Genomic DNA, 57,671 nt, shown 5'->3' with positions numbered 1-57,671 from the left:
TAGTATACATCATATATTTTACCACAATGTGAGAAAATTAGCAAGATATATTTAAGAATGAATCGGCGGGCGTTTACCCCCTTTTTGCAGCGCAAAAAAACGGCGCCCCTCAAATCGAGGGGCGCGTATGGTTTGCGCGTTGATTCGCGGGCGATCAGATCGCCCCTGCGAAGACGCCGCCTACGGCCTCTGTCATTCCGAGGAGGCGCGAACGCGCCGACGAGGAATCCCCTATGTGAAGCAGAAACGTCGGCTTGGCTCCCTCAGACGAGGGAGCTGTCGAGGCCTGCGGAGCAGGGCGAGACTGAGGGAGGGAAAAGTGCCTGCGGCGCAGTGATATTATCGCTGACGCGATAGTGATATTGCCGCTTTGCGGCAGTGATATTTGCCCTTCGGACAAGTGATATTGCCGCTTCGCGGCAGTTTTCACTCCCTCCGTCATTTTTTGCCAGCAAAAAATGACACCTCCCTCGTCTGAGGGAGGTGTCCGGGTGTTTCTGCTTATTCGGGGGATCCCTCGGGCTTCGCCCTCGGGATGGCGTGCGTCAGCGTTCTTCTCGGAAATACGTCACGCCTAACGACGCGGGACCGAGGTTTTCTTTTTTCTTGCGGAAGCTGACGATTATCAGAACGACTATCGTGATGATATACGGCAGCATCTGCGTAAGGTCGGTGGAAAGCTGAACGTTCAGCAGCTCCGGCAGGTACAGATACGCCCAGTAGAAGATGCCGAATATCAGCGAGCCCCAGAGCAGATTCAGCGGCTTCCAGAACGCGAATATGACGAGCGCGACCGAAAGCCAGCCGAACGCCTGGATGCTGGCGAGGTCCGCCGTAGCCCACGCGCCGCTCTTGAACTCCATCACGCAGTAGACTCCGGCGAGGCCGGTGATGCCGCTGCCGATGCACGCCGCGGCGTATTTATACCGCGTAACGTTGATGCCCGCCGCGTCCGCGGTCGCCGGACTTTCGCCGACGGCGCGGAGGTTGAGCCCCGTTCTCGTCTTGTTGAATACGAGCGTCATTATCACCGCGAGCGCTATCGTCAGATAGAACATGAAGCCGTAGCTGAAAAGCAGGTCGGAAACTACGCCGAGCTTTTCCGAAAGGAACGGTATCCGCGCGGTGAAGACGGTGTTCGCGAAGTCGCAGCGGACGTTGCCCGACTCCGACTTAATGAAAAAGATAGACAGGAACTCCGCGAGGCCGCATCCGAAGATCGTCATAACGAGGCCGACGACGTTCTGGTTTATCCTCATCGTGACGGTGAAGAAGCTGTATATCAGCCCCATAAGCACCGACGCGGCGAACGCGGTCAGCAGCGTCAGCAGAATGACCATAACAACGCTCGGGTTCGCGACGGCGTTGCAATAGCGGAAGGCGGTGATGAATCCCGCCGCCGCGCCGACGCACATCGTTCCCGGAGTTCCGAGGTTGAGGCCGCCCGATTTTTCGGTCAGCAGCTCGCCCATCGCCGCGAGCGCGATGAAAGCGGCGAATCCGATGGCTTTTTGTATCCAGACAAATATCATGCTTCGACCGCCTCCTTCTGAGCTTTGCGCGAACGGAAGTTGACCTTATAGTTGATAAAGAACTCGCAGCCGATGACGAACAGCAGCATCACGCCGACGATTATCTTGCCGAACGCGACCGAGAAGCCGAGGTCGTTGTAGGTGTTCGACATCAGCGCAGAGCCGTTCTCGAGCGCGACTATCAGCAGCGAAACGCCCATCATCGTGAAGGTGTTGAACTTCGACAGCCACGCGACGATTATCGCGGTGAAGCCGTATCCGCCCGCGAGGCTTGAGTTCACGGTGTGCCCCTGCGCCGAAACGCAGAGGAATCCGCACAGTCCGCAGAGCGCGCCGGAGAGCGCCATCGTGCGGATGATGACCTTCTTGACGCTGATGCCCGCGTATTTGGCGGTGTTCTGCGAATCGCCGACGACGGCTATTTCATAGCCGTGCTTCGTCAGGCGCAGGTAGTAATACATCAGCACTGCGATAACTATGACGGCGATCATGAAGATCAGATCCTCGTTCTTGTACCAGGCGGACTCGGTGCCCTTCCACATGGATCTGATCCAGCCGGCTTCGGAGTCGATGTTGATGATGCCGAGCGCGGATTTGACTCCTCTCCACTTATTGAAGAAGAAGTCGACGATCTTGATGACGATATAGTTCATCATGAGCGTGAACAGCGTCTCGTTCGTGTTGAACTTCGCCTTGAAGATCGCGGGGATGACTCCCCAGATCGCTCCCGTTATCAGGCTGACGACCAGCATGAGCAGAAGGAGCACGAAGGGGTTGAGCCCCGGATAGTTGAACATTATGTAGGTGGCGGAGATCGCTCCCGCGAGGAACTGTCCCTCCGCGCCGATGTTCCAGAACTTCATCTTGAACGCCGGAGCGAGCGCGACCGCGAGAAGCAGCAGCTTGCATCCGGTCTTGACGGTCGTCCAGAAGTAGCTCGAGGTGAAAATGCGCCAGAAGGAGGTGAAGTTTTTGGCGTTCTCGAGCTTCTGTATGCCGAACGAGCCGGTGAACATCGTCTTCAAAAACGTGATCGGGTCGACGCCGATCATCAGCCAGACGACGAGCGCACAGAACAGGACGGCGAATACGAACGCCCCCGCCCTGATAAGCAGCCCCGCGAATCCGGGCAGCGGAGCGCGTTTCGTCAGATGTATCAACGGCTCGCGGTCGTTATTCCTTATCGTCATCCGCTTTCCCTCCTTCCGCGGCTTCCGGCAGATTGGTCATAAGGTAGCCGACCTCTTCTTTGGTGGTGGCGCGGGCGTCGAGCACTCCGCTTATGCGGCCGCCGCACAGGACGAGTATCCTGTCCGACAGCGCGAGGAGCACGTCGAGCTCTTCGCCGACGAATATTACGGCGACGCCCTTCTGCTTCTGCTCGTTGAGCAGATCGTATATAACGTAAGACGTGTTGATGTCAAGCCCCCTGACGGCGTAGGCGGTCATAAGCACCGTGGGCGCGGAGGCGAGCTCTCTGCCGACGAGCACCTTCTGGACGTTGCCGCCGGAAAGCATACGCACCGGCGTCGAGATCGACGGAGTTACGACTCCGAGGTCTTCGCGGATACGCTCCGCGAGCTCCTTCGAGGGCTTTTTGTCGGTCAGCGGCGACGCTCCGCGGTTGTAATCCTTGAGCAGCATATTCTCGGTCATGCCCATGCCGCCGACGAGTCCCATACCGAGACGGTCCTCGGGGACGAAGGAGAGCGATACGCCCATTTTGCGTATCTGCTTGGGGGTCTTGCCGATGAGCGTTTCCGTTTCTCCCGTGGGATAGGTATAGGTTATCTCGGCTCCGGGCTCGATCTTCTGGAGTCCGGCTATTGATTCGAGAAGCTCCTTCTGTCCGCAGCCGGAGATGCCGGCAATGCCGAGTATCTCGCCCGAGTACGCCTCGAACGAAACGTCCTTCAGCACGTCGACGTTTTCGGCGTTTTTGCAGGACAGTCCGGACACCTTGAGACGCAGCTCGCGGTCCTTGACTTCGGGACGGGCGATGTTGAGCTCGACCTTTTTGCCGACCATCTTTTCGGTAAGCTCGGCGACCGAGGTCTCGGACGTTTTGACCGTATCTATGTATTCGCCTTTGCGAAGGATCGCTACCCTGTCGGAAATGGCGAGGACTTCCTGAAGCTTATGTGTGATTATGATTATGGTCTTGCCGGCCGCCTGCATATTGCGGATGACCGAGAACAGCTTTTCGGTCTCCTGCGGCGTGAGGACCGCGGTGGGCTCGTCAAGAATGAGTATGTCGGCGCCTCTGTAAAGCGCCTTGACTATCTCGAGCGTCTGCTTCTGCGAGACGGTCATGTCGTAGACCTTCTGATCGGGGTCCACTTCGAAGCCGTATTCGCCGCATATCTCGCGGATACGGTTCGCCGCCGCCTTCAGATCGAGGCGGCCTTTTTCTTTCAGTCCGAGCAGGACGTTCTCCGTCGCCGTGAAAACGTCGACGAGCTTGAAGTGCTGGTGTATCATACAGATACCGAGCAGGAACGCGTCGTGCGGACTCTTGATCGAAACGTGTTTGCCCCTGACGTAGATCTCGCCGGAGTCGGGATAGTAGATACCCGACAGCATATTGAGCAGCGTGGTCTTTCCGCTCCCGTTCTCGCCGAGGAGCGCAAGGACTTCGCCGTCAAGGACGTCCATAGTGATGTTGTCGTTGGCAAGCACTTTGGTTCCGAAACGCTTTGTTATCCCTTTTAACTGGATGACCGGTGTGCGTTTTTCGTTCATTTGTTCCTCCGGGGTATATCAGCAGTAAAGGAGGGAAGCCGCCGGGACGGCGGCTTCCCTTGATCATTCGCAGTATCAGCCTTCGGGGTTGAGTTCGGTGATTCCGTCTATGCGGAGATTGAACGCAGGCGCGCTGCGGACGTCGGACTCGTGATAATAGCCGTCGTAAACGACGTTGTCCTTATCGTTGACCCAGTCGCCGTCGGTATCGGTGGCGAAAGCTTCGGTAACTTCCTTGCCGCCGACCGTGAAGGTCTTGGTGTCGAAAACCTTGAGTTCGCCGGACTTGATCTTGGCGATGGTCTCGTCGACCTTGGCCTGAGTGCCTTCGGCGACGGACTTGCCGAGCTCGGTGATCTCAACGGCGTCCTTGTCGTAGCCTTCGGCCCAGTTGGTGGGGATGTTCTCGCCCTTCAGGGCCTTCTCGAAAGCGAACTTGTAGTAAACCTTCCAGTTGTTGGAGGCGGAGGTAAGAGCGGCGTCCGGAGCGGCGTCGAGCATGGAGACGTTGTAGCCGACGGAGTAGGCGACTTCGCCCTTCTTGAAGGCTTCCTGGACAGCGGTGGGCGCGCCGGCGGAGTCGGCGTGCTGGCCGATGATGACGCAGCCTCTGCTCATGAGCAGCTCGGCGGCGGCCTTCTCTTTATCGAAATCGAACCAGCTGGAGGTGTACTGAACGTCCATAACGATGTTCGGAACTATGGACTTTATGCCGAGATAGAAAGCGGTGTAACCGGAAACGACTTCAGCGTAGGGATAAGCGCCGACGTAGCCGATGCGGATGTTGTCGCCGTCCTTGTTCTTATCGGCGATCTTGCCGGCGTCGATGAGCTCCTGGAGCTTGAGGCCGGCGACCACGCCGGAGACGTAGCGGGATTCATAAACGCGGGTGAACGCGTTGCTGAAGTTGTCAAGTCCGTTCTTGTCGGCGGTGTCGCCCGTCATGGAGACGAAGTGGATATCGCTGTTCTCCTTCGCGAGGCCGAGCATATAGTCCTGATGACCGTAAGAGTTGGAGAAGATGTAGGTGCATCCGTCGTTGATGAGCTGCTTGCCGGCTTCGGTAACGGCGTCGGTCTCTTCGATCTTGTACTTCCAGATGATCTGGTCGTCCGCGATGCCGAGCTCCTTGGCGGCGGCCTTTATGCCGTCCATGTGAGCCTTGGTGTAGCCTTCGGTCTCGTCGCCGACGAGGATGGCGCCGATCTTCAGGGCCGCGGCGTCGCCGTTGTCGCCGGAACCGGTGCCTTCGGATTCCTTGCCGCAGGCCGCGAGAGCGAAGCAGCAGGACAGAGCGAAGACGATGGCAAGAATGATGCTGAGAGTTCTTTTCATGGTTTTTCTCCTCTTTCTTGTTGTTTTTGTTTATTTATTCATATCCCTCCGGATTGAATACCGTGTGAAGCGCGGCGCCTGCCACGAAAAAAAGTACGGGAACCGAGCCGTTCCCGTACTGAAAGCAAAGACAAGAAGATCCTGCTTATAGTCGGGCAATTTACGGCAGCCCGGTAGAAACTTTTTGACCATATCTCAAAGGATATATAAGCGGTTGATATTTTCTGTTGTTTTATTCGGTTTTACTAATATTGAAGACGCAGCGTCAGCAGAACTCGACGCCGTTCTCCTCGCTCATCGAGCTTATCCGCGCGAGCGATTCGACGCGCAGCCCCTCTTTGCGAAGTCCGTCGCCGCCGGGCTGGAACGCCTTCTCGATGACGACGCCCGCTCCGACGGGGATCGCTCCCGCCTGCATGACGATATCGCGCAGAGCGCGGAGAGCGCAGCCGTTGGCGAGGAAATCGTCGATCAGCAGGACGCGTTCGCCTTCACTGAGATACTGCTTCGAAACCATGACGGTGTTCTCGACTCCGTGCGTGAACGAAAACGCTTTCGCCGTCCAGACACCGTCCGCCATATTGGACGTGCGCGACTTTTTCGCGAAGACGAGCGGCTTGCCGAAATACCTCGCCGTCATAACGGCGACCGCGATGCCGGACGCCTCTATAGTGAGGAGCTTGTCGACGTTTTCGTTCCTGAAAAGGCGGTAGAACTCCCTGCCCATGGCGTCGGTGAGCATCGGATCGATCTGATGGTTGAGGAAGCTGTCGACCTTGAGCACGTCCTTCCCCTTCACGACGCCGTCTTTTTTTATACGTTCCTCGAGCAGGCGCATATATACATCTCCGTTTGCGCGATCCGCTTCCCTTCCGGAGCGAAAAGCCGTTTTGCGTTCTTTGTCAGAACGCGGATTTTTCAAACAAAAACGCGCCCGCGAAGATACGGGCGCAGCAAGACGCTATAAGGACGCAGAAAGGCGCGAAGGCTCGCTGAAAAAGCTTTTTCCGCAGAGGATATACACCGTTTTCATACGCCCTCACTCCTTCGTCTTGTATGTCAATATTATAAATCAAAACGCGCGGAAATGCAACCCATTTTTATCATTTTTGACACAAATCGGCAAAACTGTGATTGTGACCGAATTTGCCTCGGGTACGCGGCTTTTATTCGGCAAAATGACAAAGCGGAAGCGGCGGAAAGCGCTCTTTATCCGGCCAGCTCGTTAAGCCGCGCCCACTGCGTTTTCGCTTCCGCGAGAAGCGCGGAGTAATCCGTATCCGTTCCGGCGCGGAGCAGCTCGGTCATCTCGCTGACGGGCTTGAAAAGCGGAGTCAGCGAAAGGTTGCCGCAAACGCCCTTCAGCGCGTGCGCGGCTTCGAACGCGCGGGTAAGGTCCTTTTCCGACAGGGCGGCCTCGAGCTCGTCTATCTGGCCGCCTTCAAGCGACTTGCCGACGAGCATGAGATAAAAGCTTTCGTTATTCATGCAGCGGGCGAGCCCTTCGTCGACGGCGGCGCCCCATTCCCTCAGTTTATCAACGGTTATCATATCGTATCCTCCCTTATCCGTTTTCCTTCCCGGCGGCGATGAACCGCGCGAAATCCTCCGGCGGGACCGGCTTCGAGAAGTAATACCCCTGCACCATGTCGCAGCCGCAGCCGCGCAGCAGCTCCACCTGCTCCGCGGTTTCAACGCCCTCGGCGATCACCTGAGCCTCGAGGAACTTCGCGACTCCGACGACCAGCTCGATCATGCGGAGCCCCTTCGATCCCGCGGTCAGATTCTTCACGAAGCGCATATCCAGCTTCAGCGTGTCGATCGGCATTTCGCTCAGCATATTCAGCGACGAATACCCGCTGCCGAAGTCGTCCATCTCTATCCTGAAGCCGAGCTCGCGCAGGTTGGAAACGATCCCGACGACGGCGCTCTCGTCTTCGGCGTAAGCGGACTCGGTGACCTCGAGCCGCAGATCCGCGAATCCGATACCGTTATCCTTCACTATCCGCGCGAGCTGCTCCTCTAAGCCGTCGGTCTGCATATCCACACGGGAAACGTTTACCGAGACCGGCAGAGTGAAGCCGAATTCTTCGCGCCAGCGGCGTATCTGCGCCGCCGTTTCGTTCCAGACGAAAACGTCGAGCTTGTGGATGATTCCGTGCTCCTCGAATACCGGGATAAAGGCGCCGGGGCTGACGAAGCCGAGCTCCGGATGGATCCAGCGTATCAGCGCCTCCGCGCTGCAAAGCACGGGGCGGTCGCCCTTTATGTTGTATTTCGGCTGGAAATAGACCCTGAACTGACGCTCCGCGATCGCCCTGTCGGCGTCGGCAAGCAGGCGCTCGGTATAAAGCTCGCGGTCGTGCATGCTCGAATCGTAGAAGCCGACGTGCGACTCGTGCCCGCCGCGGAAGCGGCTCGAGGCGAGGTTCGCGTGATCGAAGCGGCGCTCCAGCGTGATGCTTTTGTCGACGTTCTGATAGACGCCGAGGCGGATGCTGATGTGCGTATCCGGAAGCGCCTCCGTCAGAACCGCTCCCGCGCCGTTGAGGATATCAACGTAGTCGTCGCGGTGCGGCAGATAGAGGTAGAAGGTATCCGCTTCGCCCCTGCCGGCGAAGCCGCCGACTTCAACGGCGATCGAACGGAGATGCGCGGCGAGAACGACGAGCGCTTTGTCGCCCGCCTCCTGACCGAACAGCTCGTTGACAAGGTGGAACCGGTTGATATTCAGCACGGCGGCGTCCATGGGCTTGTCCTGCGCGTAGAAATCCGCCCTGCCGCAGTATTCGATGAAGAACTGCTTGATATAAAGCCCCGTGAGGGAGTCCGTCTCGGTCGCGCTGATTATGCTGGCGTCCTCGGCGAGCTCGATAGAGCGGCGCACGCGCGCGAGTATGACCTCCGGCGCGTTGTAGGGCTTCTCGATGAAGTCCGCGGCGCCCATCTCGAGACTGCGCACCTCGGCTTCGCGCTCCGAGGTCGCGACGATGACGGGGATGTGACGCATCTTCGGATCAGCTCTCATGATCTCGAGCAGCTCGTAGCCGTCCATAACGGGCATCATCAGATCGAGCAGCACTATGGAGATCGTTTCGCCGCGTTCCTCAAGAACGTCGCGCGCCTGCGCGCCGTTTTCCGCGAGAACGACGTCGTAGTCATTCCCGAGAATATGGCCGAGCATTATTCTGTTGATAAGCTCGTCGTCAACGACAAGAACCGACCTGCGCGCGGATTCGACGCGGCCGAGAGCGCTTTCGGATAAGCTCATTTCATCACTCCCGTGTGATAATCTTCTGCTTAACATAATACCACACCGTTCCGCAAATTTCAATCTTATTTTACATTTTGCGGCATTTGTTCTAAAATATAACCGGCCGGCTTCGTTCGGCACGCCGGCCGAAAAGATATTCGGAAAAATCATGGGGGTGTTTTTTATGCAAAGACTCTTCATTACCGAAAAACTGCAGCGCCGCTTCGCGGAGCATCTGCGCGATCAGGAAAAGAGCGCCGCTACCGTGGAGAAGTATCTGCGCGAGGCGAGGCGCTTCGCGGAGTACGCCGGCGGGAACGAGGTCAGCCGCAGGATGACTCTCGGCTACAAGACCAGGCTCGGCTCGCTCTACTCCGCCAAAAGCGCGAACTCGATGCTCGCGGCGCTCAACTCGCTCTTCCGCTTCGCGCGGCGGGAAGACCTGTGCGTGCGGCAGTTCCGCCTGCAGCGGGACGCCTACCGCCCCGAAAGCGAGGAGCTGACGCGCGACGAATACGTGCAGCTGATCTCCGCCGCCGAGCGCGTCTGCGACTACCGCAGCGCGCTAATTCTTCAAACGCTCTGCTGCACCGGCATCCGCATCGGCGAGCTCGGCTACGTCACCGTCGAGGCGGCGAAGGAGGGCGGAACGAGCGTCTGCTGCAAGGGCAAGACGCGGCGCATCTTTATCGTTTCGGCGCTCAGAAAAAAGCTTCTGCGCTACGCCGAGGAAACCGGCGTTTCCTCCGGGCCTGTCTTCCTGACGCGCACGGGCAGGCCGGTCGACCGCACCAACGTCTGGCGCAAAATGAAAAAGCTCTGCGCCGCGGCGGGCATACCGCCGCAGAAAGCGTTTCCGCACAATCTGCGCCACCTTTTCGCACGCGCCTTCTACGAGCGGGAGCACGACATCTCCGCACTCGCGGACATACTCGGGCATTCAAGCGTGAACACAACGCGGATCTATATTATTTCCACCGGCGCCGAGCACGCGAAGCGTATGGAAGGGGTCGGTCTGGTGACCTGAAAAGCGATTCCCGCGGCGGCAAATATGAAAATTTTATAAAAATTCATACGGTCCCCCGTTCTCTCCGCCCTTCCGCAACGCGGATCGCGTCCGATTTATTACTTAATATAAATTAAAAACAGCGCTTTTTTTCACGCCGCGGAAAAAACGGCGCAAGCCCCCGCAAACCGCGCAGCCACGCGGTTTGCGGGGAATATTTTACTTGACAAAACCGCATATTGCTACTATAATATTTTGCGTTGAGAGTTTGTGCGCACCGCACGCGTACGTGCGCCGGATCGGAAACGCTAAAACAGACTTGGCAAAACCGGAGAAATCCGGCGACGCAAAGCTAAAGGGCCCCGCGGGGCAGCCAGCTGCGATGTTCGGCAAAGCACGAACGCGCAGCGTTTTTATTTTCTACGCGGCACGGGAATCAAGAAAGAAAGGAGGAGCCGTCATGACCGATCGCGCACGGAACAACCAGAAGCGTTCGCTGTTTCACAGACTTATATACCTCACGGTGCTCGGACTGATACTCACTGCGGTCATAACGGTCTACCTCCACTTCTCATACGGCTGGTTCACCAAAAACGAAAGCGTCTCCGCCGAAGGCATGCAGGCCGGCGTGAACGACGATTCCTTTTACGAGATCGCCGTCCGCGACCGCGACGGCACGCCGGACAACGACCAGCGCACGCCTTACGCCGCGGACTCCCCGATAGCGCAGTATCTGGCGCGGGAGGAAAACGGCGGCTACGAAAAGCTTGATCCGGACTATATCACCGACAACGGGCACACCGCCATCCTCTGCCATCTCGTCAACGAGAACCCGCACGAGGAGAACGGCGAGGACCTCGCCCCCGGCGCCTTCGGCAAGATCAGCTTCGACATAGTGCTGAAGAGCGACTATGACGCCGGCTTCGACGTCGCCCTCTCGTTCTACCCGCTCGGCATCGCCGCGAACGGCGATCCGACGCCGATAGTCGACCCCGACGAGACCGACCCCGCCGTTCAGGCGGAGCAGGAGGAGCTTCTCACCGAGCTGCAGGAGATGCTTTCCGGACACGTCCTCTTCTACAAGACCCGCAGCGCCCTGATAAACGGCGGCTACTATTACTCCGACCGCCTGACGGACGACGCCTTCACCTTCGAGCTGCCCGCCGCTCCGGACTACACCGATCCCGACACGGGCGACCGCTATTACACCGTCGAGATCTACTGGATATGGCCGGCGACCTTCGGACAGCTCGCGCTTGAGAACGATTCACCCATGGTTCACGCCCACCCCGTCTATAACGACGAAACGGAGCGCGGCGAGATACTGACCTATATCAGCACCCATCCCGGAAAGTTCTTCCGCAACCTCGCGATACCCGCCGCGACGGCCTTCGCCGCCGCCGACTACCCCAACTACTATTTCGTTGAGCTGAGCGAGGGTTACAACCACGCCGACCAGCTCATCGGCGACAACACGCACTTTCTGATAGTCTGCGTCGACGTCGAGCCCGCGGGCGCGGCGGACTGACGCTCCGCAGCCGATCCAACCGGAGATAAGCGATGAAAAAGGAAACGACAAAAGTGAATAACGGACGCGGAACGCCGAAGACGGTCGTCGCGGCGCTGCTTGCTTTTGTCCTGCTCTGCGCCTCGATGGCGGCCTACGCGTGGTTCTACGTCGGCCGCAGGACCGCCGCGACCACCGAGATCTCCAACCCGACCGCGATCTTCATCAACACCGGCAACGAGGAGGATATCCGCTACCTCGACCTCGGCGGCATCGACGCCGAAGCCGGCACTTACAAGGATTTCGTCTTCTGCGTGCGCGGCAACAACGTCGGCTCGTACAAGCTGCAGCTCGCGTACACGACGAACAACCAGTTTGAATTCGAGGTTTACGCGGCGACGGAAAGCGCGTCCGCTCCGGCGGGCAATCCCACGGGCGTCGTCATATACGACACGCACGACGACGTTTCCTCGACGCTCTACTACTCCGCGCCGGCGGGAGCCTCTCCCATTCCGGGCGAGCTCGTCAACGACACGGTCGCCGGAACCGGCGACGAAGCCGAAACGCTCGCGCTGACCGGCGGCGACCGCTATTACGCGGAGACCTACACCCCCTCCGGCTCGAACTCTCCCTACACCAACCACCACAAGCACGCGGTCCCGCTCTACTGGCAGGCGACCGCCGCGATACAGCCCACGCTTGACGAGCACTTCGATTTCTGCGACTACTACATCCTGCGCGTCAAATGGACCGCGAACACGAAGAACGACAAGGAAACCGACATAGTCTATATCTCCGCGAAGAACATTTCCTACTGACCGGCACGGCCGCGACAAACCCGAAACAGGAGAACGTATACGTGAGCAGATTCATGAGAATCATCAAAAGCCGCCGGACGGCGATCATAGCGACGATAATGGTACTCTTCCTTATCGCCGGCTTCGTCGTATACGCCGAATACATAAAGAGCAGCCGCGCCAAAAGAGTTCTCGCTACGCGCGGTGACGAAGGCACGCTTTTTTCCTCAAACTACCTCGTGCCGAACGCCAACACCGCCGCGAACATCTACAAGCGCGTGCTCTATACGAACAGCGACTCCTCCACCGTCAGCGGCGACGTCACGATATGCAACTACGCGCAGGGCAACCCCACGAAGAAGCATGAAAACGACATCCCATACACGCTTACGGCGAGGCTGGTAATGCTCGGCGAATCCAACGGCGCTTACGTCAAGACGGACGCTTCCGCCTCCGACGTCGGCGCGCACTGGGTAAAGCTCACGCTCAAAGGCGGCGCGACGGTCACGCTCAACGCTTCGGCGCTTTCTCATGATTTCACCGGCAACACGCTCGACCACCGCATCTCCCAGACCGATATATGCAACGTCGAATTCGACAGCGACTTCATCAACGCGCCCGCGCTCTGCCTTTACCTCTGCGCGGCTCCCGCGGCGGGAGCGCCCGCCGACGTCGGCGCCATGGACGCGGTATTCAGCGTTTCGCTCAGCAACGCCGAGGCGAGAAACACGTGGGAGGGCCGCTTCAACGAGAACAATATGACCGGCACGCCGGCGCAGCCGGAATTCGACGGCTTCAACTACGTCATATCCGGCACCGGCGCGGGCACCTGTGTGCTGACGTGGGACAACACCAGGCTGCAGATAAGCCAGGTCTTCCTAAACAAGTACAATTTCACGCCGACCGTGTCCGGCGGCGTTTCATCCGTGACCTTCGCGGTCGACTCCGACGACGTCGCGCGTTACGATCTGCAGTTCTATTACGCCGACGGCGCCGTGCGCTTCACCGACTGGAGCGAGTTGACCGGAGGCCCCGGCGGCGCCGGCTGCGTCACGCTTACTTACACCGAGGGTTAAGCGGCACGTCCGCAGCGCCCCGCGAATAACCGCACCTGCCAGAAGAGGGATCAAATGACGACTTCCGAAGTAACGAAAGCATTGAGAAAAATGATCGCGGCGTTCTGCGCCTGCGTCATCGTGCTCGCAAACTTTGCGGGCGTTTTCGTCGTGTCCGCGGAAGACGACACGCCCCTTGAGCAGCAGCCCGCGGCGACGATCGCGATCTCGTCCTCCGCCGACCTCATCGCGTATTCGCGCGAATACGCGCGCGGCGGACACAACCCCGACGATACGATACAGCTCGCCATGAGCGCCGGCACGGTCTTCGTGCTTCCGTCCGGCGACAGCGGCTACGTTTCCATAGGCACATCCTCAAGGCCCTTCAACGGCACGGTCGAGATTGCCGATAACGCGACCGCCGGATTCATATCCGACGTGCCGCTCTTCGGCTATATAACCACCGCGGCGAGCACCGTCAACACCGCCGGAGCGACCAGAGAGCTGCAGATAGCGCGTCTCGCCTCCTCGGACAACGCGCTCTTCGCTCAGCACGTCGTGAACGCCGCGGGTTCGGCCGCGGACTGGAAGATCATCCTCAAGCCGGACGACCGCGACTCGGTAAACGCGACCGCGGAATCCTTCGCCGGCGTCGTCGGCGACGTCGCGGCGGACTGCAAGGTCAGGATCGACTTCACCCACGACTCCGTTTCCGCTTCGGGAACTCCCGCGAACGCGGTGAGCGCGGGCGACGTCGGCACGATATGCTGCACGCTCGGCGAGGGCGCGGAGCTGACCTTCAAGGTCGCGTCCGCAAACGAATACACCGTCAACTCCGCTAACGGCTACGCGGGCGGAGTCGTCGGCTCGGCGGCGAACGGCGCGAAGCTCATCGCCGAAGAGAGCTTCACCTCCGTCGCGAACGTAACCTCGGGCAGGAAATACGCCGGCGCACTCGTCGGCGCCGCGCTGAACGCCGAGATCGAACTCGTCGGCGGCGCGACGGTCACCCTCTCCAAAACGGTCACCGGTTCGGAGGGCGCGGGCGGCGTATACGGATACTACAAGAGCACTGCCGGAAACGGCTCCGGCGCGAACGCGGACGTCCGCACCTTCGAGCTCGACGGCATAATCACCGACTCCGGCTTCACCATCGCGGGCACCGGCAACGTCGGCGCGCTTTCCGGTACGCTCGACTCCGACACGAGCGTGACGATAACCGAAACGTCCGCCGTCCTTACCGACAACGCCTTCACGAAGCAGGTCAGATTCACCGGCGGCGGCACGCGCGGCGGACTTATCGGCAGATATTCCAACACGCTCCTGACGAACACCCTCGACGTTCACAACGTTGAGGTGAAGATACTCGCCAACAGCGGTTCCTCCACCATAAGCGGCGGACTCATCGGCACCTTCGGCATGTACCCGCTTTACGCGAGCATAAGCGACGCGCGCGTGACGACGAACGCCGCCGTCAGCGGAGGCATCGTCGGCTCCGCCGGCGAAGTTGGCAGCTTCCTCGACGTCAGCGGGACGATCGACGTAGACGGCAGCGTCGGCTCGGGACTCGTAAGCGCGCTCAACGAAGGCGTGCTCCGCATCGCGGGCACGACCGACCTCTCCGGCGCCTCTTACTCCTCCGCGCAGCTGGTGAACACCCGCGGCAACGGCCTCGTCTACGCGCTCGGCAGCGGCTCCGACGCGGGCTGGACCTTCAAGCGCGGCAGCGGCACCGTCGACGATATCGGCGACTGGGGCGAGGCGCTCCGCCTCTCCTCCGCGAACGGACTCGCGGAAAGCGACTTCTTCACCGTGGATATGAACGCCCACACGGTCACGGTCGCGGGACACGCCGCGAGCATGGCCTCGAAAAAGGACTTCATAAAGACCGCCCTCAACGTCCAGCACAACTACGCGGACAAGGGCGCGCTGAAATTCAGCTCGGGCTCCCGCAGCGGAAGCATCCTCGGCGGCAACCTTTCCCTGACCGCGGATATCGACCTTTCCGGCACCGGCATCGTCGCGCTGACGCGCGATAACGGCTCCAACGCCGCCTTCACCGGCAGCTTCAACGGAAACGGCCGGACGGTATACCTCGCCGTCGGCGAGCCCTACGGAATGAGCGGCGGCGCGGCGCTTTCCGCTCCCGCGAATATCGGCGCGAACAACTACGGCACCGTCATCGGCCACCAATACCTCGGCCTCTTCGCCAAGGTAAGCAACGCGGTGGTGAGCGACCTTACCGTCGACGGATATATCTCCCTCTTCGCGGCGAAGGCCTCGTCGACGTACAACGTCGGCGGCGTCGCGGCGCAGGTTTCCGGTTCGTCCAACCCCGTGACGCTCACGAACGTCGATACGAAACAGGATATACACCTCTTCGGCCAGACCGCAAACAGCTCCAAGCTCTACTGCGGCGGCGCGATCGGCTTGTTCGACACCGGAGCCGCCGGCACGGCCGTGATCTCCGGCTCCGTCTTTGAAAACGACATAATTGAGAACAACAGGAACGGCGCCGTCTCCTCCAACGTCGACGCTTACGTCGGCGGCGCGATCGGACACGTCGCATCGGTCAGCGCGCTGACCTTCGACTTCGATAACGTGACCGTCGCCGGAAAGTTCGACAACTGCGTGAACGGCTCCTGCGGCTTCAGGTGCACGCGCTACGGCGGACTTATCGGCACGATAGCCGCGAACAGCGGCAACTTCACCCGCAGCGTACTGCTCAACAACGTCACCGTCAGCGACGCGGCGAGCATAAGCACACGCGTCCGCGACAGCGCGGCGTGCGCCGGCGGACTGCTCGGCTGCGAATGGATCGACGCCAACGTCACGATCGGGACCGACGGCGGAACCGACGGCGTCATCATCGGCAGCGGCTCCTCGGGCCCGTCGGTGACCTGGAAAAAGGACGGCTCAATCGTTCCCGCCGGCGGCGCGCTCGTCGGCAGAGCCACGGGACACTGGACGGTCAACCACGTCGACGTCAACGCGCTTACGCTTAACGCCGTCGATCCCTGCACCTTCGGCTTCATAGTCAACGACGGCACCAACGGCACCTCCTCCGCGATATATCTCGACCTCGTCAGCGACGGCTACGACGTCGCGAACACGGCCTTCTCCGGCACGTTCAACTCCTTCGACGAGGTCGTGCGCAACACCGTCGTCGGCGACAACCGCATCGACGGCAACGGCAACGGCGTGGTTTCCATCCGCACCGCGGGCGGCGCTCCGCTCGTCACGGACGGCGCCGGCTGCAACACCTACCAGAATCAGACGGCCTACGGGAAAAACACCCGCAAGGTCAACGATAAAACGCGCTACTACTACAACCTCGACCTTATCAGAAACAAGAGCTCGAAGAGCGACGCGGAAAAGCTCCTCCTCTGGAGCCTCAACAGGTACGCGCACAGCTCGATAAACAAATCCGCCAACGGCGGCTTCTTCAACAACGCCTATAACAACAGGATATCCGGCAACTGCGATATGGCCGGACTCTCCTACTACCACGTGGACGTCTCCGGCGTAACCATTCAGAACGCCACGGTCAAGTTCTATAATCAGGAGATCGAAGACGGCGAAGGCGGCTCCGGCGACAGCGACGGCCATGCGCGTTCCACCCGCGCCGACGTCGAGAAAACGCAGCACTACCTCATGCATCAGGGGCTCTTCCTCAACTGCTCCAACGCCTTCGACGACGCCTCGCTCACCGTCAACGTACTGACGCTCGAAGGCAACGTTTCGCTCGACGAAGGCGACTCCGGCTTCCTCGTCCGCAGGACGCTCGGCGACACGACCAAGACGCTGCGCGCGAATCTGAAGAATATCACCCTCGCGGGCGCGGAGATCTCGAACAGGACCTCCGGCGCCTATTCGCCGCTGCTGATAAACAACGTCGGCAAGAACGTCAAGCTCGATATTACCGGTCTCGCGACCGGCGGCTCCGGCGCGGACGTCTACCCCTCGACGGGCACGGCGGCCGTCGCCTCCTCCCTCATCGGCAACGTCGGCTACGACACGGCGACGAACATCAACCTGACCTTCTCGGATATCAAGCTCGACGCGCGCACCGCGACGGGCGGCATGAGCGGTCTGAATACCGCCTACGGCACCGACCGCTCCATCTTCGACCGCGCGACCTTCCTTGAATCCTTCCGCTTCCTTAACGGAAGCCTCGGCGAATACAACTACACTTACGACGAGGACTGGACCTCCAACCGCCGCCGCGTCACATACGGCAAGGAGGTCAAGGACTCCGTCGAATACGCCGGCCTCGAGGATCACTACTACAACGATCCCAACCGCTACACCCACCCGACGGACAGCTCGGGCGCGAGCGCGTATAACTTCTCCTCCGGCTTCCTGCCGTACGTCAACCACGCGTACGACGCGGCGAACGGCTACCATGAGATAAAGGTCAACGTCAAGAACGAGAGCCTTACCACCGGCTGCGGCCAGTATAACGATCCTTATATCATCACCAACGGCGCGATGCTCGCGACCGCCGCGAAGATCATCAGCGGCAGCCCGATCGACGGCGTCAATATCGCGCTGCCCACCAACGTCGGCTCCAACACCCTCGATATGTGGTGCGACAACAAGAACACCCACGCGACCTACACCTACTCCGGCGGCAGCTTCGTCAACGATTCCGACGCGGGCGACACCAAGTCGCTCGCGAACGTCCGCGCCTATCTCGCAGGCGCGTATTACAGCATCGCCTCCGAAATCGAGCTTCCCGCCGACTTCGTCGGCTTCGGCGGCGGCCTCGCCGACTGGACGGCCACGAGCGGCTTCAACTGTCAGTACGCCTTCCGCGGCGTCATCGTCGGCGGCACGATAATCAACAAGTCCAACAACCCGCTCATCAAGTCCGCCAACGGCTGCGTCGTCAAAAACGTCACCGTGAGGACCGACTCCGCGATAGGCATAAGCCAGAACTCCGTCCTCCCCTTCAGATACGACAACGCCGCCTGCGCCTCCTACGGCGCGGTCATCGGCCAGGTAATGGGCGGAGACAACGTCATCGACAACGTCCGCGTATACTTCACCGTCGAGCACGAGGGCGAAGCGGATACGCAGGCGAGCTTCCCGGTCGCGAACTCGAATCCGGACTGCAACCGTCTGATGCCCGTCGGCGGCTATATCGGCGTAGTCCTCAACGGCGGCGTGATCTTCCGCAATATGGCCGCCGCCTCCGGACTGACCTCCGACGTCTGCCCGCAGGTCGCGGACGACGGCTGGCTCTACGTCAACCCGATAATCGGCAGAGTCATCGCCGGCTACGCCTTCAACGAGGCTTCGTCCTACGCGGCGAACTCCGCGACGGTCAACAACGGCACGAAGAACTACGGCATACCGGACCTCGTTCCCTCGAGCTCCGCGAAGCTGGAGGTCAACGCGACCGGACGCGACGCCTACACCGTCAATATTCCGGACGCTCAGGCGTTCTATATCCTCTCCTGCGTCGTCAACAGCGGCGCGGGCAGCGCGTCCTACGGCTCTTCAAACACCGACTACGCGTCGATCACGGACGCACAGTGGATAGGCTACCGCGAGTACACCTCGACAAGATGCGCCGCCTACAGCGACGTCGGCACCGGCGCGGCGAGCAGCGGCGACTACGATATCGTCGCGGCGCAGGATATCTACGCCGGCCGCAACAAGACGCCGTATATTATCAGGCAATACACTGCGAGCAGCAGCGCAACGCTGCTCCGCGCGAGAAGCGTCTGCGGCAATTCCTCCAACAAGTCCGTCGTTTCCGCGATAAACCTGACGGGCGACAGCTACGATATGCCCGCCGGCTTCCGCGGCATCGGCAGCATTTACAGCAACGACAAGGCGCTTTATCTGCAGTTCAAGCAGTTCAACGGCAACGGCAAAACCGTGAACCTCAATATGAAGTATCAGGAATACAACCACGAGAGCGGCATATCTACAGACGGAAACGGCATAAAAACCATCAGCGACAAGAAGAACATCAAGACAAACCTGCAAATCGAGAACTACAAGCCCTACGCGGGCGCCGGTTTCGGCATGATAAACGCCGCGTATCTCGACAGCTTCAACGCCGGCAGCGACACGAACTCGATAAAGAACCTTACGCTGACCGGCAGCGTCTTCTACGATATCCGCAAACTCTCGAACGGCGGCAATATCAAATACGGCTACGGCTGGCACAACTACAACAACCAGACCGCCTACTACCCCGACGCCGCCGACCGTATCGAAGCTGCCGATATTATGCATACCGGCGGCGTGACGGGCACTTCCGTCAACTCGATCTATTACAGCAACGTCGCGCTTGACGGACTGACCGTAGAAGGCCCGAAGTATACCGGCGGATATATCGGTTATTTATTATCCAAAAACCTCGTCGCCGATGCGCCTTCGGCAACCGGTCTGACGGTCAAGGGCGGCTTCGCCGCGGGCGGTCTCGTCGGCGGCTTCGGCGGAAACCAGGCGAACGGAAGCACCGCCGCCTCCGCCGATCTGACGATAAAGGGCTCCTCGAGCGCGACCGCCGTCATCGGTCTGACGGACGTTCAGGTCAAGGGTGAGCCCAGTACCGCGAAGATCGACTTCGCCGATTTCGAACAGATGCACCACTGTGGCGGTGGCCTCGTCGGATACGCCTGCACCGGAACCGGCAAAACCGCCACTGTTCAGTACGTAACAGTCAGCGGCGGCTCCTTAACGGCGACAAAACGCATGAGGCGTCCCAGCGACATGCGCTATAAGATACTGCTCGGCGGATTTTTCGGCCGTCTTGAAAACTCAAAGGTCGACTTTTCAAATTCCTCCGTCGAGGGCCTCGAGATCAGCGGCAGCACCTGCGGCGGACTGATCGGCGTCACGAGGAACAGCGTTCAGGGCACGATAACCGACGTCACGATAGACGGCAATAATAAAACCATCGACGCCACGAATATGGTCGGCGGACTTATCGGCTACGTATTCGGCGGCGACATGCGCCTCAAGCTGACCTCGGTGAACGTCGAGAATTACAGCATCGTTTCCTCCTATAACTCGGAGAAAGCGAGCGCCGGCGGGCTTATCGGCACCTTCACCGTAAACAACAACGCAAATTCCTATTTCAATCTCACAGACAGTAAAATAGTCGATTGCACCGTCTCACGCTGTGCGACTTACACCGCGGACAACTCCCCCGCGTTGATAGGCGTAGGCGGAATGTTCGGCGCGCTCAACGGCAACGCGAACGGCAAGGTCTGCGGGCACAATATCCTGCTCGACGGAGTCAGCGTCGTCAACAACGGCGGCAACAAAACCCCCGGCATGCTCATCGGCACAAATACCAAGCAAACGGTCAAATTCGCAGGTGTTTCCATCCAGGGTGGTACCTCCGCGACGATCAACGTGGTCGGCATCAACAACAGCGGCTCCGGTATCGGCATCTTCGGCACAAACGGCTACGTCGTGATGGCGGACTTCGACGGCGACTGCATCCCGGCTTCGCGCAACGAAAGCGATTCCTCTCGCTACAACGCCTCGACAGATTACGCCGCGACCTATCCCTTCGTCACCGTCAACCCGATGCACAACGTCGGCGGCGCGAATCTCGCGCTGACGGGCGACGGCGTTTCCGACACCGTAGCGGGGCTGCCGATACAGGAGATCATCGCCGGCGACAGGCGCTATAAATACGCGAGCGACCTCTACAAGACGCAGTTCAACACCGCGAAGCTCTCCACCTACAACGCCGAGCAGAACGCCTCGCTGGCCGACGACTTCGCCGTTTTGATAATCGACGACATAAGCCGCATCAACACGACGAACACGGTAAACTCCTATATCAACATGCTCGCGAATACCAACTACAACTACGCCGTCAACAACAACAGCATTTACAAGATCAACCTTTACAAGATGGTCTATGACGAAGGCGCGGGCGGCTTCGTTCCCTCCGGCGCCGCGAACCTCCAGCGCAACACGGGCACCGGTCAGTTCGCGATGGATATCAACAACGTCGACACCGCGGGCCATATGTTCACCCTCATCGACGTCGGCTTCTGCGATCCCGCGGACACCTCCAAGATCGCCTACCACCTCTATATCCCCGCGCTCGTCAAGAAGATGCTGACCTTCGACTTCGACATAGCCACCGGCACCGGCACCAACTACGAACGCGCGTGGTACACCGTCAACGACCGCTTCGGCAAGCCGCTGATGGAGAACCTCGGCACGCCGGCGAGTATATTCTTCAAATACAACTACATCCGCAGCTACGACGAATGGACCGCCGCCGCAAACAACGGCGACAATATGCTCTGGAACTACCCCAAGACGCTCACCCTCACGAAGTCGAGCAGCATCCCCGATCTGCCGGGCGATACCATCCTCGTGCTCAACGACGCGACGAACGGCGGCAAGCCGTATTACGCGCGTTTCAGAGAGGTCTACAACGCCGGCACCGGCATACTCTCGCTGGCGAACTTCAGAGAAACGCTCGACGATAACACGAGCGCGGCCTTCACCCCGTGCGATTTCAACGACTTCCCCGGTCTGAGCTTCACGGCTGCCGACGACCCGAACGGCACGCTGATACTCTGCGACTCCGCCCCGAACCTCGCGACCGTCAGAGCGACCTACAACGGCGCGGAGCATCTGTTCCGCGTCGCCAACGAAGCGGACGCCGCCGATCACGACGCGCAGCACGTAACGCTCTCCGCCGACCTCCCGCAGGGCGCTTCCTCCGAAGATCAGGTCGATATGTCGGAGCCGTATTACGTCTCCTTCTTCACCGATTCGACCTCGAGCAACGTCGTCTATCACTACACGATAAGTGCGCCGGCGACCTTCGGCGTCGCCTCGAGCCCGTCCCGTATCGCGGACGCCGCCAAGCTGCAGGGAGACGGCGGCGGCAACGTCCACCTCATCCTCGGCAACATCTTCGTGCAGAGCGGCGTTTCGCTGACGACTTCGCCGAACTTCACCGAGATGTCCGTCCTCAACGGCAACCGCAGGCTGACCGCGGAGATGGAAACGACCGTCAGTCTCGACTCCGCGCTGAAGAGCGAGGTCCAGGCCTACCTCGGCGGCAACTCCAACATAAACGTCTTCCACAGCTTCATGCTTTATCTGACGCGCAACGAAAACGACGGCTCGTCGCGCAGGATCATAACCGGCAACCCGAATACGAGCGGAACCTACGTTATCGGCTCCGTCAACGGCGCGGTCGCATCCACCGCTAACGAGTTCACCGTCAACGAAGTGAACAACGCCACCTACGCCGAGATACGCAGCGCGAACGTCAACCGCCATATCAACGAATACCTCGTCGCCGGCAACGGCGCCGTCATAAACGCCTCCGTCACCTTCGAATGGGATAACGACGTCGCGATCTCCGAGCAGTTCCCGAACAGAGAGGACGAAACGAACGTCAGCATAGGAACGACCGCCTCCTGCACGTCGAACGTCGCGTTCTACCGCGAAGGCACGTCATACAGCAAGATCGCCGCGGGCGCGAACGACTCCGCGAACCACTCCTACTACTGCAAGATCGACAACCGCACCGCCAGACTGCATTACAACGTCAGGAGCGACGTCTTCGTCGGCGACTACGGGCCGCTCGGCATCAACCCGCTTGACGATAACGCGCTGACCGAGGTGCAGATCTCCACGCTCGGCGTCTACGACATTTCCGATATCGAGGAGAAGGCGGAAAACTACGATATGATCCGCTGCACGCTCCGCCTCTATTCGAAGGAGGACGGCTATACCGCCGGCCGCAGCTTCCGGACCTATATGAGCAGCGTCGCCGCCAAGGGCTACGACGCGGGCGTCGCGGACTATTCGGAAAACAAAACGAACGAATACGAATACACCTTCGTCCTCCCGCGCGGCGTCGTCACCGGCTCGAGCGCGCTCCCGACGAGCCTCGAGCTGCCCTTCGACTTCAAGATCTACACCGGCGCGGCGTTCGAGGCGGCGGGCCTGACCTACTCCAACTACAAGATCAGGCTCAACGTCGAGCTCTTCAAGAAGTCGGATCCCTCCGACGTACTGCTCGTCTCGCAGGCGGAAAACTACCTCATCTACACCAACGCCCGCGTAATTCCGGACTACGTCGATTAGTCTTTAACGCAAAGCAGAAAAACGCCCGCACAGCGTGCGGGCGTTTTTTTATATAAATATAATATATATATTATGTAACAATTCCGGCGATCGCGCCCGGGCGCGGCTCCGGACACGTTTCAGCCTCAGTCCGCGACGTCGGCGTCCGGCACGATCAGGATATCGTAGTCCGGATACGCCGCGGAGACCTCGCCGTAAAGCGTCTTTACCGCCTCCGCGCGGTCGACGTCGAAGGAGACGACGACGTCGAAGCGCAGCGTCTTCTTCTCCGTATCGGCGTAGAAGCCGTGCATCTGCAGCGCCCAGTCGTGCGACATGACCGCCTTCTGCACCGCGTTGCGCATCCGCGCCGCCTCGTCGTCGGAGGTGTTGAAGGAATAGACTCCGACGCCGGTCAGAATGACTCCCGTCCGGCGGTAGACGTCGGACTGTATCCTGCGCGTTATCCTGTCGACCTCGTCGACGGTCAGGTTATCGGGCAGCTCGATATGCACCGAGCCGTAATTCCTGTTCGGCCCGTAGTTGAAAAGCGTCACGTCGTAGGCGCCGAGCACCGCTTCCTCCTCGCAGACGACGCGTTTCAGCTCGCGGCTGGTCTCCGCGTCCTCGCGCTTGCCGATGACGTCGTTGACGGTCTCGATCATCATTTCAACGCCGGCCTTGATGATAAAGAGCGCGATCAGAACGCCGACGTAGGCTTCGAGCGAAACGCCCCAGATAAGGAACACCGCCGCCGACGCGAGCACCGACGCGGAAAGGACGGCGTCGAAGAGCGCGTCCGAGCCGGAGGCGACGAGCGCGCCGGAGTTGACCTTCTTGCCCTGCCGCCTGACGTAGAGTCCGAGCAGCAGCTTGACGACGATCGCGACCGAAATTATGATCAGCGAGACCGCGCCGTAATCCGCCGGCTCGGGAGTTATGATCTTCTTTACCGACTCGACGAGCGACGTTATGCCCGCGTAGAGCACGAGCGCGGCGACTATCATCGAGCTGAGGTATTCGATCCTGCCGTAGCCGAGCGGATGCTTTTTGTCCGGCTGCTTCGCGCCGAGCTTCGCCCCGATTATCGTAACTACGGAGGAAAGCGCGTCGGAAAGGTTGTTGACCGCGTCGAGGATGACCGCGATCGAGTTCGACACTATCCCGACGAACGCCTTGAACGCAACGAGTATCACGTTCGCCGCGATACCGATTACGCTCGTTCTGACTATCGTTTTTTCTCTGTTCGCCGCGAGCGCGGCGACGTCGTTCCGATTATCCATATTTTCTCCTTATCAGAGCGGCGGGGCCTTTTGCGTGACCCGCTTCGCGCTCTTTTCGCGGCCGATAAAAGGATTATAGCATATATCGGCGGCGTTGGCAATAAAAAACCTCTTTCGCTCACCATGGTGAGCGAAAGAGGTTTTGCTTTATAAGTCCGAACGGCGGTCATCCGCGGACGCGGATAAACCCGAAACGCGCGGTCTGCCGCTTATTCAAGGCTGCCGTATTTCGCCGCCGCTTCGTCGATCGTCAGCTCTCCCTTCGCGACCTTGAAGGAGGCGAGGCGGATCTGAACGGCGAGCGTATCCTCGATCCCGAGCTCGGTCGGAGAGATGATAAGGTCGGATTCGACCTCGCCGACGGGAGCGTAGACCTTATCGAAAGAAAGGTCCGTCGACGGCGTGATCAGACGCTTTACGGACGCCATCTGATTCAGCTCGGTCTTTGAAATGAGGAAGCGCATAAACTCGTTCGTCATATCCAGATTCTCGCAGGAACTGTTGACAGAAAACTGAACGGAAGGACTGTCAAGGAAATACCCGCCCTTGTCGGTCGTCGGGATCGGAGCAAAGGTATAGGTGAACGGATGCGCGGTAAATGCTTCGGACTGGCTTTCACGTTTGCCCGTGCCGGATACCGTATCGCCCGTGCAGATCATCATCGGAACGTCACCCTCGAAGAAGCGCAGGATAACTTCGGTATAGTTATCGGCGATCTTGTCGCATTCTTCCAGATTGACGCATCCCTTATCGATCAGCTGAGAGAGCACCTCGAGAGCCGGGCGCATATATTCACCCGCCGCGGGATCGCATTTATTTGCGGGAGCTACCATCTCCGGATGCTCGGCGAGAGTTGCCGCGAAAAGCGGGTAAACGACCGTATTCATCAGGCAGCCGGATGACTTCACGCTGTATCCCATCATCGGGCTGGCGTATCCTTTTTCGCGGAACGCGGCGCAGACGTCGAAAAGCTCCTGCAAGGTCGCGGGAACCTTGAGCCCCTCTTTTTCAAACAGATCGTTGTTGATCAGCATCCCGTAGGACGTCGAGAAGACCGGGACCATCAGAACAGCTCCCTGCGCGTCGCGGGCGATAAGGCCGGGACGGATGCAGTTCAGATCGAGCCCGAGAGCTTCGTCGGCAAGGTTTTCCATATGCGCGAAAACCCCGTCGTAAGCGGCGTTGCCGGTCATCCAGCTGAATGAAAAGAAGATGTTCGGCGCGTCGTTTCCGTCAAGGACGGTGGCGATCGAATTGTTGTAGTCGTCGATCTTCGTGTAGCTCAGTTCAACGTTCGGGTAAAACTCGTTGAAGCGGTCGAATTCCGCTTCGAGCGCCTCGAAGTTGCTGTAAGTTCCCACTACGCTGATCTTACACGCGGTGGCGGCGTCCAGCCCGGGTTCAAAGCCTTTCTGCTCCTCCGGCTGATTCGCGGAGCTGCAGGCGGCCGAGCCGAGGATCATCAGCGCCGCCAGAATGATGCTGAAGATTTTTTTCATTTTCAGTTCTCCCTTTCTTTTATCTTACGGATTTCCTTGATAACAAGCTTGACGTCCACGGGCTTGGCGATATGTCCGTTCATGCCCGCGTTAAGGCACTCGGTGACGTTTTCGGAGAAAGCGTCGGCCGTCATCGCGATTATCGGGATCGACGCCGCCCACGGCTTCTCCAGTTTGCGGATCTCTTTCGTGGCGTCGAGGCCGTTCATTTCAGGCATCTGCACGTCCATGAATATCAGCGTGTAGCGCCCTTCCTCGGCCTCTTTCATCTTATCGACGCAGACGCGGCCGTTCTCGGCGCGCTCCGCGGTCACGCCGAACATGCCGAGCATCGCGTTTATGATCTCCCAGTTGATATCGTTATCCTCCGCCACGAGGACGTGCACTCCGTCAAGATCGGAATAATCGTCCTCCGGCTCGGCGGATTTGATTTCTTTTCCGAGCAGCTGGCTTATCTTGTCATAAAGCGTGGAGCGGAAAAGCGGCTTGCTGACGAAGCCGTTGGCTCCCGCCTTCTTCGCCTCTTCTTCGACTTCGGATGTGTCGTAGGCGGATATGAGCAGAACGGGGACGTTCTCGTCTATCTCCGACCGGATCCGGCGCACCGTTTCGATCCCGTTCATATCCGGCATCTTCCAGTCGAGTATGATAACGTCGAAGCTCCGTCCCTCGCCGCGGCGCACGGAAATCATACCGAGCGCCTCCGCGCCGCTCTTCGCGCATTCGACCTTCGCGCCCATGGATTCGAGCGTATCCTCGGCCGTCTTGAGGAGCACTTCGTCGTCGTCGACGACCAGAACGTCGATCGGATCGAGCCGCATATCCTCTCTCTGTCTGTCGGATACGGGAATGTCTATGACGACGTTAAAGGTCGTTCCCTTGCCGGGCTCGCTTTGGCACTCGATCGTTCCGCCCATCAGATCGACCATCCTCTTCGTGATCGCAAGGCCGAGTCCGGTGCCCTGAATGCTGTTCACGCGGCTGTCAGTCTGGCGTGAAAACGGCTGGAACATTCTTTCCATAAACTCCGGAGTCATACCGATTCCGGTATCGGAAACCCGATACGTCAGTCTGACGCAGCCGTCGGCGGGGCTTTCCTCTTCCTTCATATCCACGCTGACGCTGCCGCCCGGCTCGGTGTATTTGACGGCGTTGGAAAGGATATTGATATAGATCTGATTCAGCCTGAGCTGATCGGCGTAAAGATATTCCTTTTCCATGCGGTTGACGCGGAAGTTGAAATCTATATTCTTCTCTTTGACCATCGGCTGAGACAGGTTGACGAGATTCTCGACCGTTTCGACTATGGAGAACGTCACGGGCGACAGATTCAGCTTTCCGCTCTCGACCTTGGATATATCCAGGATATCGTTTATCAGCGTCAGCAGGTGGTTGCCGGCAAGGCCGATCTTGCGGAGGCTTTCTCCCGTCGCCTCGGGATCGCCGAGGTTCTTCTGCGCGATCGTCGTCAGACCGATGATGGCGTTCATCGGAGTGCGGATGTCGTGCGACATGGTGGAAAGGAAATCGGTCTTCGCTTTGTTGGCGGACTCCGCCTCCATCGCCGCTTTCCGCAGCTTTTTGTTGAATTGCCGGACGAAGAGCATGTCTATGACGAACAGCACCAGCAGACCGGCGGAAATAACGCCGATCAGGATCCAGTTCTGCGTGTTTACTTTCAGATCCGTCTTCGGGATGATACTGAGCAGCGTCCACTCGACCGACTCGGCGATCGGAGTGTAGGCGAGCAGCATTTCTTCTCCGCGGGAGTTCAGTATCGTAACCGAGCCCGTGGAGGAGGTCATTTCGGAGTGAAGGCTCTCGAGAAGCGCCGGATCCGACGGGTTATACGACTTATAGAACTCGAAAAAGTTCGAGTTTTTGAACGTCTTGCTTTTTATGAGATAGTCGCCGTCGAAATCTATCAGGGTGATCTCCGCGTTCTCGAACTCCTCCTGCGGGAATATCCACTTCTGCTCCAGCTCGGATATGGGCAGCACGCGGAGCAGAACGGCCTCTTCAGCGGCGCCGTCTCCGGAGCCGCGGAGGGTGATCCTGTTGCAGAAGGCGAGAGACTGTTCGCCGTTCATCGGGTTGGTATAGGCGCGGGAGATATTGATGGAGTCGCCGATATCCGATATCCACGCCGTGTCGTTCAGGAATTCCATGTTCTTATAAGACACTTCGTACTCGCCGGTGCCCGGATGGGGACGCGTCGATACGCCCTTTTTACTGTCGAGATAAACCAGATGGGCGGACGCGTTCGGCAGCACGTGAGAAATACGGATATAATCGGCGGCCTCCTCCATGGACATTTCACGGCTGTTTATGTACCGCGCCCATACGTCGCAGACGCGCTGTTCGCCCTCAAGATAGTTCTCGGTGACGCGCTCCATGGCGGCGGTGGTGTTTTCGAAATGCTCGGTTTGTCTCTGAAGGTTGATCCTGTTCTCAAATATGGTATAAACGACAACAAAAAGCAGAATAGCGACCATAATGAGTACGTTTATTATGATTATTCCCATTCTCTTCATAACTTTTCACCGCCTTTTACCGCAACGTAAAGAGCCGCCGGTCACACGTCTGTATTTCAGAGCCGCCCTTACGGCCGCCTTTTCGGGAGTTTCCTCTCCGCGGTCGCTCCGTCCGGAACGGCTTCCGGTATATTCGTTCCGATTCTATATTATAGCATCTTATTATAACACGCGCCGCCGAACGTGTCAATAATTAGTTGAATCCGGACGGTTTTTTCAACCGCTTCAAGGCCGGTGAAAAAACGCCCTCCCCTCTGGGCGGATATGATATGATATCCGTTTCTTAATACGCCGCAGGCGTATATCATCCGCGCAGGCGTATATCATCCGCGCAAGCGTATATCATCCGTTCCGCGGGGAACGGATATCATTGCAAAAGGCGCCTGCCTTCGCAAGCGCCTTTTGCATGGTCCGAGTGGGGAGACTCGAACTCCCGGCTTCCGGCTCCCAAAGCCGGCGCCCTACCAACTGGGCTACACCCGGATAAGCGCACCGCGCAGATGCGCGGTGCGTAATGAATACTGAAAACTTAATACTTAATAATGAATAATTGAGGAGCAAATCGCTCCGCGATTTGAACTTATCGGCGCGTTATCCCGGGCTGCTCTTGTTTGCCTGCCGAGGACGACAAGCCGAAAAGGGCCGAAAAGACCCGCTTTTACGTTATCCCAGACTGCTCTGGTCGGCCAGCTTCGCCGCGACGCGCAGGATCATCAGCGCGTCGTTGACGCTGATCTCGCCGTCGCCGTCGACGTCGCCGATGGCGATTGCTTCGGGAGTTTCCTCCGCGAGCCTCGCGGCGATGCGGAGCGCGCGCAGCGCGTCGTTGACGCTGATCTCGCCGTCAAAGTCGAAGTCGCCCTTCATATACGCCGTCTCGACGACGGTGAAGGTTACGGTGACCTCCGTTCTGCCGTCGGTGATCGTGAAGACGTGGTCGCCGAGCGCGGTTATCGGAGTTCCCTCCTCGTACGCCTCGCCGTCCAGCGCGACGGACTCGACGCGCATCGCGGTCCAGGTGATCGCGACGCCCTCGGGCAGTTCGGAAAGCGCGTATCTGCCGCCCTCCTCAACGCCGGAAACGACCGGCGCTTCGTAAGGATCGAGGTCGCGGAAGGTCAGGCCGTTCGCCTGCGCGTAATCGTAGGCCGCGGACGGCCAGTGTCCCCACAGCTCGAAGTTCCCGGAAACGTTATAGAAGACGTAATCGCCGAAGTTTTCGGTCTGGCCGCTGACGGTGACCTTCTCAAGTCCGGCGCACTCCGAGAACGCTCCGTAGCCGATGGTTTCGGTCGGCCACGGGATATTGACGTCCGTCAGCGAGCTGCACTGGTAGAAGGCGTAGTCGCCTATCTCGCGCTCCTGCCCGCCGAACTCGATCTCCTTCAGGCTGACGCAGCCGCGGAAGGCGCCGTAGCCGACGGTCTCAACGCTCTCCGGCAGGACCGCCCTGCCTATCTGCATATACGTGTCGGGGTCTTCGCCGACCGAGCGGTCGCGGAAGGCGTATTTGCCTATCGAAAGCACGGTATAGCCGTCGATCTCGCCGGGAACCTCCACGAGGAAGGTATCGTCGTCGAACTTCTCAAAGTTCGGCTCGCCGGCGTCGTTCTTGAAGACGTAGCCGGCGATCTCCGCGCCGCCCGCGGGCAGCAGCTTGTAGATGAAGCGGCCGTCCTCCGATACGTGCTCCGTTTCGGTATCCACGCTGTAGGGGATGACGAAGGCGGTCAGCTCGGCGTCGGCGCCGACGGGCGCGCCGATGAAATTGCACGCCTCGTTCTCAAGGTCTATCTCATAAACGCCGCCGGTCTCTCTGCCGCACTGCGCCCAGTAGAGGCGGCCGGTGCTTCTGTCGAAGGTCATCGACTGCAGGTAGTACGCCTCGACCCCGAGGTCGAAGAGCTTGCCGACGACCGCTCCGTCTTCGCGCTCGCCGGTGACCGTCCAGAGCGCGGCTTCGTCGCCCGCGCCGATAGCGTAGAACGCGCCGTTCATATCGGCGGCGACAGTCATGAGCATGGGCGCGTCGCCCTCCTCGACGAGGATCGGGATAATGCCGTAGGGTTCGCCGGTTTCCGGATCGACGGTCGCGACGAAGCGGGCGTTATCATCGTCCGCAAGAAGCACGATAAACGTGCGGTGGACGTAGCTGTATGTCATATCGAGCACGGTGTAGTCAGTAATGACGGGCTCGTCGCTCCAGGAAACGTATTGGAAAGGCGATCCCTCGTCGGGGTGAATCGGCGGCAGAGTGAAGAAATATCCGTCCTCGGAATATCCGCAGAACGTATCGGCGACGAATTCCGCCGCCGCGACCGGATGCTGAACGTCGCCGAAATCCAGGGGCTCCGAGCCGCCGAAGATATCGAAGCCGACGAAGCCGGTCTCGCCGCTCGCGCTGTCGGAGATATAGGCGTAGGCGCGGAGGGGATCCTGAACCGGAGTATAAAGCGTGAACGCGACCGTGACAACGCTGAAGCCGTCGGTGACGGTCAGCACGTAGCCGCCCTCTTCCGTTATCGGAGTTCCCTGCTCGTAGGGCTCGCCGTTCAGCGTCGCCGTCGCTTCCGCCTCGGAAGTCCATGACGCGCTGACGCCGTCGGGGTATTCGCCGAGCGAATACTCCGCGCCGTCCTCGACGCCGGAAACGACCGGAGCCGCCGGAGGCTCGCCGTAGCAGATATCGTTGAAGCTCTCGGCGGTATTGCCGCTGAAGAGCTCTTCGTCTATCGAATACTCGACCGCGGTCGCGATATAAGCGCCGCCGCCGTAGATCGCAGCGGAGTCGCCGCTGACGGAACCGCCGCTGATAACGACCGATCCGTCCTCGGCGTAAACGCCGCCGCCGTAACGCGAGGTGGAGTTATCGGAAACGCTGCCGCCGACCATCACGAAGGAGCCGGACTTGACGTAAACGCCCGCTCCGGAAACGCTGCTGACGTTCCCGCTGATCTCGGCGTTCGGATAGAGGATAAACTCGCCCGCGTCGACGAGAATACAGGGCGCGTCGGCGGAGGAATTGCCGGCGACGAGGCGGCTCGAGCTGCTCTCGGTGTTGCCGAAGCGCAGTCTGCCCGCCGCGCTGACGCGGAAAAGCGGGCCTCTGTAACCGGCAACCCTCCTGACGGAGGCGGTGCCGGCGGCGGAGGTGATATTGACGTCCTTATCGAATACTCTCAGCTCTTCGCCGACGGTGAACGCGCCGGTAAGCACCAGCTTCACGCTCGCGCCGGAGCCGACGTTGGTATATATCGTGCTGTACGCCTTGCTCAGCGTGCGGAACGCCGAGGTCGCGGATCTGCCGTTGTTGCGGTCGTTGCCCGCGTCGGCGTCGACGTAGTATGTGTAATCGCCGCCGAAGGGCGTTACCGTTACGGTGCAGACGGACGTGAAGCCGCCTTCGTCCGTCGTCACGGTTATGTCAGCCGTTCCGGAGGAGACTCCGGTCACAATGCCGTCGGCGCTCACGGCGGCGACGGATTCGTTGTCGCTCGTCCACGTGACGGCGCGGTTCGTGGCGTTCGACGGACGCATCGCATAGGTCAATTTGAGCGTCTTGCCGACGGCGACGGTAGTGTTCTTGACCGTCACGATGCCGGTCACCGCGGCGTAGTCGACGACGCGCACGCTGCCGAGTCTGCCGCAGTCGGAGCCGAAGCTGTTCAGCGTATCCTTGCGGTAGATCCAGCGGAAGGTGTAGTCGCCCGTCTCGTCGGCGGTGTAGGAATACGCCGTCGGGTAGGCGACTTCGCCGGATATGGAGGCGACCTCAACGCCGTTGACCTCGAATATGAGCAGGTCGTGATCCTTTTCGCTGCTTACGCCCCAGTTGAAGGCGAGCGATTTGCCCGCTTCGAGCGAAGTGTTCAGCGTGACCGCGGATTCGGACGCGCTCTTGCCGGCGTTGCCGCTTCTGGCGGCGGACGCGCCGGAGACCGTTTCGGGAGTCCACGGATCGGAGGCGTCGTTCTCGAACGAGAGATCGCCGCCGTCGTTCAGCAGAGCGTCTATGTTCTCGGCGGAAGCGCTGTAAGTGCCGACGTATACTTCGTCGATATAACCGCGATCGTCATAGAGCGAATATGCCTCGTCTTTGACGTAGGTCCAGGCGACGACGTGCTCGCCGGGCTCCACCGCGAAAACGCGCTGTTCCGGTCCTACGACGCCGCTGATACGCGCCTTTTCGACGCCGTCAACGCTGAATGCGAGGTAGTCCCACTTCTGCTGCGAGGAGACCTTCCAGGTGAAGAATATCCCCTGCGTCTCCGCGAAGTTTATCGTCGCGGTGACGGAGGAGGATGAGGAATCCATGCCGGTGTTGCCGGCGGACACCCCGTACTTGCCTATGGATATGGTGTCCTGCACCCACGGGTTCTCCGCGTCGTTGACGAAGGTCAGATCGCCGCCGGTCGCGTTGATCAGATTGTCAAACTCATCGTCTGCGGACGCGATCAGCCCCGTTACCGTGAAGACGGAGAGGCAGAGCGTGAATGCGAGGATCAATGACAGCAGTTTTTTCATTTCGGTTCCTCCTTAATTGTATATCCGGTGATCTTTATCAAAACAGACTCGGTCTGTGCTTTCGCTTGTTTATTCGTCGGGCTCGGTTATCTCTTCCCGCTCCTCCGGCATGACGACCTTGACGTCGGTATCGCTTTCGGAGCTGCGGGATTCCGGCTCGGAGCTGCCGGAGTCGGGCTCGGCGGAACTGTATTCTTCGCCACGGCCGGAGGCGCCGGATTCCGCGTCGGGAAGCAGTCTGCCGAGCTCTTCCGCGGAGCCGTAGAGTATCCTGCCGTTTATATGGCGCTTGTCGAGCTCGCCGGTCTGCGCCTTGACGTCGTCGGGCGAAAGCTCGATATTCGCCGCTTCATCGGAATAAACCTGAATGAACGGCATCACCGCGGGCGGATCTTCCAGCGCGCCCTGCATCATATGAAGGCCGCCGCAGATCGCCTCGAAAAGCTCCGGCAGATCCGCGCTCTGCACGTCGCCGAAGGCGTATCTGCCGATCGACGCGACGCCGTCCGCGTGAAGGCGGCTGAGCGTCGCCGTCGGACAGACGACGTCCGCCTTCAGACCGAAGACGTTGAAGGTTATGCCCGCGCGTTCGTCCTGTTCGCCGCAGCAGAAGGGCGTATCCATCGCCACGTACAGCTCTATCCCCGCGGACTTCGCCGCGGAATAAAGGACCTCGATATTCTGTCTGACCGCGCCGGCCCGCGGTATTTCCGCGGTCTCCTCATCGGGGAATATCACCGTCCCGTCGTCTCCGTCCGAAGCTGTCGGGAAGCGCACGTTATCGACGAGAACGGCGTCGACTCCGCCCTGCGCGAGCTCGACGAGGAGGTCGCGGGCGTATTCGGCCGCGGCGGGATCGAAGGGGCTGAGCCAGGCGTGCCCGTTTCTGTCACGCCAGATCGCGTCGACCTTCTCGTTGCGCACGACGGTCGTCTCGTTGCCCTCTTCGTCGACCTCGGTTTCGGTCACCTCGCGCGATTCTACTGCGCAGTGCTTCAGATCCGTCGCGGCGAGGTCGTCGACGTAGAGCGACATACGGGCGATGATTCTTATGCCGGCGTTTTTGAACTTTACGATTATGCGGTCAAGCTCCGGCACGTTTTCCGGCACGGCGCCGAGCCGCCGCGCGGCGGGCAGGGCGCTCGCGTATGCGAGGACTCCGCTCTCCGGCTTGATATCCAGCACCGCCTCGGTTATCCCTTTGCGTTTGAGCATGGCGATAAGGCGGTCGGTATAGTAGGAATCGGTGAAATTGCCTCCGCACCAGCACGCGGCGGTGAGCCGCGAGTTTATCTCCTCCGTCGGCGAGGCTATCGGCGGTATGCCCTGACTGTCCAGTTCAGCAAGCCTCTCGCCGGACTTCGACGCGACGGAGAATATCAGATGCGTTATGAGCATACCGACGAAGAGCCAAAGCACCGTCCACCCCGCGATGCGCATTCCGCGCTTGACGCGGCGGGAGTCTCTGACCTTCTTCGATCCGCCTTTGTAGTTGTAACTGTTACGGTATGCCAATGGTTTCTCCTTTTTGATACGGCTGAAAGTTGATGCGCGGGCGGCGGGCGAAGCCCGCTTTTACGTTGCCGCGCGGGTACTGACGGAAGCGTTTGCGGGCGAGCAATGCTCGTCCCTACGGTTTCAGCGGCGCTCTGTCATTCCGAGGAGCCGGCGAAGCCGCCGACGAGGAATCCCCCGCCCTATGCAGACGGCTGCGAAAGGTGTGGGGTCCCTCGCTTCGCTCGGGATGACAGGCGTGAGTGCGTGAATGCGCGGACGAGCAATGCTCGTCCCTACGGTTCGCTCTGCCGCCGGACAGCGCCGCGTTAAGCTCTCATTAAAACCTTTTTTGGACATTTCTCTATACACTTGCCACAGGCGGTGCACTTGGACTGATCTATGACCGCGAGGTTGTCGACGACGTGGATCGCGTCGTGCTCGCAGGTCTTTTCGCAGATGCGGCAGCCGATGCAGCCGCGGTCGCAGAGCTCGCGGACGCGCTTGCCGGCGTCGCGGGAGGAGCAGCCGACGAAAACGCTGTCCTTCGGCTGGATCTTTATCAGGCGCTTCGGGCAGGCGCGGACGCAGGCGCCGCAGGCGGTGCACTTCTCGTCGTCTACGACGGCGACGCCGTTGACGACGTGTATGGCGTCGAACTTGCAGGACTGCACGCAGCTGCCGAGGCCGATGCAGGCGTAGGGGCAGAGCTTGTCGCCGCCGATCTTCGCAACGGACAGGCAGTCGAGCGCGCCCTTGAATTCCTGGCGCTGCTTCGCGGAGGTGCCGTGGCAGGCGACGCAGGAGGCGTGCGGCTTGTATTCGCCGCCGCTGACGCCCATTATTTCGTGGATGCTGTTATGCGCGGCCTCGTCGCAGACCTTGCAGCCGTCGCAGGACGCGTCGCCCTTGACGACCGCTTCCGCGAAGGCGCCGCAGCCGGAGAAGCCGCAGCCGCCGCAGTTCGCGCCGGGCAGGTGGCCGAGGATGCGGTCGATGCGCTCGTCCTTCTCGACCTTCCAGAACTTAGCGGCGACGCCGAGCATCAGGCCGAAAAAGGCGCCGATCGCGCCGATAACGGCGAAGGGTATGAGCAGTTCTTTCATATTACTACCCCCTTACAGCGCAAGGCCGCTGAAGCCCATGAACGCCAGCGACACGAGCGCCGCGGCGATCAGGGTGGAGGGCAGGCCCTTGAAGGACTCCGGCACGTTGCTCATATCGATACGCTCGCGGATGGTGGAGAATATCACCAGCACGAGCATGAAGCCGAGCGCGACGGAGAATCCGAAGACGACGCTCTCGAGGAAATTATACTCCCTCTGCACCGCGAGCAGCGCGGAGCCGAGCACGGCGCAGTTCGTCGTTATCAGCGGCAGGTAGATGCCGAGCGCTTCGTAGAGCGCGGGAATGAACTTCGCCAGCGCAAGCTCGACGAGCTGCACCATGGACGCGATGACGAGGATGAACGCGATCGTCTGCAGGTATTCGATATTCAGCGGCTTGAGAACGTAGGTGTTCAGCGCGTAGGTCACCGCCGAGGATATCGTTATCGTGAATATGACCGCGCATCCCATACCGAACGCGGTCTTTGTGTTTTTGGATACGCCGAGGAAGGGGCACATGCCCATAAAGCGCACGAGAACGTAGTTCTCTATCAGTATCGCGCCGAGGATTATGGGAATAAGCTTTGCCATAACTAACGTCCCTCCTTCTTATCGCGCTGACGCGTCACCGGCTCCGTCATGAAGGACGGCGGCTCGAGGCCGTCCTCCTCCGTGTCGAAGGTGAGTTGGGTGTTCGCGGCGGGTTTCGCTTCGGGCTTGGAAGCGCCGGCGTCGGCGGGGGATCCCTCACCCTGCGGATTCGGGATGACAGAGTCCGCCGCTTCCGCGGACTGCGGCTCGGAAGTCAACAACCCCTCCGCCGTCTGCGGCGGCACCTCCCCTTGCACAGGGGAGCCCGCGGCTGGAGCGAGCTCTTCCGCCGTTTCGGCTCCGCCGGCATAGCCGGTTTCGGTTTCGGCTCCGCCGAAGTAGCGGAGCGCCTCGGCGAGCGCCGCTTCGCGCTCCTCTTCGGAGGCGTAGGTTATCTCGTCGGAGGCGGGGGCGGCGTTCCCTCCCTCAGTCTCGGACGGCAAGCCGTCCTCGACAGCTCCCTCGTCTGAGGGAGCTCCGCCTTCGGCGGTTTCAGCCGCGGGTTCGGGTTCGGCCGCGGGCGCGGGTTCGCTGTCATTCCGGGGAGGCGAAGCCGACGGGGAATCCCCTTCCTCCTGCGGAACGCCGGTATCGGCGGATTCCGCCTCTTCCGCGGGCTGCGGCTTATCGGAAGTCAACAACCCCTCCGTCGCCTGCGGCGACACCTCCCCTTGCACAGGGGAGGCCTCGGCGGGAGCTATTTCCTCCGCCGCTTCCGCGGCCTTCGTTTCCACTACTGTTATAAGCGGCTTGACCGTTGCTTTCTCAAGCTGCGGCTCATTCGCGGCGGGCTTGATCTCCGGCTCCGCCGGTTTTTCCGCTTTTGCTTCTTCGGGCGCGGCCGCTTCTCCGGCGGGAGCCGCCTTCGCCTTGCGGCGCTTGCTTATCCAGGCGCAGAACGCCATGACCAGACCGAGCACCAGCAGACCGCCGGGCGCGAGCGAGAATATCATTATCGGCGGAATGAGCTTGAAGTCGTAGCCGAGCAGCGCGCCGGTGCCGAGCACCTCGCGGATCGTTGAAACTATGCATATCGCGCCGGTGAAGCCGAGTCCGCAGGCGAGACCGTCGACGACCGACGGCAGAGGCTTGTTGCGGCTCGCGAAGGCTTCGGCGCGGGCGAGGATTATGCAGTTGACGACTATCAGCGGGATATAGACGCCCAGGCTCGCCGAAAGCGAGGGCAGGAACGCCTTCATGAGCATTTCGACCATCGTCACGAATCCCGCGATTATGACGATGAAGGAGGCGATCCTGATGCGCTTGTCGATGACCTTGCGCAGCAGGGATATGAACAGGTTGGAGCAGATAAGCACCGCCGTGACCGCGACTCCCATACCGAGTCCGTTCATCAGCTGCGTGGAGACCGCCAGCGTCGGGCACATGCCGAGCACCTGCACGAGCACGGGGTTCTGAGTTATGATTCCGTCTTTCAGGATCTTGCCGTAGTTGTTCTTCTTCATAACGCCGCCCCCTAACCTTCTATGAACAGGTCGGACAGCAGGACGAACGCCTTGTTGACCGCGCCGACCGCCGCCTTGGAGGATATGCTCGCTCCGGTGATGGCGGCTATATCGTTCTTACCGGAGGGCGTGCCCTTGACGAACTTGAAGGGAGCGGACTTGCCGGTGAACTGATCGAAGAAGCCTTCGCCGGTGATGCGCGTGCCTACGCCGTTCGTTTCTGACATCGAGATCACGCCCATACCGTTTACCTGCCCGAACTTGTCGAAGCAGACGAGCATCTTTATCTCGCCGCCGTAGCCGTTCTCGGAGACCGTAACGGCATAGCCGAGCAGCTCGCCCTTTTCGCCGGAGGCGTTATCCTGCGCGGGCGTTTCGGGTTCGGACGGCGTTTCGGGCGAAGCCGACGACTCTTCCGAAGACGCTTCCGACGACTCTTCCGAAGACGCGGGGGTTTCGGAGGATTCCTCCGAAGACTGCTCCGCGGCGTCGGACGCAGGCTCCTGCGGCGCGGGCGTTTCGCCCTCCGCGTTCGCGGGCTTATACGCCGCGAAGTATTCGGTGCCGTCGCCGAGAGCGAGCTTCTCGAAGACCGCGTCGTAGTCGTAGAACTGGCGGATCGTGTTGAACTCCGCCTCGCCCTCGAGCGCGGCGATGCGGTCCTTCGTCAGCGCGTTTACGCCCGCGAGCGCGAGCGAAACGACCGCCGTTATCACGAAGAGGGACACACAGAGCTTGAGGATCTGATTCTTGAAGATCTTCATCGCGCCGCCCCCTTCCGGGCGAACTTCGCCTTAATTTTCGTCCAGTTATCGCGCAGACGGACCGGCGCGGTGGCGCGGTCTATCATCCAGGTAAAGCAGTTCATCACAAGGATCGCGAAGCAGACGGATTCGGGGCCGCTGCCCTTGTAGCGCATGAACATCGTCAGTGCGCCGCACCCGACGCCGAATATTATCTTGCCGACGGGGTGGACGGGCGCGGTGGAATAGTCGGTCGCCATATAAATCGCGCCGAGCAGCACGCCGCCGGACATTATCTCGGTCAGAACGTACGTTCCGAGCGGCATATAGGAAACTCTTGGGAATATCAGCGCGATCGCCGCGACCGTGCCTATGTACGCCGCGGGGATGTGCCAGGTTATCACGCGCGTGACGAGCAGGAGCAGTCCGCCGGCGATGAGTATGACCGCGGCGGTCTCGCCGATGCTGCCGGCGCGTTCGCCGATGAAGAGCTGAAGCAGATCTTCCGCAGGCTGTTCTCCCGCCTTCAGCGAGGCGAGCGGAGTCGCGGAGGTGATCAGATCCGGCATCGACTTGAAAAGCGACAGGTGCGTATGCACCGGCGGCCATGTGTTGAAGGACGCCGGCCACGACAGCATCATGAACGCTCTCGCGGCGAGCGCGGGATTCATGAAGTTCCTGCCGATGCCGCCGAACACCTGCTTGACTATCACTATCGCGAATACGCCTCCGACTATCGGCATCCACACGGGGATGGACGGCGGCAGAGTACACGCCAGCAGCGTGCCGGTGACGACGGCGGAGAGGTCTCCGACCGTGCATTTCTTCATCGTCAGCCGCTGATACAGCCACTCGCTGAGCACGCAGGAAAGCACGCTTATCGCGGTGATGATCACCACGCGCGGCCCGTAGTAATACGTCGAAAGCGCGACGACGCAGAGCAGCGGGAGCAGCACGCAGCCCATGACGCGGGCGGTGCCTTCGTTCTCGCGGATGTGCGGCGGGAGCGTGACGGTCAGCATTTTTTCGGAAACGGTGACCTTGTTTTCGTTATCGATCATTTCGCCGCCTCCTTTGCCGCCGCCTGCGCGGCTTTTTCTTTTTCCTCCTGCTCCGCTATCGCGACGCGCGCCTTGCCGGCGCGGATGCGCGCGAGCAGCGGCACGCGGCCGGTGCAGACGTAGGCGCAGCAGCCGCATTCGATGCAGTCCTTGACGTGATAGCGGCGCAGCGCGTCGACGTTGTTGACCTCGCCGTAGGCGGCGAAGAGCAGCGGACTTAAGTTCATCGGGCAGACGGTCACGCACTTGCCGCAGCGGATGCAGGCGCCGTTGTATTCGCCTTTGACCTCCGCCTCGGTGAAGGTTATCAGACCGGTGGTGGTTTTCGTGACGGGCGTTTCAAGCGTGCTGAGCGCGGCGCCGGTCATCGGGCCGCCGCTTATCACCTTCGCGGGGTTCTCGCAGAAGCCGCCGCACGCCGAAGCCAGCACCGAGAAGGGCGTGCCGACGCGCGCCTCGAAGTTCTCGGGTGACTTGACGCAGCTGCCCGCGACGGTCACGGTGGTGGTCACCAGCGGCATATCGTATCTGCACGCGTCGTAGGATGCGGCGCAGGACGACACGTTGAATATCGCCGCGCCGACGTCCGCAGGGAGCTTGCCTCCCGGAACGCGCTTGTTCATTATCGCTTTGATGAGCTGCTTTTCGCCGCCCTGCGGGTATTTCACAGGCAGTTGGACGACGGTTATACCGCCGGGAGAAGCCGCTGCCGCCGCTTCGATGCACTTTATCGCGTTCGGCTTGTTCTTCTCGATGGCGATGACCGTGTGCTTCGCGCCGACCGCGCGGGAAAGCAGGAGCACGCCGCCGACGACCTTCTCGGAGCGCTCGACCATGACGCGGTCGTCGCAGGAAAGGTACGGCTCGCATTCCGCGCCGTTGGCGATGCAGTAGTCGATCGTCTTGCCGCGGCAGGACGATATCTTGACCGCGGTCGGGAAGCCCGCGCCGCCCATGCCGACGATGCCGGCGCGGCGCACCGCTTCGCATATCTCCTCCGGAGTCATGGAGTCGACGTCGCGCGGCTCGCGCAGAATGGACTGATCGAGCAGATCCCTGCCGTCGTTCTCGATGACGACGCACTTGCAGAAGCCGCCGGACTGGTGCGGGATCATCTCGAAGCCCGCAACCCTGCCGGAAACGGGAGAGTGCACCCTCGCGCCGAGCTTGCCCTCCGGCACCTCGCCGATGACCTGGCCGAGACGCACCTCGTCCCCGACGTTCACGACGGGAACGCAGGGCGCGCCGATGTGCTGACTGAGCGGCACCTTCAGCGTTTCGCCCGGCTCAAGCGGGATTATCGCGCGCTCGTTCTGCGGCGACTTGTTATAGGGCGGATGCACGCCGCCCCTGAATCTGTTGAGCATTGGCAAATATCACCTCTTGATTACTTGCTGTTGCGTTAGTATCATTGTATTAAACGGGCGAAGCCCGAATAACGCTTTACGGAGTTTCGATATGGAAATAACGAGGATAAACGGCTGCGCGGTGGCGTTTCTCAGCGGCGCGGAGCTGCCGGACGGCGTTTCGCCGGAAAGCCCGCGCTTTCGCGGCGCGGTGAGAAAAGCGGTGAAGGCGGCGTTCCTGCCGCCGCCCGCGAGAGTCGCGGTGGACGCCTTCGCGCTCGGGCGCGGAGCCGCGCTGCTGCTGCGTCCGGCGCGGGAGGGGAAATGCGAGATCGCGCTCCGCTTCCGCGATCTCGCCGCCGCGGGCACGGTGATAGAGCGGATACATAGGGAGTTTTCGCCGGTATTCACGCCGCATCCGGACGGGAGCGTCACGCTGCTGCTCTTTCTCCCCTGCGCCGACGCCGAGCGCCTCGCGGCGCGGGCTTGGGACTTCTGCGAGGTGAGCTATCCGACGGAGGCGAGAGCGGCCTTTCTGAGGGAGTGGCGCGCGAGGTGACGGAGCTTGCGGCGCATCGGCGTTCGCGCCTGTCATTCCGAGGAGCCGCGAACGCGCCGACGAGGAATCCTCCGCCGTAAGCAGAGCGTTTGTCATTCTGAGCGAGCGAAGCGAGTCGAAGAATCTTAAAGACGAGCTGTCCTCTTCAGCGAAAGCCGCGTAAGAAACGAAAAAGTAACCTTCGTTTTCGACTGCACACTTTTCCGAAAACACACATGTTTCCGACAAGATCCTTCGACTCCGTGACGCTGACGCGTCACTGCGCTCAGGATGACAAATATGCAACCGGCTGCTTGCGGTGTGGGATCCTTCGGGCTTCGCCCTCAGGATGACAGCCGCAGGCGGCGTTACTCCGCTTTCAGCGCGGAGACGGCTTCGGCTCTGTCAGCCGCCTTGAAGAAGGCGGTGCCGGCGACGAGCATACCGCAGCCTGCGTCGCGGAACTCGGCGGCGTTCTTCACGGTCGCGCCGCCGTCCGCTTCTATAATGATATTTCTGCCGCCGACGAGCGCCTTCGCCTCGGCGATCTTTTTTATACATTCGGGGATCGCGCCCTGCCCGCCGAAACCCGGCTCGACGGTCATCACGAGGATAAGGTCGATATAGTCGAGGTAGGGCTCAAGCGCGGAAACCGGCGTCTTCGGCTTGACCGAAACGCCCGCGAGCACGCCCGCTTCGCGTATGCGGCGCAGGTCGGAGACGGGGTCGCCGGTCGCCTCTATATGTATCGTGATGATATCGCTGCCGGCGGCGATGAAATCGTCGATATAGCGCCCCGGCTTCTCTATCATAAGGTGGGTGTCGAAGCAGAGCGTACTCACGCGGCGAAGCGACTTTATAAGCACCTGCCCGAAGGTCATATTCGGCACGAACGCCCCGTCCATAACGTCGAGGTGGACGGCGTCGAGCCCGAGGGCGCGGATATTTCCCAGCTCCTCGCCGAGACGCGAGAAATCCGCTGAAATAAGCGACGGTGCGACTCTCATTTGCGCTGCTCCTTTCATTTTCCGTCCGCGGCGGAAAACCCGCGGACGCCGACGCGGTAACCGGAGGCGGCTCCGGCGCGTAATCTGTTAGCAGGCGGACGCGGACGCGCGCCGCTTTCGATATAAGTGGGAAGGGCGGGGCGACTCGCCCTTTTCGTGACGGCGCAACGCCCCTTTTTGACACTTACCCATTTATACATAGTATATTATAACAGACGTTTCAAAAAATATCAAGTAGAGGATAAAGGAAAATTGCGCGCTCACATCTTTCCATTGACACGTTCCTCTGACGATGATATAATATATCTGTTGAAATATCATCGCAGAAAGGAAGTATCTACCATGAAGAAACTAATCGCTCTCCTGCTTTCCCTTTCCCTGCTTGCGGGCGCGGTTCCCGCCGCCTTCGCGGCCGAACCCGAAACGCCCGAGGAACAGCCCGTATTCCGCATGGGAATAATGGGCGACCATCAGCTGAACAGCACCACAGGCGCCAATATGGAAGCCACGATCTCCGCGATGCAGTACTTCGCCGACCACGGAGTCGACGCGGTCATCGACGTCGGCGACATCGCGGACGGCGCCAGCCCGAGCACGATCTACCCCTTCTTTCTGCAGAAGTACGGCGAGATAATCGGCGACGAGATCCCGCTCGTGACCGTCCCCGGCAACCACGACGTATGGGAAGACAACTCGCTGAACGTCTACCGTCAGTACTTCGGCGAGCCGAACAAGCACCTCGTCATCGGCGGCTATCACTTCATCGTCATCTCCGCCAATCCGGCGCTCGGCACCGCCACCAACGGTAACTACGGCATCGGCGAAAAGACCTTCGCCCGCACGGAGCTGAACAAAGCGAAGGCCGACACCCCCGAGGGACAGCCGATATTCGTCATCACGCATCAGCACGTCAAAAACACCGTCTACGCCAGCGGCCCCGACGCCAACTGGTGCAACGACTTCCTCTGCGGCATAATCGAGGACTACCCGAACGCCGTCCACTTCTCCGGCCACTCCCACGCCGTCCTCGACGACGAACGCTCGATCTGGCAGGGCGACTTCACGGCGATAGGCACCTCCTCCCTCTCCTACACCGAGCTCGAATACGGCAAGGACAACGGCTCCGTGCCGCCCGAAGCGGATCAGGCGAAGCAGTACCTCTACCTCGAGATCTACTCCGACCGCATCGAGATAACCCGCGTCAAGGCCGCTACCGGCAGGCAGATAAAGGATAAGTGGGTGCTCGACCTGCCGCTGCAGAAATCCACCTTCAAATACACCGACGCGCGCGCGGACTCCCGCACCGCGCCCTTCTTCGCGCCGAACGCCGCCGCCGAAGCCAACATGTCCGGCAGCAACATCACCGTGACCTTCGACGCCGCGCATCACGACGACTTCGTCCACTCCTACGACCTGAAGCTCTACAAGAACGGCTCGTCGACCCCCGCCGGCAAGGCGCTGATATTCTCCGACTTCTACAAGGGGCTGGAGAACATGAAGAGCACGGTCAGCTGGACCTTTAAGGACGTAGCGGAGGAATACGCGCTCTACCGTCTCGAAGTCGTGCCTATCGAATCCTTCGGCAAGCGCGGCGAACCGCTCGTCTATGAATTCGCTTCCGTCAAGCAGAAGCAGATACCCGCCTTCACGCGCGGCAAGCTCTTCACCGTCGACTTCGCCTCGGGCGAGGCGCGGAACGCCGTCAGCGCGCTTGAGGTCAAGCAGATCGGCGGCAGCGTCGAAAAGGTCAACGACAAGTTCGCCTACGTTCCCGCCGACGGCTCGAAACTCACCGTCGCGATGAGCAACTCCTACTACACGCTGACGCAGAAAAAGCTCACACTCGAGACCGTCTTCACCGTCAACCGCTTCGGCGCGGAGCAGACGCTCGTTTCCTGCTACTCCAACGGCGGTCTCCGCCTCTGGCTCGACGAGGACGGCAGGCTCTGCGCCACCGTCAACAAGTCCGACAAGACCGACCTGACGCTCGTTTCCGAAAGCGCCGTCCCGCTCGGCGCGGTCTGCAACGCCGCGGTCACCTACGACAACAAAAACTTCACCCTCTGGCTCGACGGCGAAGCCGTCGCCTCCGAAGCCATGACCGGCGGCATCAACTACAACAGAAACGTCAAGTACGGCATAGGCTCCGAGCCGAACGGCGACAGCCGCCTCGACGGAGCCGTCTTCACCGCCAGCCTCAACTCCTCTGCTCTGGACGCCGCCGCGATCAAGGCGTTTAAGGACGATCTGATGAACGGCTACGATATTCAGGTGCTCCTCCCCGCGCTCGAGCAGCTCCGCCGCGCTGATATGCTCCGCGAGCTCAACACGGACAACGTCGTGCTCGGCAGGATACTTGACTACTACGAAGCGGAAATGACCGCGATCACCGATTCCGCCTACGTCACGCCCGCGATAGTTTCCGGCGCGATCGCATACCGCGATCTGAACGAGGACGTCGCCCACACGGGCGGCACGAACCTCTCCGCGTACGCCGCGCCCGTCATAAACGGAGTTGAGCATCAGAAGGAATACGAAGCGGGCGAGGCGCCCGAGCCGACCTTCGCCAACGCCGAGTCGATAACGCTCGACGGCGAGCCCTACGCCGAGGGAACGCCCATCGGCAACGGCAAGCATATGCTCATCGCCTATAACGGCTGGCGCATGGCGGGCGTGCAGTTCACCGTCGGCAAGGCGGTCATGCCCGTCATATACGGCGTCGAGGACGGCCGCACCTACGACCTTACGACCGGCGACGCGCCCGCGATCACCTGGGAGCCCGCCGAACTTCAGGCGCTGCTCGACAATCAGCCCTACGCCGCCGGAACGCCCGTCACCGCGGACGGCTGGCACGTATTCATGCTCCCCTGCGACGGCGCGACGCTTGTCTACGCCTTCAAGATCGAACACTCCGTGCCGCCGGTAAAGGGCGACCTTGACGGCGACGGCGAAGTCACCGTTTCCGACGCGCTCCGCGCACTGCGCATGGCGGCGGATCTTATCGAAGACGACGACGCCGCCGACGTCGACGGCGACGGAAGCGTAACGGTCGCCGACGCGCTGCTCCTGCTGCGCGTCTCGGTAGGACTGGCCGAATCGCTCTAAGCCCGAAAGCCGCGCTCCGCCCCTGTCATTCCGAGGAGCCGCGAACGCGCCGACGAGGAATCCCCCGAGCGAACGCGGGGCGCTTGTCATTCTGAGCGAGCGAAGCGAGTCGAAGAATCTTAAAGACGAGTTATCCTTTTCAGCGAAACGCCGCGTAAGAAACGGAAGGATAACCTCCGTTTTCTACCGCGCACTTTCCCCGAGAGCATATGCGTTTCCGACAAGATCCTTCGACTTCGTGACGCTGACGCGTCACTCCGCTCAGGATGACAAATATGCAAACGTCCGCAAAGGGTGTGGGATCCTTCAGCGGCTGCGCCGCTTCAGGATGACAGAATGATGCACGCGCTCCCCGCACTACACGCGCTCCCCGCACTGCACGCACTACCCGCTCCGCAGTAAATACAAACCCCGAAAGGAAAAACATATATGCTCTACGACAACGTTTCCGTTTACAAAAACGGCTTCGACCCAAACGCGCACACCGAGCTGCGGCTCCACCGCAACACGCGCCGCGCCGTCGGGCTTCTCTCCGGCAACCTCGTATCAAACAGCCGCACCGAAAACTCCGGCGTCAGCGCCCGCGTCTACCGCGGGGGCGTCTACGGCTTCGCCGCCGACAGCGAAATGAGCGAAGACCGCGTCGCCGCCGTGCTGAAGGCGGCCACCGAGAACGCCGCATTTATGGACGCGCACGCCGGCAAGGGCAAGGGCGCGCTGCCCCTCCTGCCCTGCTCGGGCGTCGACACCGCCAAACCCTACGACGACGTTCCGCAGTCGGTCATGATCGACTTCGCTCGTCAGCTCGACGACTACGTCGTCAAAAACTGCCCGAAGCTCACCGGCCGCACGATCTCCGTCCGCTGCGACTCGATGGAGAAGCTTCTGCGCGTCGATAACGGCTATGACAGCCACTCGCTTATGCCCCGCGCTTTCATCTATTTCGACTTTTCCGCCGAAACGGACGCCGGCGTCACCGTCGAGCTCTACGACGTGGCCGGCGGATTCGGCGGCTTCGCGGACAACTTCACCGACCCCGCCCTGCTCCGCCCCGTCATCGACAGGCTCTATAACCGCCTGATGGAGAAGCGCGAGGGCGTCTACGCCGACGCCGGCGAGCGCGTCTGCATCCTCGGCGCGGAGGTGGCAGGCATACTCGCGCACGAGGCCGTAGGTCACACGACTGAGGCAGACCTCGTGCTCGGCGGCTCCGTCGCGGGCCCGATGCTTCACAAGCGCGTCGCCTCCGACAAGATAACCCTCGTCGACTACGCGCACACGACGCCGCAGGGCGCCGCGCCGCTGCCGATCTACGTCGACGACGAAGGCACGCCCGCCGAGGACGAGCTGATAATCGACAAGGGCATCCTCGTCGGCTACATGAACAGCCGCGAGACCGCCGAGCACTTCGGCATGAAGCCGCACGGCAACGCGCGCGCCTATTCCTTCATGGACGAGCCGCTGATCCGTATGCGCAACACCGCGATACTCCCCGGAACGGACAAGCTCGAAGACATGATCGCCTCCGTCGACGACGGCTACTACTTCATGACCACCAACAACGGCCAGGCGGACACGACCGGCGAATTCATGTTCGGCATCCCCTTCGGCTACGAGATAAAGAACGGCAAGAAAGGCCGCGCGATACTCGACACCACCATCACCGGAGTCGCCTTCGAGATGCTCAAGACCGCGGACATGGTCTCCGACCGCATGGACTGGACCTGCTCCGGAATGTGCGGAAAGAAACAGCCGATGCCCGTCGGCATGGGCGGCCCGGACATCCGCTGCCGCATTATGGTTGGAGGTAGATAATATGAAGTATGAAAAACTGACGGGCGCCGCGCAGTACGCGCTCGAAGCGCTGAAAAACGCCGGCGCGGACAAGGCGGTCGTCACCGCCTTCAACGGCAGCACGACCGAATTCAACATAGACGGCGGGGAGTTCTCGCTGATGCGCACCATCTTCAACGAAGGCGTCGGCGTTACCGCCTACGTCGGCGGACGCAACGGCGGCGCATCCACCAACGCGCTCGACCGCGAAAGCATCGACGGAGCCGCCCGCGACGCCGTCGCCGCCGCGCAGAGCGCCGTTCCCGACGACGCATGGGACATCTCCCCCGCCTGCGAGCCGCAAGACTTCCCCTCCGGCGCGCTCGAATGTGACCGCGACGCGTTTTTCGAAGCCGTCAAAAAGCTGAAAAACGACATCGCGGCGGGCTGGCCGAACATACTTATCGAGCAGCTCGTCGCCTCCTACCACTACGGCGCGAGCGTGAAGCTGAACTCCAACGGCGTCCGCTTCACCGGCGAATCGGGGCGCTACGAGGTCTATCTTATGTTCTCCGCGCACGACGGAGACAAGTCCTCCTCCTTTTTCGGCTCCGGCGTGGTATTCACCGACCCGACGCAGCCGATAATCGACATGGGCTCGATACGCGCCGACCTCGACGCCGTCTCGAAACAGACCGACCCGAAGTCGATCGGCGGCAAGTTCGAAGGCACGCTGGTGCTGACCCCCATGATGCTCGGCGAGTTCATCGGGCTCGCGGCGGAAAACTTCGCCTCCGGCGGCGTCATCATCGAGGGCACTTCGCCCTGGAAGGACAAGCTCGGCACGCAGGTCGCGGATACGCGGCTGAACGTCCGCTTCGCGCCGCTCGATCCCGCGATCGTCGGCGCCGAGCGCGTCACCGAAGACCTCTTCGTCAGCGAGGACTTCGACTTCATCAAGGACGGCGTGCTGCAGTGCTTCCTGCTCTCGCTCTACGCCTCGAACAAGACCGGCTTCGACCGCGCGAAGAATTCCTCCTGGGCGCTCGTCGTCCCCGCGGGCGATACGCCGCTTGAAGAGCTCGTCGCCGGCGTCGACAAAGGACTGCTGCTCGGCCGCTTCTCCGGCGGACAGCCCGGCACCAACGGCGACTTCTCCGGCGTCGCGAAGAACAGCTTCCTTATCGAAAACGGCAGGATCACCGACGCCGTCAGCGAGATAATGATAAACGGAAACCTCGCCGACCTGCTGATGAACCTGCGCGGCATATCGACCGAACGCGTCGCCGACGGCGCGAGCGTGCTCCCCTACGCCGCGTTCGACGGAGTCACAATAAGCGGCAAGTGATTTGCCGCGCCTGTCATTCCGAGGAGGAGGCAGCGCCGCCGACGAGGAATCCCCCGGGCGAACTTCGTTCGCAGTGATATTGACGCATCGCGCCCGTAGGGACGAGCATTGCTCGTCCGTGCATTCTCGCACCCGCGCCGCCCTTTGTCATCCTGAGCGGAGCGACCGACGGGAGCGCAGCCGAAGGATCTTAAAGACGAGCTATCCCTTTCAGCGTAACGCCGCGAAAGAAAACGAAGCGTAGCCCCCGTTTCCGACTGCACACTTTCCCGATAACACGACCGTTACCGACAAGATCCTTCGACTCCGGCTTCGCCTTCGCTCAGGATGACAGTCCTCACCCGGATATTTTCCCACAAGGAGCAACGCATATGAAAATCCTCAAACGCCTCATTCCCCTGCTGCTCGTCGCGGCGCTCGCGCTCGCCCTCGCATCCTGCGACCGCATCGTCGGGCCGCGAGAGAACGGGAATCAGAAGAACCGCAACACCTCTTCGCAGAGCACCGACGACCCGCGCTTTGTCAAGCAGCCCGGCGAAGGTATGAGCGAATACGATACCTACTGCTACTTCGAGCGCTGCGCCACTCCCGCCTGCTGGGCGGTGGAATACTACGGCGGCAAGGGGCTCGACTACGTCGAATCCGAAACCATAGAGCTGGACGGCCACACCTGGGCGCCCTCCGCGGTGTCCACGTTCCAAACGCTGGAAAATATGACAAGCTACGTCGATATGTTCTTCACCGGCAGTTTCCTCGCCGACCTGAAGCGTTCCGCCGGCATGAGCGACGACAGCGACGTCGTCCCGCGCTACCGCGACGTGGACGGCAAGCTCTACGTCCGCACGGACGATCCGCAGGAATCCCTGCTTTTCCACCCCGATCTCGACACCTTCACCATGGTCGAGAACACCGAGGAGCAGATAAAGTTCACCGTCGACGCGATGCTTAACGGCACGGTCTACGAACTGCGCATCATCCTCTCCCCCTTCGGCGAAGGCGGCTGGAAGATGAGCTACTGGTATCCGGAAGCGAAGGATGCGAGCTCGGAGAGCTCGCAATGATATATTCGCCTTGCGAATATGATATGCGCTTTGCGCGTGATATACCGGCGTTCCTCCGGTATGATATGCCGCCGAGGCGGCATTAAGGAACAAATCGGCAGAGCCGATTTGAATATATTCAAATTGCCTTCGGCAATTTGATCCTTAATCAGCGAGCGCAGCGAACGGCTTCATCAGCCGCGAAGCGGCGTCTTCATTAGTGAAACGTCTTCATTAACGAGCGAAGCGAGTGACTTCATTTATCCTAAAAAATCCCGTAGAGGTACTTCCTTATGCCCTGCACACTCTGCCCGCGCCGCTGCGGCGTTGACCGCGCCGCTTCACGCGGCTTCTGCGGCGAAGGCGCGCTCCCGCGCGTCGCGAAGGTGATGCTTCACCGCTGGGAGGAGCCCTGCATCTGCGCCGGAGGCGGCGCGGGCGCGATCTTCTTCAGCGGCTGCTCCCTGAAATGCGTCTATTGCCAGAACCGCGCCGTTTCGCGCGGGCTCGTCGGCGAGGAATACTCCGTCGAAAAGCTCGCGGAGACGATGCTCGGCCTTCAGCGGCGGGGCGCCGACTGCATAGACCTCGTCACGCCGACGCACTTCGCCGGCGCGATAATCGAAGCGGTCGCCCTCGCGAAGTCCGGCGGTCTTCGCCTGCCGGTCGTGTGGAACACCTCCGGCTACGAAACGGCGGAAACGCTCGCGAAGCTCGACGGCACGGCCGATATCTACCTGACCGACTTCAAATACGCCTCCCCCGCGCTCGCGGAGAAATACTCCGCCGCGCCCGACTACCCCGCCGCCGCGCTCGCCGCGCTGAAGGCGATGGCCGCGCAGACCGGCGCGCCCGTTTTCGAGAACGGCATGCTGAAGCGCGGAGTCATAATGCGCCACCTCGTGCTGCCCGGCGCGTGGCGCGACAGCGTCGAAGTCCTGCGGATCGCCGCGGACGCCGTCGGCGCGAAAAACGTCCTGCTTTCGCTGATGGCGCAGTACGTCCCCGACTTCGCGGACGCGGAGAAGTTCCCCGAGCTGCGCCGGCGGATAACTACCTATGAATATAATAAAGCGGCGGAGGAAGCCGAAAAGCTCGGCTTCGACGGCTGGTTCCAGGAGCGCGGCTCCGCGACTAAGGACTACACGCCGCTGTTTTGACCGACGATCTGTCATCCCGAGGGCGAAGCCCGAGGGATCCCACACCGAAAGATGACGGCTGCATACGTTGTCATCCTGAGCGAAGGCGAAGCCGGAGTCGAAGGATCCTGAAGGTAACGGTCGTGTGAAAGGCAAAGTGCGCAGTCGGAAACGGGGGTTACGTTTCGTTTTCTTTTGAGGCGTTCCGCTGAAAAGGAAAGCTCGTCTTTAAGATCCTTCGGCTGCGCGGCGTTCCGCCGCTTCGCTCAGGATGACAAAGGGCGGCGCGGGTGCGAGAATGCACGGACGAGCGGTGCTCGTCCCTACGGGCGCGATGCTTCGCATCGCTCCGCTCAAGATGACAGACGCGCTGCATCGGGAATAATTCAAATCGCTCCGCGATTTGTTCCTTACCTATTTACTATTACTTATTACCTACACTTTCCCCTCTCGAAAGGAGAAACCGCCATGAAAAAACTCATCTCTCTCATCCTCGCGTGCCTGATCGCCTTCGCGTGCCTGACCGCCCTCGGCGGATGCGGCAAATCGAACGCCGAAACCAAGCAGGCGTTCATCGGCTCGCAGAGCTACTACTCCGACCTCGTCGAATCCCTCGCCGCGCCCGTCGCGAAGATCGACGGCGACGCGCTCGCGGACGGCGCCGCCTCCGGCATGTCCGGCAGGATAAGGCTCAACGCCTCCGGCCTCTCCGCCTTCTCCGCGCTGCTCGGAGATATCGGCGACACGCTCGGCCTCGCCGTAAGCGTGGTCACCGACGGCGTTTCCGCCTCCGGCGACTTCTCGCTCGAGATGCTCGGCGAAACGCTCAGCGCCCTCTTCTCCACCGATGGCGGCGACGTCGTTCTTTCGCTGCCCGGCCTGCTCGACCGCCCGGTGAAGCTCTCGCAGAGCGACTTCGCCGGCACCGGCTTCGGCGACGACTTCGACTTCGACGCCTACGAGGAGGAGCACGGGATAATCGACCTCGACGAAGACGCCTACGAAGCCGATTACGACTTCGACGAAAACGGCAAGTTCTTCGCCGAAAACGGCGACCTCTACGTCGACGCGGACGGCGACGGCAAGCTCGATATCGCCTATTACGCCGGAAAATACGACGAGGATTTCGTCGACTCCATGATACGCAACACCCGCGAATTCTACGAATCCCTCGGCGACGACTTCGACGTTGACGACGGCTGGACCCTCGCCTATGACGAAGACGGCAACCCCTATTACGTCTATGAGGGCGACGACGACTTCGACCTCGACGACGGTTTAGACCTCGACAGCGACTTTGACGCTGACGACGGCTTCGATCTCGACGATGACCTCGACGACGGCTTCGACTTCGACTTCGGCGAAGACGATTTCGGCTCGACGCCCTTCGCGCCCGACTTCTCCTACGTTTCGCTCATCGCGCGTTACGCCGAGCCCTTCCTCAACAACGTCGCGGACGGCTGCTTCACGCGCAGCAGGGAGAAGTTCCGCACCGCCGGCGGCGAAGCTGAGCTCGACTGCCTGACGCTTTCCGCCGACGGCAACGACCTTTACGACGCGCTGAAAAAGACCGCCGCGCAGATCGCGGACGATCCCGAGCTCGACGGGATCGCCGGCGAACACGCCGACGATATGCGCAGTCTTCTCCGCGAGATCGCGAATGAAGAAACTTCAAAGGAACAGCGCGACTATAACAAGAACGTCAAACTGACCTGGAAGCGCTTCACCAAAGACGAAAAGATAATCGGCGAACGCGTTTCGCTCGACCACCCCGAAGCCAGATACACGCTCGAAGCGGGCGTCGACGGCGGCGAGAGCGGCGTTCTCGCCTTCATGAAGATCACCGACGACAAGAAGGGCGTGGATCTCTTCGACGCCGAGAGCAGCGTCGGCGGCAAGAAGTCGAAGCTCGACCTGCGCGTGATCGCCAACGGCGTGCCCTACGCCGTTTCCGTCTCCGGAAAGACCGCCGAGCGTGACGGCGCCGCCGTTACCGAATCGGACGTCAAGGTCGGCATAGGCGGCCTGACCTTCAAGCTCTTCGAGCTGACGACGACCGTCCGCGCCTTCACCTCGGACGAGATCGGGATCGACGCCGAGCTTTCCGTTTCCCTGCCGAAGCTGCTGGTCGGCAGCGACGTCGACCTTGCGCTCTACTGCTCCGTCGACATGAGGCGCGATCCGGGCGCGAAGCCCGAAATGATAGACGCGACCGGCGCCTACACCGGCGAAGACCTGCGGAGCGAGGAGTTCAACGCGACGCTCAACGCCGCGATAAAAGAAAAGCTGCCGAAGATATACGGATATTTCGAGAGCAGACAGAACGCCTCCGCGACGGACGAAGCCGCGGCGTAAGTCTGTCATTCTGAGCGAACGAAGCCGAAGGCGCAGTGAGTCGAAGAATCCCGGTTTTCCTTTTGGATCCCGAGCGAAGCGAGGGATCTCATCCCACAGATACCTCGGGCTTCGCCCTCGGTATTCGGAAGATAACGTGAGATCCTTCGACTGCGCGGCGTTCCGCCGCTCCGCTCAGGATGACAAAACTGCGGCGCGGGTGCGAGAATGCACGGACGAGCAATGCTCGTCCCTACGGGCGCGATGCTTCGCATCGCTCCGCTCAGGATGACAAAACTGCGGCGCGTTTGCGCCGCCTCGGAATGACATACAAACAGTCTTCATTAAAATAATATAAAAAGGGAGAAAACGAAAATGGAAATGAAGTTTTACAGATGTGAAGTGTGCGGCCAGATAGTCGCAGTCGTCAAGAAAAAGCCCTGCCCGGTCATGTGCTGCGGCAAGCCGATGCAGGAGATAGTCGCCGGCTCGGTCGACGCTTCCGCCGAGAAGCACGTTCCCGTCGTTGCCCGCGAAGGCGGCGTAGTGACCGTTTCCGTCGGCAGCGCCGCGCATCCGATGGCCGAGGAGCACTACATAGAGTGGGTCGCCCTCAAAACCAAGGGCGGCAATCAGCGCAAGGCGCTGAAGCCCGGCGACGAGCCGAAGGCGGTCTTCTATATCGCCGAAGACGACGAGATCGAAGCGGCGTACGCGTATTGCAACCTCCACGGCCTCTGGAAAGCGTAAAAGCGGATCTTTCCGGCGGTTTCCGGAATCTGCGCGGAAACGCCTGTCATCCTGAGGGCGAAGCCCGAAGGATCCCACACCGTAAGATGACGGCCGCATAAGGCGGGGGATTCCTCGTCGGAGGCGTTGCCTCCTCCTCGGAATGACAGAACGTAAGCGCATACGTTGTCATCCTGAGCGAAGGCGAAGCCGGAGTCGAAGGATCTTGTCGGTAACGGTCGTGTTATCGGGAAAGTGCGCAGTCGGAAACGGGGGCTACGTTAAGTTTTCTTTCGCGGCGTTCTGTTTTCTTTCGCGGCGTTACGCTGAAAGGGACAGCTCGTCTTTAAGATCCTTCGACTGCGCGATGCTTCGCATCGCTCCGCTCAGGATGACAAACCGACCGCTGCGCTGCGTGAGATCCTTCGGCTGCGCGGCGTTCCGCCGCTCCGCTCAGGATGACAAAACGCGCGCGCTTTTTACAAAATTTCCCATAATCATATCCGCATAATCCTTTCCGCACGGGGCAAAATATGCGCAAAAGGGGCTTTTTCGCCCCGCATGAAAGGACTTAACGGATATGAAGATAATCGACAGGATCGCGCTTATCCTCGTGATAATCGGCTCGCTCAACTGGGGCAGCGTCGGCATCTTCGCCTACGACCTCGTGCGCATGACCGACGTCTCGCCGCTTCCGGCGTGGGCGCGCGTCATCTACACCCTCGTCGGTCTGGCGGGACTGTGGTGCATTTCGCTGCTCTTCAGAGACCACCGCGAGGCATAGTGAAGGAAACGCAGTTTCCTTCGTACATAATCGGATGAGAGAAGAAATAAAAAGGATCCTGCTCGGCGGCGGAGTGCCGGCGGAGCAGGCGGAGGCGCTCTGCGACTACGCGGAGTTCCTCGTCAGCGAAAACGAAAAATACAACCTCACCGCGCTGACCGCGCCGGAGGATATCGCCGTCAAGCACTTCCTCGACAGCCTGCTGCCGCTGAAGTTCGGCTTCCCGCCCGAGGGCGCGAAGGTCATCGACGTAGGCAGCGGCGCGGGACTGCCCGCGATACCGCTGGCGGTCGCGCGCCCAGACCTGGACGTTACCGCGCTGGACGCGACCGGGAAGAAGGTCGCCTTCATCGCGAAGGCGGCGCGGGTCGCCGGCGCGAACGTCACCGCCGTCGCCGCGCGCGCCGAGGAGGCGGCGAAGCCGCCGATGCGCGGGAGCTTCGACTGCGCCGTTTCGCGCGGAGTAGCCGCGCTGAACGTGCTCTGCGAGCTGTGTATGCCCTTCGTCAAGGTCGGCGGCGTCTTCCTCGCTTATAAGGGGCGCGGCGCCGACGCGGAGATCGCAGAGGCGAAAAACGCGGTCGCCGTGCTCGGCGGCGAGGTCGAGCGCGTCGAACGCGCCGAGATCGGCGGCGCCGAGCGCGCGCTGGTCGTGATAAGAAAAACGAAGCCGACTCCGGAGGCGTATCCCCGCGCCTTCGCGCGGATAAAGAAAAAGCCGCTGTAAGACGGAGTTTATACGCATAATTAAAACCGCACCCGTTAGGGTGCGGTTTTTTTAATTTATTGGCGCTTTCGACGTCACGAATCGCGCCTTCGGCGCAGATAAGCTTCGCTTATACCCTGTCTTTTATCTCCTTCAGCACTTTTGCCTCGAACTCGTCATACGAATACGGCGCGGTCTGGTCGGTGTCGCGGTCGCGGACGGAAACGATGCCCTCGGCAACTTCCTTTTCGCCGACGATGATCATATACGGCGCCTTGTCCTCCTGCCTCGCCTCGCGGATCTTGTAGCCGATCTTCTCGTTGCGGTCATCGAGCACGCAGCGGACGCCGGCGTCCCTGAGCTTCTCCGCGACCTGCGCGGCGTAGTCCATGCTCTTCTCGGAAACCGGCAGCACCTTGACCTGCGTCGGCGCGAGCCAGAGCGGGAACTTGCCCTTCGTCTCCTCGATGAGATACGCCATGAAGCGGTCGAGGCTGCCGAGTATCGCGCGGTGAAGCACGACGGGGGTCTTCTCGGAGCCGTCCTTGTCGATATAGGTCAGCTTGAACTTCGCCGGCAGGCAGAAGTCGAGCTGGCAGGTGGAAAGCGTGTATTCCGCGCCGACGGCGGGCTGGACGTTGACGTCGAGCTTCGGGCCGTAGAACGCCGCTTCGCCGATCTCCTCGGTGAAGTTGATGCCCAGCTCGGTGAGCACCTCGCGCAGCGCGTTCTCCGCGTGCTCCCACATCGCGTCGTCCTGATGGTACTTGACCTTGTCCGCGGGGTCGCGCAGCGAAAGCACGCAGCGGTAGTTCGTGATGCCGAAGTCCTTGTAGACGCTGAAGATCAGGTCGACGACCGTGCCGACCTCGGACTTTATCTGCTCCGGCGTGACGAAGAGGTGCGCGTCGTTCTGGCAGAAGTGGCGGCCGCGCTCGATGCCCTTCAGCGTTCCGCTGGGCTCGTAGCGGAAGTCGTGCGCGATCTCGCCGATGCGTATCGGCAGGTCGCGGTAGGAATGCGGGCGGTTGGCGTATATCATCATGTGGTGCGGGCAGTTCATCGGGCGAAGGACGAACTGCTCCTGGTCGACCTCCATGACCGGGAACATATTCTCGCGGTAGTGCTCCCAGTGTCCGCTGGTCTCGTAGAGCCCGACGGTGCCGACGCAGGGCGTCAGAACGTGCTGATAGCCGAGGCGGCGCTCCTTCTCCTTGATATACTCCTCAAGCTCCTGCCAGACGGTGTAGCCGTTCGGGAGGAACATCGGGAGCCCCTTGCCGATGAGGTCGTCGGTCATGAAAAGGTGCATCTCTTTGCCTATCTTGCGGTGGTCGCGGAGCTTCGCCTCCTCGAGCATGCGCAGGTACTCCTCAAGCTCCTCGCCCGTCGCGAAGGCGGTGCCGTTGATGCGGGTGAGCATCTTGCGGGAGGCGTCGTTGCGCCAGTATGCGCCGGAAACGCCGGTCAGCTTGAACGCCTTCAGCGCCTTCGTGTAGGTAAGGTGCGGGCCGGTGCACATATCGATATACTCGCCCTGCTGGAAGAAGCTGATGGGCGCGTCGTCCTCGAGGTCTGCGATGTGCTCGACCTTGTAGTTTTCGCCGCGGTCCTCCATGAGCTTTATCGCTTCCTCGCGGGGCAGGATAAAGGATTTGAGCGGCAGGTTTTCCTTGACGATCTTCTTCATCTCCTCCTCTATGGCGGGGAGGTCGGCGTCCGAAAGCGTGACGTCGCCGAGGTCGATATCGTAGTGGAAGCCCTTTTCGTTGGCGGGGCCGAAGCCGAACTTCGCCTGCGGATAAAGGCGCTTGACCGCCTGCGCGAGAATATGCGCCGCGGTGTGGCGGATGACGTGCTGCTCCTCCTCGGGAGCGCACTGGTCGACGTGTCCGTCGAAGTAGATGACTTTCATGATGGGGTTTTCTCCTTTATGTGAAGTTTATTTACTGATGAATCAAAGGCGCGGCGCTTCGCGGAGCGGCGAAGGTCTGTCATCCTGAGCGGAGCGATGCGAAGCATCGCGCCCGTAGGGACGAGCATTGCTCGTCCGCGCAGTCTCGCACCCGCGCCGCCCTTTGTCATCCTGAGCGGAGCAGACGAAGTCTGCGCAGTCGAAGGATCCCGCGTTATCTTCTGAATACTGAGGGCGAAGCCCGAAGTATCCGAAACGATAACAAAGCTTATGTTCAGCGTGAGATTCCTCGCTTTGCTCGGAAT

35 protein-coding genes, 1 tRNA gene and 2 riboswitches are annotated in these 57,671 nt (G+C 60.6%); of the genes, 15 read left to right on the top strand and 21 right to left on the bottom strand.

All coding sequences use genetic code 11. The features are described from left to right. Positions 1 to 545 precede the first annotated feature (545 nt). The 7 genes from J5441_01720 to J5441_01690 all read right to left on the bottom strand — a co-directional run bounded on the left by J5441_01720 (position 546) and on the right by J5441_01690 (position 8,880). Entirely contained in the window at positions 546 to 1,532 is a 987-nt protein-coding gene (locus J5441_01720; protein MBO4933872.1) for an ABC transporter permease, read from the bottom strand. Beyond that, complete coding sequence (locus J5441_01715; GenBank protein MBO4933871.1) at positions 1,529 to 2,722, bottom strand: ABC transporter permease; 1,194 nt, start codon at positions 2,720 to 2,722, stop codon at positions 1,529 to 1,531. The genes J5441_01720 and J5441_01715 overlap by 4 nt, the downstream gene beginning before the upstream one ends. Beyond that, entirely contained in the window at positions 2,706 to 4,274 is a 1,569-nt protein-coding gene (locus J5441_01710) for an ABC transporter ATP-binding protein (protein ID MBO4933870.1), read from the bottom strand. The genes J5441_01715 and J5441_01710 overlap by 17 nt, the downstream gene beginning before the upstream one ends. 75 nt (positions 4,275 to 4,349) lie before the next feature. After that, positions 4,350 to 5,609: a BMP family ABC transporter substrate-binding protein gene (locus tag J5441_01705; GenBank protein ID MBO4933869.1), complete on the bottom strand. Its 1,260-nt coding sequence runs from the start codon at positions 5,607 to 5,609 to the stop codon at positions 4,350 to 4,352. 128 nt (positions 5,610 to 5,737) lie between these two features. Then, a riboswitch (purine riboswitch) is annotated at positions 5,738 to 5,839 on the bottom strand. A gap of 35 nt (positions 5,840 to 5,874) precedes the next feature. Next, positions 5,875 to 6,447 (bottom strand): xanthine phosphoribosyltransferase, encoded by a 573-nt coding sequence (locus J5441_01700; GenBank protein ID MBO4933868.1) that lies wholly within the window; start codon positions 6,445 to 6,447, stop codon positions 5,875 to 5,877. 371 nt (positions 6,448 to 6,818) lie between these two features. Next, on the bottom strand, positions 6,819 to 7,160 hold the full coding sequence (locus J5441_01695) for an Hpt domain-containing protein (protein MBO4933867.1): 342 nt from the start codon (positions 7,158 to 7,160) through the stop codon (positions 6,819 to 6,821). Positions 7,161 to 7,173: 13 nt separating this feature from the next. Beyond that, positions 7,174 to 8,880 carry an EAL domain-containing protein gene (locus J5441_01690; GenBank protein ID MBO4933866.1) on the bottom strand — a complete coding sequence of 569 codons (1,707 nt, stop codon included), beginning with the start codon at positions 8,878 to 8,880 and terminating at the stop codon, positions 7,174 to 7,176. Positions 8,881 to 9,046: 166 nt separating this feature from the next. Here J5441_01690 and J5441_01685 point away from each other — a divergent pair, with 166 nt between their 5' ends. The 5 genes from J5441_01685 to J5441_01665 all read left to right on the top strand — a co-directional run bounded on the left by J5441_01685 (position 9,047) and on the right by J5441_01665 (position 23,325). Next, on the top strand, positions 9,047 to 9,889 hold the full coding sequence (locus J5441_01685) for a tyrosine-type recombinase/integrase (protein ID MBO4933865.1): 843 nt from the start codon (positions 9,047 to 9,049) through the stop codon (positions 9,887 to 9,889). A gap of 290 nt (positions 9,890 to 10,179) precedes the next feature. Beyond that, positions 10,180 to 10,253, top strand: a riboswitch (cyclic di-GMP riboswitch). 75 nt (positions 10,254 to 10,328) lie between these two features. Further along, on the top strand, positions 10,329 to 11,396 hold the full coding sequence (locus J5441_01680) for a hypothetical protein (protein ID MBO4933864.1): 1,068 nt from the start codon (positions 10,329 to 10,331) through the stop codon (positions 11,394 to 11,396). Between the two features lie 32 nt (positions 11,397 to 11,428). Then, complete coding sequence (locus tag J5441_01675; GenBank protein MBO4933863.1) at positions 11,429 to 12,193, top strand: hypothetical protein; 765 nt, start codon at positions 11,429 to 11,431, stop codon at positions 12,191 to 12,193. A gap of 41 nt (positions 12,194 to 12,234) precedes the next feature. Then, positions 12,235 to 13,248: a hypothetical protein gene (locus J5441_01670; GenBank protein MBO4933862.1), complete on the top strand. Its 1,014-nt coding sequence runs from the start codon at positions 12,235 to 12,237 to the stop codon at positions 13,246 to 13,248. A 54-nt stretch (positions 13,249 to 13,302) separates the two neighbouring features. Next, on the top strand, positions 13,303 to 23,325 hold the full coding sequence (locus J5441_01665) for a hypothetical protein (protein ID MBO4933861.1): 10,023 nt from the start codon (positions 13,303 to 13,305) through the stop codon (positions 23,323 to 23,325). Positions 23,326 to 23,450: 125 nt separating this feature from the next. Here J5441_01665 and J5441_01660 read toward each other — a convergent pair whose 3' ends face one another. The 12 genes from J5441_01660 to rsxC all read right to left on the bottom strand — a co-directional run bounded on the left by J5441_01660 (position 23,451) and on the right by rsxC (position 40,969). After that, positions 23,451 to 24,587, bottom strand: coding sequence for a cation transporter (locus J5441_01660; GenBank protein ID MBO4933860.1), 1,137 nt, complete (start codon positions 24,585 to 24,587; stop codon positions 23,451 to 23,453). A gap of 209 nt (positions 24,588 to 24,796) precedes the next feature. Then, the gene (locus J5441_01655; protein MBO4933859.1) at positions 24,797 to 26,086 is read right to left on the bottom strand and encodes a carbohydrate ABC transporter substrate-binding protein; all 1,290 of its coding nucleotides are present in this window, start codon (positions 26,084 to 26,086) and stop codon (positions 24,797 to 24,799) included. A 2-nt stretch (positions 26,087 to 26,088) separates the two neighbouring features. Then, positions 26,089 to 28,620, bottom strand: a complete 2,532-nt coding sequence (locus tag J5441_01650; GenBank protein MBO4933858.1) for a response regulator — start codon at positions 28,618 to 28,620, stop codon at positions 26,089 to 26,091. Between the two features lie 407 nt (positions 28,621 to 29,027). Continuing rightward, a tRNA-Pro gene (locus J5441_01645) sits at positions 29,028 to 29,103 on the bottom strand. A 180-nt stretch (positions 29,104 to 29,283) separates the two neighbouring features. After that, the gene (locus tag J5441_01640) at positions 29,284 to 33,144 is read right to left on the bottom strand and encodes a leucine-rich repeat protein (GenBank protein ID MBO4933857.1); all 3,861 of its coding nucleotides are present in this window, start codon (positions 33,142 to 33,144) and stop codon (positions 29,284 to 29,286) included. Between the two features lie 69 nt (positions 33,145 to 33,213). After that, positions 33,214 to 34,659, bottom strand: coding sequence for a hypothetical protein (locus J5441_01635; GenBank protein MBO4933856.1), 1,446 nt, complete (start codon positions 34,657 to 34,659; stop codon positions 33,214 to 33,216). 308 nt (positions 34,660 to 34,967) lie between these two features. After that, on the bottom strand, positions 34,968 to 35,744 hold the full coding sequence (locus J5441_01630; GenBank protein ID MBO4933855.1) for an RnfABCDGE type electron transport complex subunit B: 777 nt from the start codon (positions 35,742 to 35,744) through the stop codon (positions 34,968 to 34,970). Between the two features lie 12 nt (positions 35,745 to 35,756). Then, positions 35,757 to 36,335, bottom strand: a complete 579-nt coding sequence (gene rsxA / locus J5441_01625; GenBank protein ID MBO4933854.1) for an electron transport complex subunit RsxA — start codon at positions 36,333 to 36,335, stop codon at positions 35,757 to 35,759. A 2-nt stretch (positions 36,336 to 36,337) separates the two neighbouring features. After that, positions 36,338 to 37,798 carry an electron transport complex subunit RsxE gene (gene rsxE / locus J5441_01620; protein MBO4933853.1) on the bottom strand — a complete coding sequence of 487 codons (1,461 nt, stop codon included), beginning with the start codon at positions 37,796 to 37,798 and terminating at the stop codon, positions 36,338 to 36,340. A gap of 11 nt (positions 37,799 to 37,809) precedes the next feature. After that, positions 37,810 to 38,562: an FMN-binding protein gene (locus J5441_01615; GenBank protein MBO4933852.1), complete on the bottom strand. Its 753-nt coding sequence runs from the start codon at positions 38,560 to 38,562 to the stop codon at positions 37,810 to 37,812. Then, positions 38,559 to 39,563: an RnfABCDGE type electron transport complex subunit D gene (locus J5441_01610; GenBank protein MBO4933851.1), complete on the bottom strand. Its 1,005-nt coding sequence runs from the start codon at positions 39,561 to 39,563 to the stop codon at positions 38,559 to 38,561. Before J5441_01610 ends, J5441_01615 begins: the two co-directional genes overlap by 4 nt. Before the next feature lie 35 nt (positions 39,564 to 39,598). Then, positions 39,599 to 40,969, bottom strand: a complete 1,371-nt coding sequence (rsxC, locus tag J5441_01605) for an electron transport complex subunit RsxC (GenBank protein MBO4933850.1) — start codon at positions 40,967 to 40,969, stop codon at positions 39,599 to 39,601. Between the two features lie 91 nt (positions 40,970 to 41,060). Here rsxC and J5441_01600 point away from each other — a divergent pair, with 91 nt between their 5' ends. Further along, complete coding sequence (locus tag J5441_01600; GenBank protein MBO4933849.1) at positions 41,061 to 41,507, top strand: hypothetical protein; 447 nt, start codon at positions 41,061 to 41,063, stop codon at positions 41,505 to 41,507. Positions 41,508 to 41,854: 347 nt separating this feature from the next. Here the strand turns inward: J5441_01600 and rpe are convergent, their stop codons facing one another. Next, positions 41,855 to 42,493, bottom strand: a complete 639-nt coding sequence (gene rpe, locus J5441_01595; protein MBO4933848.1) for a ribulose-phosphate 3-epimerase — start codon at positions 42,491 to 42,493, stop codon at positions 41,855 to 41,857. Between the two features lie 342 nt (positions 42,494 to 42,835). Between rpe and J5441_01590 the strand changes: the two genes are divergently transcribed. From J5441_01590 to rsmG, 9 genes are all read left to right on the top strand, one after another. Continuing rightward, positions 42,836 to 45,598 carry a metallophosphoesterase gene (locus tag J5441_01590; GenBank protein ID MBO4933847.1) on the top strand — a complete coding sequence of 921 codons (2,763 nt, stop codon included), beginning with the start codon at positions 42,836 to 42,838 and terminating at the stop codon, positions 45,596 to 45,598. Positions 45,599 to 46,027: 429 nt separating this feature from the next. Beyond that, positions 46,028 to 47,413 carry a TldD/PmbA family protein gene (locus J5441_01585; GenBank protein MBO4933846.1) on the top strand — a complete coding sequence of 462 codons (1,386 nt, stop codon included), beginning with the start codon at positions 46,028 to 46,030 and terminating at the stop codon, positions 47,411 to 47,413. 1 nt (position 47,414) lies between these two features. After that, the gene (locus J5441_01580) at positions 47,415 to 48,719 is read left to right on the top strand and encodes a TldD/PmbA family protein (GenBank protein ID MBO4933845.1); all 1,305 of its coding nucleotides are present in this window, start codon (positions 47,415 to 47,417) and stop codon (positions 48,717 to 48,719) included. 371 nt (positions 48,720 to 49,090) lie between these two features. Then, a complete protein-coding gene (locus J5441_01575; GenBank protein ID MBO4933844.1) occupies positions 49,091 to 49,780 on the top strand; it encodes a hypothetical protein in 690 nt (229 codons plus the stop codon). A 272-nt stretch (positions 49,781 to 50,052) separates the two neighbouring features. Then, positions 50,053 to 50,919 carry a radical SAM protein gene (locus J5441_01570; GenBank protein MBO4933843.1) on the top strand — a complete coding sequence of 289 codons (867 nt, stop codon included), beginning with the start codon at positions 50,053 to 50,055 and terminating at the stop codon, positions 50,917 to 50,919. A gap of 447 nt (positions 50,920 to 51,366) precedes the next feature. Then, entirely contained in the window at positions 51,367 to 53,253 is a 1,887-nt protein-coding gene (locus tag J5441_01565; GenBank protein ID MBO4933842.1) for a hypothetical protein, read from the top strand. A gap of 360 nt (positions 53,254 to 53,613) precedes the next feature. Continuing rightward, a complete protein-coding gene (locus tag J5441_01560; protein ID MBO4933841.1) occupies positions 53,614 to 53,982 on the top strand; it encodes a desulfoferrodoxin in 369 nt (122 codons plus the stop codon). A gap of 559 nt (positions 53,983 to 54,541) precedes the next feature. After that, positions 54,542 to 54,745 (top strand): DUF378 domain-containing protein, encoded by a 204-nt coding sequence (locus J5441_01555; protein MBO4933840.1) that lies wholly within the window; start codon positions 54,542 to 54,544, stop codon positions 54,743 to 54,745. Positions 54,746 to 54,779: 34 nt separating this feature from the next. Next, complete coding sequence (rsmG, locus tag J5441_01550) at positions 54,780 to 55,472, top strand: 16S rRNA (guanine(527)-N(7))-methyltransferase RsmG (protein MBO4933839.1); 693 nt, start codon at positions 54,780 to 54,782, stop codon at positions 55,470 to 55,472. Between the two features lie 109 nt (positions 55,473 to 55,581). On the opposite strand, the gene thrS is transcribed toward rsmG, so the two are convergent. Next, positions 55,582 to 57,366, bottom strand: coding sequence for a threonine--tRNA ligase (thrS, locus tag J5441_01545; protein ID MBO4933838.1), 1,785 nt, complete (start codon positions 57,364 to 57,366; stop codon positions 55,582 to 55,584). Positions 57,367 to 57,671: the final 305 nt, after the last annotated feature.

The organism is Clostridia bacterium, from assembly GCA_017620395.1.
Lineage (GTDB): Bacteria > Bacillota > Clostridia > Oscillospirales > RGIG8002 > RGIG8002.
Note: the sequence above shows the minus strand (reverse complement) of the source record. Positions and strands in the feature narration are given on the sequence as shown.

What these genes read in the sequence shown, in the direction of transcription:
- J5441_01720 (MBO4933872.1), bottom strand. Translation starts at nt 1,532, where the DNA reads ATGATATTTGTCTGGATACAAAAAGCCATCGGATTCGCCGCTTTCATC.
- J5441_01715 (MBO4933871.1), bottom strand. Translation starts at nt 2,722, where the DNA reads ATGACGATAAGGAATAACGACCGCGAGCCGTTGATACATCTGACGAAA.
- J5441_01710 (MBO4933870.1), bottom strand. Translation starts at nt 4,274, where the DNA reads ATGAACGAAAAACGCACACCGGTCATCCAGTTAAAAGGGATAACAAAG.
- J5441_01705 (MBO4933869.1), bottom strand. Translation starts at nt 5,609, where the DNA reads ATGAAAAGAACTCTCAGCATCATTCTTGCCATCGTCTTCGCTCTGTCC.
- J5441_01700 (MBO4933868.1), bottom strand. Translation starts at nt 6,447, where the DNA reads ATGCGCCTGCTCGAGGAACGTATAAAAAAAGACGGCGTCGTGAAGGGG.
- J5441_01695 (MBO4933867.1), bottom strand. Translation starts at nt 7,160, where the DNA reads ATGATAACCGTTGATAAACTGAGGGAATGGGGCGCCGCCGTCGACGAA.
- J5441_01690 (MBO4933866.1), bottom strand. Translation starts at nt 8,880, where the DNA reads ATGAGCTTATCCGAAAGCGCTCTCGGCCGCGTCGAATCCGCGCGCAGG.
- J5441_01685 (MBO4933865.1), top strand. Translation starts at nt 9,047, where the DNA reads ATGCAAAGACTCTTCATTACCGAAAAACTGCAGCGCCGCTTCGCGGAG.
- J5441_01680 (MBO4933864.1), top strand. Translation starts at nt 10,329, where the DNA reads ATGACCGATCGCGCACGGAACAACCAGAAGCGTTCGCTGTTTCACAGA.
- J5441_01675 (MBO4933863.1), top strand. Translation starts at nt 11,429, where the DNA reads ATGAAAAAGGAAACGACAAAAGTGAATAACGGACGCGGAACGCCGAAG.
- J5441_01665 (MBO4933861.1), top strand. Translation starts at nt 13,303, where the DNA reads ATGACGACTTCCGAAGTAACGAAAGCATTGAGAAAAATGATCGCGGCG.
- J5441_01660 (MBO4933860.1), bottom strand. Translation starts at nt 24,587, where the DNA reads ATGGATAATCGGAACGACGTCGCCGCGCTCGCGGCGAACAGAGAAAAA.
- J5441_01655 (MBO4933859.1), bottom strand. Translation starts at nt 26,086, where the DNA reads ATGAAAAAAATCTTCAGCATCATTCTGGCGGCGCTGATGATCCTCGGC.
- J5441_01650 (MBO4933858.1), bottom strand. Translation starts at nt 28,620, where the DNA reads ATGAAGAGAATGGGAATAATCATAATAAACGTACTCATTATGGTCGCT.
- J5441_01640 (MBO4933857.1), bottom strand. Translation starts at nt 33,144, where the DNA reads ATGAAAAAACTGCTGTCATTGATCCTCGCATTCACGCTCTGCCTCTCC.
- J5441_01630 (MBO4933855.1), bottom strand. Translation starts at nt 35,744, where the DNA reads ATGAAAGAACTGCTCATACCCTTCGCCGTTATCGGCGCGATCGGCGCC.
- rsxA (MBO4933854.1), bottom strand. Translation starts at nt 36,335, where the DNA reads ATGGCAAAGCTTATTCCCATAATCCTCGGCGCGATACTGATAGAGAAC.
- rsxE (MBO4933853.1), bottom strand. Translation starts at nt 37,798, where the DNA reads ATGAAGAAGAACAACTACGGCAAGATCCTGAAAGACGGAATCATAACT.
- J5441_01615 (MBO4933852.1), bottom strand. Translation starts at nt 38,562, where the DNA reads ATGAAGATCTTCAAGAATCAGATCCTCAAGCTCTGTGTGTCCCTCTTC.
- J5441_01610 (MBO4933851.1), bottom strand. Translation starts at nt 39,563, where the DNA reads ATGCTGACCGTCACGCTCCCGCCGCACATCCGCGAGAACGAAGGCACC.
- rsxC (MBO4933850.1), bottom strand. Translation starts at nt 40,969, where the DNA reads ATGCTCAACAGATTCAGGGGCGGCGTGCATCCGCCCTATAACAAGTCG.
- J5441_01600 (MBO4933849.1), top strand. Translation starts at nt 41,061, where the DNA reads ATGGAAATAACGAGGATAAACGGCTGCGCGGTGGCGTTTCTCAGCGGC.
- rpe (MBO4933848.1), bottom strand. Translation starts at nt 42,493, where the DNA reads ATGAGAGTCGCACCGTCGCTTATTTCAGCGGATTTCTCGCGTCTCGGC.
- J5441_01590 (MBO4933847.1), top strand. Translation starts at nt 42,836, where the DNA reads ATGAAGAAACTAATCGCTCTCCTGCTTTCCCTTTCCCTGCTTGCGGGC.
- J5441_01585 (MBO4933846.1), top strand. Translation starts at nt 46,028, where the DNA reads ATGCTCTACGACAACGTTTCCGTTTACAAAAACGGCTTCGACCCAAAC.
- J5441_01580 (MBO4933845.1), top strand. Translation starts at nt 47,415, where the DNA reads ATGAAGTATGAAAAACTGACGGGCGCCGCGCAGTACGCGCTCGAAGCG.
- J5441_01575 (MBO4933844.1), top strand. Translation starts at nt 49,091, where the DNA reads ATGAAAATCCTCAAACGCCTCATTCCCCTGCTGCTCGTCGCGGCGCTC.
- J5441_01570 (MBO4933843.1), top strand. Translation starts at nt 50,053, where the DNA reads ATGCCCTGCACACTCTGCCCGCGCCGCTGCGGCGTTGACCGCGCCGCT.
- J5441_01565 (MBO4933842.1), top strand. Translation starts at nt 51,367, where the DNA reads ATGAAAAAACTCATCTCTCTCATCCTCGCGTGCCTGATCGCCTTCGCG.
- J5441_01560 (MBO4933841.1), top strand. Translation starts at nt 53,614, where the DNA reads ATGAAGTTTTACAGATGTGAAGTGTGCGGCCAGATAGTCGCAGTCGTC.
- J5441_01555 (MBO4933840.1), top strand. Translation starts at nt 54,542, where the DNA reads ATGAAGATAATCGACAGGATCGCGCTTATCCTCGTGATAATCGGCTCG.
- rsmG (MBO4933839.1), top strand. Translation starts at nt 54,780, where the DNA reads ATGAGAGAAGAAATAAAAAGGATCCTGCTCGGCGGCGGAGTGCCGGCG.
- thrS (MBO4933838.1), bottom strand. Translation starts at nt 57,366, where the DNA reads ATGAAAGTCATCTACTTCGACGGACACGTCGACCAGTGCGCTCCCGAG.